The 57,671-nt window shown below is 58.2% G+C and carries 51 protein-coding genes (1 of these 51 running past the window's edge); 38 read left to right on the forward strand and 13 right to left on the reverse strand.

Annotation, left to right across the window (positions count from 1 at the left end; translation table 11 throughout):
* Positions 1–507 precede the first annotated feature (507 nt).
* On the forward strand, positions 508–936 hold the full coding sequence (locus tag G449_RS0100005; protein ID WP_022657252.1) for an ArsR/SmtB family transcription factor: 429 nt from the start codon (positions 508–510) through the stop codon (positions 934–936).
* Positions 937–951: 15 nt separating this feature from the next.
* Entirely contained in the window at positions 952–2,955 is a 2,004-nt protein-coding gene (locus G449_RS15240) for a heavy metal translocating P-type ATPase (RefSeq protein WP_022657253.1), read from the forward strand.
* A gap of 141 nt (positions 2,956–3,096) precedes the next feature.
* On the opposite strand, the gene G449_RS0100015 is transcribed toward G449_RS15240, so the two are convergent.
* The 4 genes from G449_RS0100015 to G449_RS15245 all read right to left on the reverse strand — a co-directional run bounded on the left by G449_RS0100015 (position 3,097) and on the right by G449_RS15245 (position 6,026).
* The gene (locus tag G449_RS0100015) at positions 3,097–3,474 is read right to left on the reverse strand and encodes an ACT domain-containing protein (protein WP_022657254.1); all 378 of its coding nucleotides are present in this window, start codon (positions 3,472–3,474) and stop codon (positions 3,097–3,099) included.
* A 206-nt stretch (positions 3,475–3,680) separates the two neighbouring features.
* On the reverse strand, positions 3,681–4,673 hold the full coding sequence (gene ruvB / locus G449_RS0100020) for a Holliday junction branch migration DNA helicase RuvB (protein ID WP_022657255.1): 993 nt from the start codon (positions 4,671–4,673) through the stop codon (positions 3,681–3,683).
* Positions 4,673–5,284, reverse strand: a complete 612-nt coding sequence (ruvA, locus tag G449_RS0100025; protein WP_022657256.1) for a Holliday junction branch migration protein RuvA — start codon at positions 5,282–5,284, stop codon at positions 4,673–4,675. The genes ruvB and ruvA overlap by 1 nt, the downstream gene beginning before the upstream one ends.
* A 61-nt stretch (positions 5,285–5,345) precedes the next feature.
* A complete protein-coding gene (locus tag G449_RS15245) occupies positions 5,346–6,026 on the reverse strand; it encodes a TetR/AcrR family transcriptional regulator (protein WP_022657257.1) in 681 nt (226 codons plus the stop codon).
* 92 nt (positions 6,027–6,118) lie between these two features.
* Here G449_RS15245 and G449_RS0100035 point away from each other — a divergent pair, with 92 nt between their 5' ends.
* Entirely contained in the window at positions 6,119–6,784 is a 666-nt protein-coding gene (locus G449_RS0100035) for an O-methyltransferase (protein WP_022657258.1), read from the forward strand.
* Positions 6,785–6,870: 86 nt separating this feature from the next.
* Here the strand turns inward: G449_RS0100035 and moaA are convergent, their stop codons facing one another.
* Complete coding sequence (gene moaA, locus G449_RS0100040) at positions 6,871–7,950, reverse strand: GTP 3',8-cyclase MoaA (protein ID WP_022657259.1); 1,080 nt, start codon at positions 7,948–7,950, stop codon at positions 6,871–6,873.
* On the opposite strand from moaA, the gene G449_RS0100045 reads away from it, so the two are divergent.
* Entirely contained in the window at positions 7,949–8,227 is a 279-nt protein-coding gene (locus tag G449_RS0100045) for a DUF5334 domain-containing protein (protein WP_022657260.1), read from the forward strand. The two genes, moaA and G449_RS0100045, sit on opposite strands and share 2 nt — an antisense overlap.
* Before the next feature lie 110 nt (positions 8,228–8,337).
* On the opposite strand, the gene G449_RS0100050 is transcribed toward G449_RS0100045, so the two are convergent.
* On the reverse strand, positions 8,338–8,874 hold the full coding sequence (locus tag G449_RS0100050) for a hypothetical protein (RefSeq protein WP_034604655.1): 537 nt from the start codon (positions 8,872–8,874) through the stop codon (positions 8,338–8,340).
* A gap of 427 nt (positions 8,875–9,301) precedes the next feature.
* Here G449_RS0100050 and G449_RS0100060 point away from each other — a divergent pair, with 427 nt between their 5' ends.
* From G449_RS0100060 to G449_RS0100080, 5 genes are all read left to right on the forward strand, one after another.
* A complete protein-coding gene (locus G449_RS0100060) occupies positions 9,302–9,676 on the forward strand; it encodes a hypothetical protein (RefSeq protein WP_022657263.1) in 375 nt (124 codons plus the stop codon).
* A 9-nt stretch (positions 9,677–9,685) separates the two neighbouring features.
* Complete coding sequence (gene miaB / locus G449_RS0100065) at positions 9,686–11,041, forward strand: tRNA (N6-isopentenyl adenosine(37)-C2)-methylthiotransferase MiaB (RefSeq protein WP_022657264.1); 1,356 nt, start codon at positions 9,686–9,688, stop codon at positions 11,039–11,041.
* Positions 11,035–11,649, forward strand: a complete 615-nt coding sequence (locus tag G449_RS0100070) for a bifunctional nuclease family protein (protein ID WP_022657265.1) — start codon at positions 11,035–11,037, stop codon at positions 11,647–11,649. The genes miaB and G449_RS0100070 overlap by 7 nt, the downstream gene beginning before the upstream one ends.
* Before the next feature lie 336 nt (positions 11,650–11,985).
* On the forward strand, positions 11,986–12,384 hold the full coding sequence (locus G449_RS0100075) for a hypothetical protein (protein ID WP_022657266.1): 399 nt from the start codon (positions 11,986–11,988) through the stop codon (positions 12,382–12,384).
* Between the two features lie 229 nt (positions 12,385–12,613).
* Positions 12,614–14,185, forward strand: a complete 1,572-nt coding sequence (locus G449_RS0100080; RefSeq protein WP_027180561.1) for a response regulator — start codon at positions 12,614–12,616, stop codon at positions 14,183–14,185.
* A 156-nt stretch (positions 14,186–14,341) separates the two neighbouring features.
* Here G449_RS0100080 and G449_RS0100085 read toward each other — a convergent pair whose 3' ends face one another.
* The gene (locus G449_RS0100085; RefSeq protein WP_022657267.1) at positions 14,342–15,748 is read right to left on the reverse strand and encodes an MATE family efflux transporter; all 1,407 of its coding nucleotides are present in this window, start codon (positions 15,746–15,748) and stop codon (positions 14,342–14,344) included.
* Between the two features lie 159 nt (positions 15,749–15,907).
* Positions 15,908–16,753: a 1,4-dihydroxy-6-naphtoate synthase gene (locus G449_RS0100095; RefSeq protein WP_022657269.1), complete on the reverse strand. Its 846-nt coding sequence runs from the start codon at positions 16,751–16,753 to the stop codon at positions 15,908–15,910.
* 84 nt (positions 16,754–16,837) lie between these two features.
* Between G449_RS0100095 and mqnE the strand changes: the two genes are divergently transcribed.
* From mqnE to G449_RS0100130, 7 genes are all read left to right on the forward strand, one after another.
* Entirely contained in the window at positions 16,838–17,977 is a 1,140-nt protein-coding gene (gene mqnE / locus G449_RS0100100) for an aminofutalosine synthase MqnE (RefSeq protein WP_022657270.1), read from the forward strand.
* On the forward strand, positions 17,974–19,104 hold the full coding sequence (gene mqnC / locus G449_RS0100105; RefSeq protein ID WP_022657271.1) for a cyclic dehypoxanthinyl futalosine synthase: 1,131 nt from the start codon (positions 17,974–17,976) through the stop codon (positions 19,102–19,104). The genes mqnE and mqnC overlap by 4 nt, the downstream gene beginning before the upstream one ends.
* 117 nt (positions 19,105–19,221) lie before the next feature.
* Entirely contained in the window at positions 19,222–20,073 is an 852-nt protein-coding gene (locus tag G449_RS0100110; RefSeq protein ID WP_022657272.1) for a menaquinone biosynthetic enzyme MqnA/MqnD family protein, read from the forward strand.
* 302 nt (positions 20,074–20,375) lie between these two features.
* The gene (locus G449_RS0100115; protein ID WP_022657273.1) at positions 20,376–21,923 is read left to right on the forward strand and encodes an SLC13 family permease; all 1,548 of its coding nucleotides are present in this window, start codon (positions 20,376–20,378) and stop codon (positions 21,921–21,923) included.
* Positions 21,924–21,953: 30 nt separating this feature from the next.
* On the forward strand, positions 21,954–23,726 hold the full coding sequence (locus G449_RS0100120; RefSeq protein WP_022657274.1) for an adenylyl-sulfate reductase subunit alpha: 1,773 nt from the start codon (positions 21,954–21,956) through the stop codon (positions 23,724–23,726).
* Between the two features lie 15 nt (positions 23,727–23,741).
* A complete protein-coding gene (locus G449_RS0100125; RefSeq protein WP_022657275.1) occupies positions 23,742–24,071 on the forward strand; it encodes a 4Fe-4S dicluster domain-containing protein in 330 nt (109 codons plus the stop codon).
* Positions 24,072–24,159: 88 nt separating this feature from the next.
* Complete coding sequence (locus G449_RS0100130; RefSeq protein ID WP_022657276.1) at positions 24,160–24,855, forward strand: Crp/Fnr family transcriptional regulator; 696 nt, start codon at positions 24,160–24,162, stop codon at positions 24,853–24,855.
* Between the two features lie 385 nt (positions 24,856–25,240).
* Here the strand turns inward: G449_RS0100130 and G449_RS0100140 are convergent, their stop codons facing one another.
* Positions 25,241–26,020 carry a hypothetical protein gene (locus G449_RS0100140; protein WP_245559790.1) on the reverse strand — a complete coding sequence of 260 codons (780 nt, stop codon included), beginning with the start codon at positions 26,018–26,020 and terminating at the stop codon, positions 25,241–25,243.
* Positions 26,021–26,083: 63 nt separating this feature from the next.
* Positions 26,084–26,875: a sirohydrochlorin cobaltochelatase gene (locus G449_RS0100145; RefSeq protein WP_027180562.1), complete on the reverse strand. Its 792-nt coding sequence runs from the start codon at positions 26,873–26,875 to the stop codon at positions 26,084–26,086.
* A 196-nt stretch (positions 26,876–27,071) separates the two neighbouring features.
* Between G449_RS0100145 and rfbD the strand changes: the two genes are divergently transcribed.
* From rfbD to G449_RS15255, 7 genes are all read left to right on the forward strand, one after another.
* Complete coding sequence (gene rfbD, locus G449_RS0100150; protein ID WP_022657280.1) at positions 27,072–27,959, forward strand: dTDP-4-dehydrorhamnose reductase; 888 nt, start codon at positions 27,072–27,074, stop codon at positions 27,957–27,959.
* Entirely contained in the window at positions 27,956–29,119 is a 1,164-nt protein-coding gene (locus G449_RS15250; protein WP_245559791.1) for a DUF3179 domain-containing protein, read from the forward strand. Before rfbD ends, G449_RS15250 begins: the two co-directional genes overlap by 4 nt.
* A 67-nt stretch (positions 29,120–29,186) precedes the next feature.
* Positions 29,187–29,981, forward strand: coding sequence for an HD domain-containing protein (locus G449_RS0100160; RefSeq protein ID WP_022657281.1), 795 nt, complete (start codon positions 29,187–29,189; stop codon positions 29,979–29,981).
* Positions 29,978–30,475 (forward strand): hypothetical protein, encoded by a 498-nt coding sequence (locus tag G449_RS0100165; protein WP_022657282.1) that lies wholly within the window; start codon positions 29,978–29,980, stop codon positions 30,473–30,475. The genes G449_RS0100160 and G449_RS0100165 overlap by 4 nt, the downstream gene beginning before the upstream one ends.
* 183 nt (positions 30,476–30,658) lie before the next feature.
* Positions 30,659–34,147: a DNA polymerase III subunit alpha gene (gene dnaE / locus G449_RS0100170; RefSeq protein ID WP_022657283.1), complete on the forward strand. Its 3,489-nt coding sequence runs from the start codon at positions 30,659–30,661 to the stop codon at positions 34,145–34,147.
* A gap of 6 nt (positions 34,148–34,153) precedes the next feature.
* A complete protein-coding gene (locus G449_RS0100175) occupies positions 34,154–35,320 on the forward strand; it encodes a metallophosphoesterase (protein WP_022657284.1) in 1,167 nt (388 codons plus the stop codon).
* A 174-nt stretch (positions 35,321–35,494) separates the two neighbouring features.
* Positions 35,495–36,325 (forward strand): radical SAM protein, encoded by an 831-nt coding sequence (locus G449_RS15255; RefSeq protein ID WP_159060388.1) that lies wholly within the window; start codon positions 35,495–35,497, stop codon positions 36,323–36,325.
* Between the two features lie 66 nt (positions 36,326–36,391).
* Here G449_RS15255 and G449_RS0100185 read toward each other — a convergent pair whose 3' ends face one another.
* Positions 36,392–37,453 carry a DUF1848 domain-containing protein gene (locus G449_RS0100185; RefSeq protein ID WP_022657286.1) on the reverse strand — a complete coding sequence of 354 codons (1,062 nt, stop codon included), beginning with the start codon at positions 37,451–37,453 and terminating at the stop codon, positions 36,392–36,394.
* A 154-nt stretch (positions 37,454–37,607) separates the two neighbouring features.
* On the opposite strand from G449_RS0100185, the gene G449_RS18525 reads away from it, so the two are divergent.
* The 12 genes from G449_RS18525 to G449_RS0100250 all read left to right on the forward strand — a co-directional run bounded on the left by G449_RS18525 (position 37,608) and on the right by G449_RS0100250 (position 50,020).
* Positions 37,608–37,775, forward strand: a complete 168-nt coding sequence (locus tag G449_RS18525; RefSeq protein ID WP_022657287.1) for a hypothetical protein — start codon at positions 37,608–37,610, stop codon at positions 37,773–37,775.
* Positions 37,772–38,185 carry a 6-carboxytetrahydropterin synthase QueD gene (queD, locus tag G449_RS0100195; RefSeq protein ID WP_022657288.1) on the forward strand — a complete coding sequence of 138 codons (414 nt, stop codon included), beginning with the start codon at positions 37,772–37,774 and terminating at the stop codon, positions 38,183–38,185. The genes G449_RS18525 and queD overlap by 4 nt, the downstream gene beginning before the upstream one ends.
* A gap of 26 nt (positions 38,186–38,211) precedes the next feature.
* The gene (locus G449_RS15260; protein ID WP_245170769.1) at positions 38,212–39,135 is read left to right on the forward strand and encodes a WcbI family polysaccharide biosynthesis putative acetyltransferase; all 924 of its coding nucleotides are present in this window, start codon (positions 38,212–38,214) and stop codon (positions 39,133–39,135) included.
* 330 nt (positions 39,136–39,465) lie between these two features.
* The gene (locus tag G449_RS0100205) at positions 39,466–40,089 is read left to right on the forward strand and encodes a flavodoxin family protein (protein ID WP_027180564.1); all 624 of its coding nucleotides are present in this window, start codon (positions 39,466–39,468) and stop codon (positions 40,087–40,089) included.
* Between the two features lie 745 nt (positions 40,090–40,834).
* The gene (locus tag G449_RS0100210) at positions 40,835–42,160 is read left to right on the forward strand and encodes an SLC13 family permease (RefSeq protein ID WP_245559792.1); all 1,326 of its coding nucleotides are present in this window, start codon (positions 40,835–40,837) and stop codon (positions 42,158–42,160) included.
* 36 nt (positions 42,161–42,196) lie between these two features.
* Positions 42,197–43,042: a fumarate hydratase gene (locus tag G449_RS0100215; protein WP_022657292.1), complete on the forward strand. Its 846-nt coding sequence runs from the start codon at positions 42,197–42,199 to the stop codon at positions 43,040–43,042.
* Positions 43,043–43,051: 9 nt separating this feature from the next.
* A complete protein-coding gene (locus G449_RS0100220; protein ID WP_022657293.1) occupies positions 43,052–43,615 on the forward strand; it encodes a Fe-S-containing hydro-lyase in 564 nt (187 codons plus the stop codon).
* Positions 43,616–43,715: 100 nt separating this feature from the next.
* Positions 43,716–44,345, forward strand: a complete 630-nt coding sequence (locus G449_RS0100225) for a succinate dehydrogenase/fumarate reductase transmembrane subunit (protein ID WP_022657294.1) — start codon at positions 43,716–43,718, stop codon at positions 44,343–44,345.
* 9 nt (positions 44,346–44,354) lie between these two features.
* Positions 44,355–46,211, forward strand: a complete 1,857-nt coding sequence (locus G449_RS0100230; RefSeq protein WP_022657295.1) for a fumarate reductase flavoprotein subunit — start codon at positions 44,355–44,357, stop codon at positions 46,209–46,211.
* Between the two features lie 10 nt (positions 46,212–46,221).
* Entirely contained in the window at positions 46,222–47,004 is a 783-nt protein-coding gene (locus tag G449_RS0100235) for a fumarate reductase iron-sulfur subunit (protein ID WP_022657296.1), read from the forward strand.
* A 96-nt stretch (positions 47,005–47,100) separates the two neighbouring features.
* Positions 47,101–47,787, forward strand: a complete 687-nt coding sequence (locus G449_RS0100240) for a CBS and ACT domain-containing protein (RefSeq protein ID WP_022657297.1) — start codon at positions 47,101–47,103, stop codon at positions 47,785–47,787.
* Positions 47,788–48,100: 313 nt separating this feature from the next.
* Positions 48,101–50,020, forward strand: coding sequence for a sensor domain-containing diguanylate cyclase (locus tag G449_RS0100250; RefSeq protein ID WP_022657299.1), 1,920 nt, complete (start codon positions 48,101–48,103; stop codon positions 50,018–50,020).
* 176 nt (positions 50,021–50,196) lie between these two features.
* Here G449_RS0100250 and G449_RS0100255 read toward each other — a convergent pair whose 3' ends face one another.
* Positions 50,197–51,087 (reverse strand): LysR family transcriptional regulator, encoded by an 891-nt coding sequence (locus tag G449_RS0100255; RefSeq protein WP_027180565.1) that lies wholly within the window; start codon positions 51,085–51,087, stop codon positions 50,197–50,199.
* Positions 51,088–51,261: 174 nt separating this feature from the next.
* On the opposite strand from G449_RS0100255, the gene G449_RS0100260 reads away from it, so the two are divergent.
* Both G449_RS0100260 and G449_RS0100265 read left to right on the forward strand, forming a co-directional pair.
* Positions 51,262–51,654 (forward strand): CidA/LrgA family protein, encoded by a 393-nt coding sequence (locus G449_RS0100260; protein ID WP_022657301.1) that lies wholly within the window; start codon positions 51,262–51,264, stop codon positions 51,652–51,654.
* Positions 51,642–52,343 (forward strand): LrgB family protein, encoded by a 702-nt coding sequence (locus G449_RS0100265; RefSeq protein ID WP_022657302.1) that lies wholly within the window; start codon positions 51,642–51,644, stop codon positions 52,341–52,343. The genes G449_RS0100260 and G449_RS0100265 overlap by 13 nt, the downstream gene beginning before the upstream one ends.
* Positions 52,344–52,439: 96 nt before the next feature.
* On the opposite strand, the gene G449_RS17510 is transcribed toward G449_RS0100265, so the two are convergent.
* On the reverse strand, positions 52,440–56,480 hold the full coding sequence (locus G449_RS17510; protein ID WP_022657303.1) for a response regulator: 4,041 nt from the start codon (positions 56,478–56,480) through the stop codon (positions 52,440–52,442).
* Positions 56,481–56,776: 296 nt separating this feature from the next.
* Between G449_RS17510 and rfaD the strand changes: the two genes are divergently transcribed.
* Positions 56,777–57,671, forward strand: the 5' portion of a protein-coding gene (gene rfaD, locus G449_RS0100275; RefSeq protein WP_022657304.1) for an ADP-glyceromanno-heptose 6-epimerase. It continues 89 nt past the right edge of the window; only the first 895 of its 984 coding nucleotides appear in the window; the start codon lies at positions 56,777–56,779; the stop codon falls past the right edge of the window.

A 57,671-nucleotide genomic window follows, 5' to 3' on the forward strand; every position in this document is an offset into this window, starting at 1 on the left:
CAATCGCGAGGAGCGTTTATGCTCCCCTTCGAACCACAAGTCAACCACTTTTTTGCATCTTGGCGAATTTCGCCGCGACTCAATGTGCCGATCCCGTGACGCGAGAAATGCACTTTAAGCAAACACACCTCCCGTGTCAACACAAAACCCAATTTTGTACAAATATTCAATCAAACGCCCGACCAGAACCAGTTTTCAGGGTTTATCTACGCTTCCCCCACCCGCTCGCCACATCTACACTCTGCCTTTTCCCATCCAACTGCCCATCCATAACCATTCAGTGCACCGCCCTCTCGGGCACCAGGTCAACCCCTGCATGGCACGCAGCAAGGGCATACCCATAATCGCCCATGTATGCCACGCATTCGCTGCTCTTCTTTATAGATGCCGTAACTAACATTTCGTCACTTGGCGAAATATGCTTGACTTCAAAAGCCCCGCTTCTTATATTTCGCCACACAACGAAATGAAAAGGACATCCACCTCCACCATCCCTACGGAGTACACATGCTCAGCTACATTTCCGCTATTCGAGCGCTTGGCGACGAAAACCGCCTGCGCATACTCATGGCCCTGCGCCTGCGGCCCCTGTGTGTTTGCGAGATAACAACGCTCCTTGGGCTCGCGGCATCCACCACCTCCAAACACCTCTTTATCCTGCGGCAGGCGCGTTTGATCGAGAGCATTAAGAATGGTCGCTGGGTTTATTACCGCCTGCCGCAGAATCCCACAGACTGTGTGCGCGATGCTCTGGCGCTGACAACCCGCGAGTTGGCCGACTGCCCGCAGATTGCTCAGGATGCAGCCGCCTTGCCAGGTATTTCGCACAACACCAGCATCCACGAATTCTTCAAGCAGAAGCATATTCCCGTCCCAGCCGACCAGGCAGACGACACAGAAGACGAGGCCGCGCAAACCGCTGGCACCCCCGCATAAAGTCAGGAGATTTGAATGGAATCCACCAAGCTTAGCCCCTTGCCCATGAAGGCATGCTGCGCTTCATGCGCGCCGGAAGAACCGAGCGACCGCGACCAAGATCACGGCTGTGCCTGCTGCCATGATCACAGTCACGACAATGAACACGGACATGACCATGAAAAGCGCGAAATCGCCATCATGGCCATATCGGCCGTGCTTTTCGCCATCGGTATGGTCGCTGATGAACGCCTTGCCGAGATCATGCCCAGCTGGCTGGTCATTGGCATCTTCTACGCCCTGCCATATGTATTGTGCGGCTTCGATGTGCTGCGCATCGGGGCGCAAAGCATCCTGAGGAAGGACTTTTTCAACGAATTTACACTGATGGGCGGTGCAACCATCGCGGCCATAGCCCTTGGGCAATTGCCGGAAGCCGTGGGCGTCATGCTGTTTTACTGCGTGGGTGAATTTGTGCAGGAGCGCGCAGCCGGGCGCTCGCGCCGTTCGGTCAAGGCCCTGCTGGCCGCACGGCCCAGCATTGCCCACGAAATGCTGGATAGCGGCGCTACCCGCGATGTGGAACCCGAAGCCCTTGGCCCAGGCAGTCACATTCTTGTGCGCCCCGGCGAAAAAATCCCGTTGGACGGCACCGTGCTTGAAGGCGATTCGCAGGTGGATACCTCCCCGCTCACGGGCGAGTCAGTGCCCCAGCGCATAGCTCCCGGCAGTCGGGTGCTTGCGGGCACCATCAATCTTAATGCGGCCCTGCGTGTTGAAGTGACAACGGCCTTTGGCGATTCGTCCATAGCCCGCATTCTGGAAATGGTCGAAAACGCCGTGGCCCGCAAGGCCCCTACGGAACGCTTCATCACCCGCATGGCCCGCTGGTACACCCCCGCAGTGACGGGCATTGCCTTTCTGGTAGCAGTGCTGCCTCCCCTGTTCGGGCTTGGGCCCTTCTCTCAGTGGATTTACCGCGCTCTGGTGCTGCTGGTCATTTCCTGCCCATGCGCCCTGCTTATTTCCATTCCGCTGGGTTACTTTGGCGGCATTGGCGCCGCTTCGCGCCGGGGCATCCTTATCAAGGGCGGCGCGGTGCTCGACAACCTGCGCGACATCCGCGTGGCTGCGCTGGACAAGACCGGCACCCTCACCGAAGGCGTGTTTGAAGTAAACGCCGTGCTGCCTGCCGAAGGTATTGCCCCCAATGATCTCCTGGCCGCCGCCGCGCTGGCGGAGAGCCGCTCCAACCACCCCATTGCCCGCTCTGTCATGCGCGCTGCGCAGCAGGAAGGCATTATGGTCGATGATACATCACTCACAGGCATGGAAGAAATCCCCGGCATGGGCGTGGCTGCCGCTGCTGACGGCCATGAACTTCTGGCAGGCAATGCCGCCCTGCTCACAAGACGTGGCATTGCGCCTATGGATGTCAGCATGCCCGGCAGCGTGGTGCAGGTCGCCAAGGGCGGCAAACTGCTGGGCGCGCTGGTGGTGGCAGACCGTATCAAGCCGCAGTCGCCCGAAGCCATTCAGGAACTGCGCCGCCTCGGCATCCAGAATATCGCCATGCTCACAGGAGACAGGGAAGAACAGGCCCGCCCCGTGGCCGAGCGCCTGAAGCTGGACACCCTGCGCGCAGGCCTGCTGCCCGAAGACAAGGCCGGAGCGCTTGAAGCCCTTGGCCCGGTGAAGAACACCATCTTTGTGGGCGACGGCATCAACGATGCCCCGGTGCTGGCAACGGCAGGGGTGGGCGTGGCCATGGGCGGTCTTGGTGCGGAAGCCGCCATTGAAACCGCCGATGTGGTCATTCTGGACGACAACCCCGCACGCCTGCCAGAGCTGCTGCGCATTGCGCGCCGCACGCGCACCATTGTGTGGCAGAATATAGTGATGGCGCTGGGCATCAAGGGATTGTTCATGGCGCTGGGCATCGTGGGCCTTTCCGGCCTGTGGGAAGCCGTTTTTGCCGATGTGGGCGTGGCCCTCATGGCCGTGCTCAACGCGGCCCGCGCTGGCAAGATAGACGTATAGCAAGCAAATCGGGGGAAGAGGCCACAAAGCCCCTTCCCCCGATTTTTATATTCTGTCCTGCCCTGTCCCGTGCTGCGCCTCTGCGCCACCGGCGGCAAATCTTCTCAAAAACGAAATCCGGCAGCTGCGGCTGCCAAGCCTTTACACGGCAGCGCGCTCCACGGTGTAGCCGCCCGCCTCCAGCGCTTCAATAGCCGGGACAAGCTTTTCCGCCTTCATCAATATATAGTCCGTATCAAAGGTGGATACGGCAAAGATGCTGATGCCCGCCTGCGCCAGAGAGGTCGACAAGCCCGCCATCACACCGGTAAGGCCAAAATCCATCTGCCCCGCTACGCGCAGTGCGCGCCAGCCGTCTTCCCGCGCCAGTGTGGCGTGGGGAACATCCGCAGTCAGGCAGACCACCGAAATTTCCGCATCAGTTTTGCCCACAAACAACCACGGCACATGAAAATTGACGGCGCGCAGGTTTTCCACCTTGCAGACGCTGAATTTTCCTTCAATTACTTGCAAGAGCATGCTTTCTCCGCCTTTTCATTCAGTTCGGTGTAAAAACTGGTCGGGCAGATTATACACCTAGAGCCTTTCAACTTTGAAAAAGGTTAAATGCTCTAACGCTGCACGAGAGTGCAGCGCGCCACAACATGGCGTGGATTCTGCCGAAAATCGCATTTTGGGGCAGAATGACAACTTTGAAATGTGAAGCATTTCAAAGTTAATCTGGTCTAAGAAAGCAGCATTTTCAAGTGCCTGTAGGCCAAGGCTGTTGCCATGCGCCCACGCGGGGTGCGCTTTAAAAAGCCGCACTGGATAAGGTACGGCTCGTAAATATCTTCAATGGTTCGCACTTCTTCCGAGCAGGCAACGGCCAGGGTTTTGATGCCCACCGGGCCGCCGTCATAGTGCTTGATGAGCACCTCCAGCAGTTTGCGGTCCATCTGATCCAGCCCCAGCTCGTCCACGTCCATGCGCTTGAGCGCGGCCGAAGCCTGCTCGCCAGTCACCAGCCCGTCACCGTGCACCAGGGCAAAGTCGCGCACCCGGCGCAACAGGCGGTTGGCAATGCGGGGCGTGCCGCGCGAACGGCGGCCAATTTCCACTGCGCCGTCAGTGGAAACCTCCACGCCCAGAATGCGCGCCGTGCGCTGCACCACGCGGGCAAGGTCGTCCGGGCTGTAATATTCCAGCCGCGCCACAATGCCGAATCGGTCACGCAGGGGCGAAGAGATCAAGCCCATGCGCGTGGTCGCCCCCACAAGGGTGAAGGGCTCAAGATCAATCTTGACCGTGCGTGCCGCAGGCCCCTGCCCGATGACCAGATCGAGCTTGAAATCTTCCATGGCGGGATACAGCACTTCTTCCACGGCAATGGGCATGCGGTGGATTTCATCCACAAAAAGGATGTCGTGCCTGTTCAGATTGGTGAGGATTGCGGCAAGGTCGCCGCTGCGCTCAAGCACCGGCCCGGAGGTGCAGATAAGATTGACCCCCAGCTCGGAGGCCATGATCTGCGCCAGCGTGGTTTTGCCAAGCCCCGGATTGCCGTAAAAAAGCGTGTGATCCAGCGCCTTGCCGCGCTCGCGCGCAGCCCCCAGATACACGCGCAGATTGGCGCGCAGTTCATTCTGCCCGATAAAGTCGTCAAGGCTGTGCGGGCGTACGCTTTCGTCAATGCCTGTGGCGCACTCCGCAACGCACGGATTTGCAAGATCGGTCATCAGACCTTCCCCTTGGCAAGGGCCTTAAGGGTCGCGCGCAGAGCGCCGGTCACGTCCAGATCAGGCTCTTCGTGCAGCAGTTTTTTGACCAGGGGCGCGCATTCGTCCGGCTCGTAGCCAAGATTGCCCAGGCCGTCCAGCACATCGCGGAATACAGAACCGGGGCGCACCCCGGTGGTCAGCGCAGCCGCCTGCGGGGCGTCCTCAACCTTGAGCTTGTATTTCAGCTCAAGAAAAACATGCTCGGCGGTTTTTTTGCCGATGCCCGAAACGCGGGTAAGGGCCAGCACATCATCCTCAAATACAACACGGCGCAGGTCGTCAGGCCGAAAAATGGAAAGAATGCCAAGGGCCGTGCGCGCGCCCACCTTGGAGATGGAAACCAGCACCTCAAAGGTCTGGCGTTCTTCAAAGGTGGCAAAACCAAAAAGCTCCAGCGCGTCTTCACGCACGGCAAGGCTGGTGTACAGCGTCAGAGGTTCCCCCCTGCCGGGCAGGCTAGCAAGTGTGTGAGCGGGCAAGGCCACTTCGTACCCCACGCCCCCCTCGGTGACGATCAGGCAGGCATTGCCCCATATTTCGGCCAGGCGGCCTTCAAGATAGGCGATCATGGATTCCTTGCGAGAAGTAAAGGTTGCTACCGCCAAAGCATAGACTGAAAGGCAATGGGTTTCAAATGGCGCTTGCCGTGTATGGCGCTGCCGCCTGCGGGCAGGCTAGCGGCCCCTGAGCAATGGCGCTGAAATAGGCGCAAAGCATGTCTGCCACGGCGGTGGCGCAGGCCTCGTTTTCCTGCGGGCTGCGCCCTTGCGAGGAAAAGTGTTTGCCCGCCGCAGCCAGAGTTACAAAGGTCAGCTCCGCGACCAATGCCCTTTGGCTTTCTGTGGCGAGGGGCAAGGCCTCGGCCACAAAATCTGAAAAAACCTGGCGGCTCTCGGCCTTGATTTCTGCTGTTTCCGGCGCATGCCGGTACAGGGGCGCAGAGTCGTGCAGGGCCGCGCGCATGGCTGCTTCTTCACATTCCGACGTCACAAAGGCGTGCACAAGTGTACGCAGCCGATCCAGCGGCGGCATGCCCGCGTCTTGCAGAATGGTTTGCAAAAGGCTGGTTGTTTGCCGCCATTCCTCACACTGAAGCCGAAAAAGTATGGCCGCTTTGTTGGGAAAATACTGGTACAGCGAACCAATGCTGACCCCGGCCCGTTCGGCCACGCGTGCAGTGGTAAAACGCTGCGCTCCCTCAGTGGCCAAAACGCGAGCAGCAGCCTCAAGAATTGCGGCAACCACATCGACAGACCGTGCCTGACGTGGTTGTTTTCGTTGAATAATTTTCGTTTCCAGGTGCTTGTTCATGGGTGCGGCGCAATGCGAATGGTAAAATGTGAATATTTCGTCATATTCTACCCATACACGCACAGGCGTGCAACCATAACGAGGAGCAACACATGAACAGCCTCAGCACGCAACCGCTGGCCAATCTGCTTGATACCCTGCTTACCCAGGCGGAAACAACCACGGTTGAAGAGATTTGTGCAGCGACAGGCCTGAGCGCCCAAGCGCTGGAACAGCAAAAGGGCTGCAAAACCGCATATGCCGGTTTTTATGCCAGCCTGAAAAACTTTGCCATTCCCGTTTCCCGCAGAACCGGCGAACTTCTGTACATGCTGGCGCGCTGCAGCAATGCGCGAGTAGTGGTGGAATTTGGCACCTCATTCGGCATTTCCACCCTGTTTCTTGCCGCAGCCCTGCGCGACAACGGTGGCGGCCAACTGATTACAAGCGAGTTTGAACCCTCAAAAGTGGCGCGGGCGCAGCAGAATCTGCAAACCTCCGGGCTGGCCGATCTGGTGGAAATTCGCTCTGGCGATGCCCTGCAAACCCTGGGCAGCAACCTGCCACAGCATATAGACATGCTGCTGCTCGATGGGGCAAAGGCCCTGTATTGCGACATTCTGAAACTGGCAGAAACTGGCTTGCGCACCGGCGCTCTAGTGATTGCCGATGACGCGGCCGACAGCCCGGAATACCTGGCCTACGTGCGCGATCCCGCCAACGGATACATGACGCTGGATTTTGATGGCGATGTGGATCTTGCTGTGCGGCTGGGCTGAGGGCCAGCCAGCCTGCAACAGAAGCACCCGGTCAGTGAAGGCTGACAGGCAGCCGCAGCCGTGAGGTTCCGCTCAGATCGCCGAGATCAACCGCCAATGCCCACCATCTGTTTGTCTGCCACGGCGGAGCCTTTTTTGCGGGCCTTGAGCAGATCGGCCCCAATGGGTTTGTCCGCGCAGGCCAGACGCACCACGCGGGCCATATGCCCGTCATCAAAACGTGGATTACGCAGAAGCCCCCGCAAGTGATATTCCCTGTCGTCAAACAGGCATGTGCGCAGGTTGCCATCGCTGGTGAGCCGCAGCCTGTTGCACGTGCCGCAGAAATGGCAGGACACAGCGGTGATAAATCCCATGCGGCCCTTGCCCCCCTGCACGGCAAACATCCTGGCGGGGCCAGCCTCCGCGCTGCTGTCCTGCACGGGATCAAGGCGCACACGGCGCTCGGCTTCGGCACGGATGTCTGCGGCAGACCAGAACGTCTCCGGCCCCCAGAGGGTGCCGCTGCCCATGGGCATAAATTCGATAAAGCGCAGATCAACGGGCATGGTGCGCACAGCATGAACAAAATCGTCCATCTGCCCGTCATTGACGCCACGCATGGCGACAGCGTTGATTTTTACGCGGATGCCAGCTCGCAGCAGCCCGTCCAGCGAGGCGAGAACAGCGGGCAGCAGGTCACGCCCGGTCACTCTGGCAAAAGTTTCGCGGTCAAAACTGTCGAGGGAAAGATTTACGGCGCTCACGCCCAAAGAGCGCAGCAGTGGAATGTGCGGTTCAAGCAGTGTGCCGTTGGTGGTCAGGCGCAGATCAAGGGATGGGTACCGCGTATGTAGCAGATGCAACAGTTCATCGCAGCCCTTGCGGGCAAAGGGTTCGCCCCCGGTAAGCCGCACCTTGGAAACGCCCAGCGCCGCCATCATGCCCACAAGGCGCACCATTTCTTCATAGCGCAGCACCTTGGGGTGCGGAATGAACTTCTGGTTTATCTCGCTGCGGCAATAGGCGCAGCGCAGATTGCAGCGGTCAGTGACAGAAAGGCGCAGATACCGCACCACGCGGCCGTGACCATCGCACAGGGGGGCGAGGTGCGCCAGTGGCGCGAGTTCTTCACCGGGGGCGGCACAGTTGCCAAGAGGGGCAAATGGATTTACACATGCTTGCATGAAACACCTGCTATTCGGAGCCGCCCTGCTGGGCTGCCTTTGCATGACCATACCCGCGCTGGCCTGGGACGGCTTTGACGCCGATTCCGCCGACCTTGTCGAGGTCATCCCCGACCGTGTTCCCTCCAAGGGCGACACGGTGGACGTGCGCAACTACGATAAGGACGCCACGGAAACCTGCCTTGTGGAATCGGTTGCCCGCAATGCCCGCACTGTGGAACTTGTGGTGCGCACCCCTGCCGGAGTAGCCCGCACCCTTGTGATGGAAGGCCGTTAGCGGCTGTTACCGAAAAGCATTCTGCGCCCTGCATGTCTGTTGCCCGCGCTTTGCGGCGAACAGCGGGGAGCAGAATCGGTATTTTCAGAAACAGCCGCCCGTTCCAGCACTTAGTTATCGCCCGCTTCCACCTCATGCCCCGGCAAAAGAATGCTTGGGCTTTCAGTCTGACCCTGCCCCTTGGGACACTGGGCCTGAAGATGGCAAATCTCGCAGCCGCCCTTGAAGGGATAGTGCGTCACAACGGCATAACGGCGCGTAAGGGTGCCGAACGCCTCGCGGTATTCAATGCCCAACGAGGCCAGCGCCTCGCGCAGCGTTTCTGTGGGGCGCGGCGAAGGCGCACAACCGGCGTCTTCCACCTGGGGCAGGGCTTCCTGCACGGCGGCCATGCACATAAACTGGGCAAGGTTGTTGATCATAAAGCCGTCAGAGGCAGATTTGCCCCAGGCTTCATCCACAAAATTTTCCACTTCTTCCGGCAGCCAGACAGCCAGATACGAAATTTTGCCAGCCGCGATCTCACAGACGTTCAGTTGCGGCAGCCATTCGCCCCACAGGCCCACAAGACGTTCAAGAATCGCACCGCCAAGGCGCGTTTCCTTGCTCATGGACATGAAGGCTTCCAGATCAAAGTAGGGCTGCATTTCATGCCGCCGGATTTCATACGGTTTGCTGCTTGCCTCGCTCACTTGTTCTCCTTGGATGCTCATTGCCTGATTAGCCCGCGCGCTGCCGCGCCTGGCCGTGCTTATGAGCCGCAGCAGATATTCTATCCATGCAAGGCACATCGTCAAGAGCATGTTTGCCGCAGCAAGGCTGTTGCATGGGCCGCAGAGCGGGGCTGGCGCTGCTTTTTGCGGTCATTTGATTCTTTCGCTCCAAATTTTTTGCAGCGGGCCGACCGGGCATGATCCATACAAAACAATTCCGCCCCCAGCGCGGACAGCATGTTGCCTTTACTTGGCAGGGCCTCTTTTTTATCATATGCAATTGCCGCACAGCTGATGTCGTTGCTAACGGAGCCTCAGCCTGCGGCCAGGCCCCTGATACCACACACCACAAGGATGCCGCATGAACAAGCCCAGTGACCACCCCGCAAAGATCCGCTATAAATATCAGATGGATGAAAACGCAAGACTGCAAACAGCCCACGGCGTTTGGGGCGGCATAAACCCGCAGGGCGAGATCGAAATGAATTTTTATCACGAAAGCGATGCCCTGCCCGCTTTCTCTGAGCAGCTGGTGGCCCCCGACGGCTCCATCGGCCACGAAATAACCCCCGGCGAGATGGACGCGCGCGAAGTGAACCGCTGCATCCACAGCCGTGTGCTGCTCAACTACCACACGGCCCGCGCCGTGCTTGACTGGCTTGAAGACCGCGTGGCCGCGCTTGAAGAAGAAGGCGCGCATGGCATGTACGATGCGGACCTGGACATTGAGCAGTAATTCAAGATCATGATTGAAAAGACCTACCATATCATCACTTTTGGCTGTCAGATGAACGTGCACGACTCCCACTGGCTGGGACGTGCGCTCGGCGCGCGCGGTTTTTTTGAAGCGCCGCTTGAAGACGCCCAGGTGGTGGTGGTCAATACATGTTCCGTGCGTGAAAAACCGGAACAAAAGGTCATGAGCACGCTTGGCCGCATCCGTCAGGTTTCTGGCGGCAACCCCGCCGTGCTGGTGTGCGTGGCCGGATGCGTGGCCCAGCAGCTTGGCGAAAGTATCTTTGAAAAAGAAAGCCAGGTGCGCCTTGTGGCGGGCAGCGACGGCATAGGCAATGCCCCGCAGGCCATTGAGCGCCTGCTGGAAAATCCCGCCCAGCGCCTCTCCCTGCTTGATTTTACAAGCCAGTATGTGGAGCGCGAGGGTACAACCGAACCCGGCGTGGTCAGCGGCTCTGTGGCCTATGCCAATATAATGCAGGGCTGCGACAATTTTTGCGCCTACTGCATTGTGCCCTTTACCCGTGGCCGCCAGAAATCGCGCAGCAGTACGGCCATTCTTGATGAATGCAAGGCGCTGATCGACAACGGCGCGAGAGAAATCACCCTGCTTGGGCAGAACGTCAACGCCTTCGGGCAGGATAAAAGCGGCGACGGCACAAGCTTTGCCGCTCTGCTGCGCAAGGTTGCCGCCCTGCCGGGCCTTGAGCGCCTGCGCTACGTTACCCCGCACCCCAAGGATATGGGGCCGGAAGATATAGCTGCCTTTGCGGAACTGCCCCAGCTCTGCTCCCGCCTGCACCTGCCCATGCAGGCAGGCTCGGACGCTGTGCTGGCCCGCATGAAACGCCGCTACGACAGCGCGGCCTTTCTTGATCTGGTGGAGCGCCTGCGCGCCGCCCGGCCCGATCTGGCCCTCTCCACTGATCTTATTGTGGGCTTTCCCGGTGAAAGCGAGCAGGATTTTCAGGACACGCTGCAGATGATGCGCGCCAGCAACTTCATGTCCAGCTTCTCCTTTTGTTACTCCGACAGGCCGGGAACGCGGGCTTCGCTGTTCCCCGACAAAATCCCCGCCGATGTGGCCCAAGACAGGCTGTTGCGCCTCCAGGCCCTTCAGGATGAACTTGGCGCGCGCTGGTTGCAGCAGCGGGTGGGGAGCGAAACCACCCTGCTGCTCGAAAACCGCAGCCCCAAGGAAGGCCAGGGGCCGGAGCCAAGCTGGCAAGGCCGCGACCCCTACGGCGCGCCCGTGCATGTGGAACTGCCGCCGCTAGTGGATCACACGGGCCGCATGGTGCGGGTGAGCATTACAGAGGCCAAGAAACACAGCCTCATGGCCCAACGATTGGGGGAACCATGGTAGAAATGCGCGTTTTCGGCCTCACCATCGACCCGCAGAGCAAAACACCCATCGTGGTGCTGCGCGAAGCCAGCGGCGATGCCGTGCTGCCCGTCTGGGTGGGAGCCATGGAGGCCATGGCCATTTCTTTGGTGCTCAACAACGAAAGCCTGCCCCGCCCACTTACGCACGACCTGTTTCTCATGACGCTCAAGGCCTTTAAGGCCGAGCTGCGGCGCGTGGAGATCAACGACCTGCGCGAGGGCACCTTCTACGCGGTGCTTGTGCTTTCCGGCCCGGAAGGCAGAACCCGTGTGGACTGCCGCCCCTCGGACGCCATTGCCCTTGCCATGCGCGCAGGGGCACCCATCCTTGTGGAAGAGGAAGTACTGCGCCTTTCTGCCGAAGAACAGCAACGGGCAGAACAAAGCACTGCCGTGGAAGTTACCACGCCGATTCCTGATGCCGCCACCGACATGGTGCGCCGCGTCGGTGCCCAAAAAGAGGCGGATATGCTGGGCGGCGCTCTGCTGCGCCACGGCGAGCTGCCCCCCTCCCTCTCTGCGGATGAAGAAACCCGATACCGCGAGATGCTGCGTTCTCTTGACCCGGTTTCACGCCGCAAGATGTAACCAGCCGCAACACTTCTCTTTATCTTTACCACATCCGCGTTGCATGGTTGTACGCGTGGGGTGGAGAACCTCCTGTTTTTCCCATTTTTCGCACAGGCAGCGCATTTCAGAGGCAATACGGCAGTCCATGCGGGCATGCCGGGACGGGTGAGGCCAGGCCTGCACTCGGCAGATTCAGTTTTTTTCCAGAACTCTATAAATATTCTAAATAAAAAACGTCTCACCAACTGGCTAAAATCATGGGTAAAATTTTTCAGCCCGCGCCAATAGCCGATTTCCGCTCCCTAAAGATATAGCGTCTTGCTCCGATTATTAGCAGCAATGGGGAAGCGAACCATGCTGCACTATCGACTATTCAAAGAAATCAACGACCTTTTTGCCTCCGGGCATGTCGAACAGGCCCGCCGCCTGCTCATGGAAGTGCAATCGCGCAGCATAGCCCTGCACGATGAGCTCAACCTGTTGCAGACCCGCCTGAAGACCCTTGAAGAAGTCGTTGAGCTTGCCAGCAACCTGTTCCGCCGCAACGGACTTTACTGGCTCAAGGCAAAGGATATAAATCTTGGGCCGTTCTGCCCGCGCTGCTATGAAAACGAGGGTGGGCTTATCCGCCTTGAACGGGCAGATGGCACGCTGCACTGCCCCTACTGTCACGCAATTCTCTCCTGCCCGCCGGAATTCTGCGGCAGCGAGGATGCGCAGCCACGTGCGCGCATTATACCCTTTGCCAATTAGGCTGGTTCTGACAGATCAGACACATAAACACCTTGCCGCCACAACCAGCGACAAGGTGTTTTTTATGGAGGCACAAGCCGTTACGCCCATTCGCGACAAGCATTCATCAAATTTCACGGCCCTGTTTTCTTGCGCAAGCCCGCTCCAGCGGGTATAGTGCATTTACGGAATCCACTGCCTGCCCTTCCTGCCGGCAGCTTTTCAACTGGTTATTCCGACAAGGACAAGCATGACCCGCCCACGGCAGATCCATGTTCTTCTTCTCAGCGAAAGCGAATCAATGGCCGCTCTGGACAGACGCGCATTGCGCGAAGTCGGGGTTGACCGCATTGAAGGTCTGACCTCCGGCGTGGCGGCAGCCCGCATGCTGGCTGGCCTTGACGAATTTCCCCCTTCTTTCAAGCCCGATGTGGTCATCTGCTCGCAACGCCTTTCTGATATGGACGGCGAACAGTTTTGCGCCATCCTGCGTCTGCACCCCCTGCTGCTCGACACGCCCATTCTGCTGATTCTGCCCCACGACAGCGAGGTGGAGCAGCTCCGCACTCTCGGCTGCGGTGCAAGCGCCCTCATATCAAGGCCCTACTCCTTCAGCCAGCTCAAGGCCCATCTTGATTTTCTGGCCAACTCGCGTTCTTCGCTTGATGATCTGGAAAAAGCCGCCCACCTTGCCGACACCAGAGCCTTTGACGAAGCCGTGGCCACCTACGGCATCCTGCTCAAGCCCATTCGCCAGCCCGAAGATTATTTTCGCGTGGGCATGCAGTGCCTTGAACAACGCAAATGGAACAGCGCCATCAATGCCTTCCAGCGAGCCATGCGCGGCGCGCTTATTCAGGGCAAGGCGGAGCTGGGCATGGCTGCGGCGTGGAAGGGCAAGGGCGACATGGCCCGCTACCGCCACTATCTTTCCCTGGCGGCAGCCACATTTGTGCGCGCGCGGCAGTGGAACCGCGCCCGCGCGGTTTATGCCCGCATGCTTCAGGAAGATCCCTCGGCGCGAAGCCCGTTTTTGTCCGAGGCCTTGCAGCAGATACGCCAGGGCAACTTTGATTTTGCGGCAGGAATTTTGGCTCAGGGGTACGAAATCACCCCCAGAGAGCAGATCAGTGAGCGCATGGCGCAGATTTGCCTTGCAACGGATACCCCGGACGACATGCTGAAAAGCATGGAAGCCTGCCTTGAGCAGGCTCTGGGGGCGGATGCCGAAGCCTTGAGCGCAGAAATCCGCACCACGCTTGAAACCCTGACCCGCGAGGCAGAGGCCAAAAAGCTTGAAGACGCGGCAGAGCGCCAGTGGCGTGCAGGCCGTCAGGCCGCCAGGGAGCGTGGGGACGCAGAAGGTGCGCCCGCAGAATGGGCAAATGACCCTCTGATGCAGGTGGGTCAGGCTCAAATGGGCCATGTGCAGACAAACCCGTCTCAGCCCGCAGGTACAGCACCTCAGGCTGGAGCACGGCAACGCGGGCAAGTTGGCATTGCCCTTGCCGACGAGGACGAACCGGACATGCCCTCCCAGCAGGGTTCTGCCGCCAGATCAGGCAATCTGCGCGCCGGGCAGGGCGCATCCTCGCCAGTCATCCCCTTGTGGGGCGAGCACGAGGGCGCAGCCCAGTCAACGCAGAACACCCGCGCCACACAAGACGCGCAGCCAGCCATTTCAGGCAATACCCCCATCCCGCAGTTGCTTGATCCGCTCGCGCGCGGCAAGAGTTCCGGGAGCCTGCTTGGCGGCAAGAGCAGCCTCACGGACATGATGTCCATAGTAAAATTTACCTGGAAGCAGGCCTTCCGCAAATAGCAGCTAAAGGCCTGACGGTATTTCTTCTCCAGCGTAGCCAGTATTGAAGAGGCGCAGGCGGTCTTTGCCCGCCTGCGCCTCTTTTTACGCTCATACTGGTGCCCGGCCGCAGAAAAAGATGTTCTGACGCAGTCGGGATAACGCGATGATGCCGCTCTAACGCTTCACGCGCTGGAGCATGTCTTCGGTTGTAAGCGAGTGTAGATGCCGCACCCGCCAGAGGTAACATGCCGCCCCGAATCCCAGGGCCACGATGTAGGCAATCCAAAAGCCCGCCGCACCCATTGAGGGGACCAGAAGATTTGTACGCGCCAGGGCAAAACCCAGGGGCAGCCCGATAATCCAGTAGGCTGCAAAGCAGATGACAGAAATAATCCGCGTATCATTATGCCCGCGCAGAATGCCTATGCCCGTCACCTGCAAGCCGTCCACGATCTGATAGGCGGCCTGGTAAAGCAGGAGCTGCATGGCCAGGGCGGCCACTGCCGCATCCTGGGTATAAATGGCCACAATACTATGCCGGAACAGCACTGTAAGGGTAGCAATGAGCAGCGCAAAAACAACGCTCAGGGTCAGGGCCGTGCGGGCCACAATTTTAGCGCGCTCGGTTTGCTGCGCCCCAAGGTAGCGGCCAACGCGTATGGTGGCCGTCATGCTGATGGAAAGCGGCACCATGAACACCAGCGCCCCAAAGTTAAGGGCAATCTGATGCCCTGCCACCATGACCGTACCCAAAGGAGCAAGCAAAATAGCGCTGAGGGCAAAGAGCGAAACTTCAAAAAACAGGGCCAGCGCACCGGGAAAGCCAATGCGGAACACGCGCAAGACCAGCGTACCGTCAAAGCGCGGCTCTTCTGCGCTGCCGCCACGGAACAGGGGCGCAAACAGCGGCCCCAGGCATTTATATTGCGGGTCGCGGCGCAGATAATACAGCATGCACAGGCCCATAAACCAGAAGCTGATGGCAGAGGCCACGCCGCAGCCCACGCCGCCAAGCTCCGGCAAACCGAACTTGCCGTAAATGAATACGTAGTTGCAGGGAACATTGAGCGCCAGCCCGAGCAAACCTATGACCATGGCAGGGCGAGTGCGGGAAAATCCCTCAAGAAAGCTGCGCAGGTTCACAAAAAGCAGAAAACCCGGCAAACCCCACATGATGGCGCGCAGGTACGCCCCTGCCATGTCTGCAAGCGCGGGCTCAAGCCCAAAAAGCTCCAGATGGAACGAGATGGCATAATAAAAGCCCACCAGCACAACGCTCATGACCAGGGTAAGCCACAGGCCCTGCCGCAGCAGGTGCGCCGCGCGGTCAGGCCGTCCGGAGCCAACAAATTGCGCGCTCAGGGGAGAGAGCGCCAGCAGGCAGCCAATGCCAAGCAAGGCCACAGGGGCCCATATGGAACCCGCAACGGCCACAGCGGCCAGAGCCTGGGCGCTGTAAAGCCCGCTCATGGCTGTATCGGCAAAGGTCATGCCCGTTTGCGAAAGCTGGGCAATGAAGATGGGCAGCCCCACCGCATAAAAACGGCGGGCCTCGGAAAGAGAGAATATTTTTTCAAACATAGGGTTCTCGCAGGTGATCCGTGGCGGGCGTCAGGGCCAGCGCCAGAGCAAGCCGGAAAAGTCCGAGGTAAAACGTGTTCCGTCCGCGCCGCAACGCGCGAAACATGGGAGGCAAAAGGGCTACGGGCCGGGTGCGCCCAAACATGCAAGCCGGATACGTTAGCGCAGAAAGAGTCCTTCCGGCGGCAAGGCCTTGCCCATGATATCCGCAGCGCGGCCCACAAGGGCCTCAATGGCCGCGCGCCCCGCCGGGCCGAGATCAAGGCTGAAATCCGTCACAAAGGTCTTGATGTGGGCGCTGGTGACGCTTTCTTCCATTTCCTGCGCATGTGAACGGATAAATTCGCGCGAATCATCAGGGTGGGCGTTGGCGTAAGCCAGACTGGCAGTAATGGTATTCTGCACGCGCCGGGCAAGGGGTATGGACAGGTCGCGCCGCACGGCAATGGCCCCCAGCGGCAGCGGCAGAGAAAACTCCGCCTCCCACCACTGCCCCAGATCAAGCAGCTTTACAAGCCCCTGACGCGCATAGGTAAAGCGCCCCTCGTGGATGATCAGGCCAAGATCAGCCTCGCCATTGCTCACGGCAGACATAACGTCGCTGAACAGCATCTCCTTGCGCGGCCCCTGGAAACCGCCGTGCAGGGTCAGCAGCAGGTTGGCCGTGGTCAGCAGGCCGGGCACCGCCACCGTGGCATTGCGCCAGTCTTCGGGCTTGAGGTTTTTACGCGCCACCACAAGGGGGCCGCAGCCCCAGCCAAGCGCCGCGCCCGAAGACATCAGGGCATAATCCTGCATGATTTCGGTGGTTGCGCCAAGCGACATCTTGGTGACGTCCAGCGCCTTTTGCCGGGCAAGATTGTTCAGTTCTTCCACATCTGCCATATGCGGGGTGATGGGCGCGGGAACAGGCACCAGCCCGTGCAGCATGGCATGAAAAATATAGGTATCGTTGGGGCAGGGCGAAAGACCGAATGACAGATTTGGCGGCGGCAAGGCAGACATTTTTTCCTCACGTTGACAGTGTGCGGCGGCGGGGCTTAATCTGCGAGCGGCATTTTGCCCCCAATCCATGCACAGGATTCAGATATGCTAGACGCAACATACTACGCCGCACTGGGCCTTTCGTCTATCCGCGAAAAGGTGCTCTCCGGGGAGCGGCTTTCGCCCGAAGACGGGCTGACACTGTTCAACTGCCCCGATATTACAGCCGTGGGCGCTCTTGCGCTGCACGTGCGATGCCGCCTGCACGGGCACAAGGCCTTTTATGTGGTCAACCGGCAGATCAACTATACCAATGTGTGCGTCAACGGCTGCACCTTTTGCGCCTTCCGCCGCGACAGGGAGGACGAGCCGGGCGCGTTTGCCATGAGCCTCGACGACGTGCTGGCCCGTCTGCGCGCCGCAGACGCGACCCCCCTGCATCTGGACGAGCTGCACATTGTGGGCGGCTGCCACCCCACGCGGCCCCTTGCCTGGTTTGAAGACATGATCCGCGCGGTGCGGGCCTTTAACCCCAATCTGCCGGTCAAGGCCTTTACCGCCGTAGAGATTGAACATTTTGCGCGCCTTGAAGGCATCAGCACCCTTGAGGTGCTCAAACGCCTGCAGAACGCGGGCCTTGTGATGATGCCCGGCGGCGGCGCGGAAATTTTTGATGAAGAACTGCGTCCGCAGATCTGCCCGCACAAGGCCGACGCCAAGGCATGGCTGCGCATTCAGGGCGAAGCTCACAGCCTCGGCATTGTCACCAACTGCACCATGCTGTTCGGGCATATCGAATCATACGAGCATCGCATCGACCACCTCTGCCGCCTGCGCGAGCAGCAGGACAAGAGTGGCGGCTTTACCTGTTTTATCCCCCTGCCCTTCCTTACGGATCACAGCCGCCTCAAGCTGCCGGAAGACAAGGTCGGCCCCCAGCGCGGGCTGGATCAGTTGCGCACGGTGGCTGTTTCGCGCCTCATGCTCGACAACATCCCCCACCTCAAGGCCTACTGGATCATGATGGCCCCCAAGCTTGCCCCTGTGGCCCTGTGGTACGGCGCGGACGATCTGGACGGCACCATCATTGAAGAGCGCATCGGCCACATGGCGGGTTCGCAGTCCGCCCAGGGCATGACCATTGAGGAGCTGGAGCACCTTATCCGCGAATCGGGCTTTACCCCGGTGCGGCGCAACGCCACCTTCAATACCCTGAACGACGAATCCACGGAGGCGCGCCAGTGAGTACCTTTTTCCCCGCGCACAGCCCCTTTGACGAACAGGGCGCAGAATTTGAAGACGTGCGCCAGGCCGCAGCCCTTGCCGCCAGCGGTCAGCGCCTTGACCGCGCCGCCGCCGAAGCCCTGTACTACAAGGCCAGCCTGCACACGCTTGCCCAACTGGCCCACGCCATGCGTTTGCGCCTGCACCCTGAGCCCATTGTCACCTACGTGGGTGACCGCAACATCAACTATTCCAACGTGTGCGTGTGCGCCTGCCGCTTCTGCGCCTTTTTCCGCGCGCCAGACCAAGAAGGCGGCTACGTCATCAGCCGTGAAGAAATGGCGCAGAAAATCGAGGAGACTCTTGCTCTCGGCGGCACCCAGGTGCTGCTCCAGGGCGGGCATCACCCCGACCTGCCGCTGGAATGGTACGAAGACCTGCTGCGCTGGATGCGGGCCACATGGCCGCAACTGCACATCCACGCCTTTTCGCCGCCGGAAATATTCTTCTGGGCCGAAAAATTCGGTCTTTCCGTTTCGGAAGTGCTGCGCCGCCTGAAGGAAGCTGGCCTGCACTCCCTGCCCGGCGGCGGCGCGGAGATTCTGCACACGGGCGTGCGCGCCCAGGTTTCGCCCAACAAATGCACTGCCGAGCAGTGGCTCGGCGTTATGGAAGAAGCCCACAAACTGGGCCTGCGCACCACCGCCACCATGATGTTCGGCCATGAGGAAGAACCCGCCCACAGGCTGGATCACCTCTTTGCCGTGCGCGAGGTGCAGGACCGCACCCACGGCTTCACGGCCTTTATTCCCTGGACATTCCAGCCAGCGCACACGCGCATCGACGTCGACCCGCTGCCCGCCCCCGCCTACCTGCGCCTGCTGGCAGTCTCGCGTCTCGTGCTGGACAATATCGCCAACATCCAGGCCTCGTGGGTGACCATGGGGCCGCAGGTGGCCCAGCTGGCCCTGTTCTACGGCGCCAACGACTTCGGCTCGCTGATGATTGAAGAAAACGTGGTGGCCGCAGCCGGGGTTTCCTTCCGCATGGACCGCAGCGACATCCACAAGGTCATCCGCACGGCGGGCTTTACCCCTGTGCAGCGCACCATGGACTATACGCCCGTGGTTCCCCAGCCTGAAGTGTAAGGCTTCCGCCGCACTGTTAATTCCACGTTTCCGGGGGTTCGCCCCCGGAAACGCGTTTTGGCCGCACATTCAAATTTCGCCCATCGGCTTTGCCCCTGGCAAAAGGTACTCCGCCCCATGACCGAACAAAAAAAAACTCCCCCCGTACTGCGCATGGGCCGCATTGGCTATCTCAACGTACTGCCAATCTATCATCCGCTCGAAGCAGGCATTCTGCCCCACGATTACGAGCTTGTTTCCGGCCCGCCAGCCCTGCTCAACACCATGATGGCGCGCGGCGAACTGCACGTTTCGTCCTGCTCGTGTTTTGAATACGCCAGCCGCCCGGAGCGCTACCAGCTTGTGGAAGACCTCTCCATCGGCTCCCACGGCCCGGTCATGAGCGTGCTGCTGCTCTCGCGCGTGCCCTTTGACCAGCTTGAAGAGCAGGAAATCCTCATCAGCGGCGAAACACATACCTCGGTGGCCCTGCTGCGCCTCATCATGCGCGACAGGTTCAAGCTCAACGTCACATTCACCACCGGGCAGGTGACCCCGGCCCTGCGCGGCAAAAAACCGCCCGTGGCCTTTCTGGCCATTGGCGATGAAGCCCTGCGCCTGCGCAATCATCCCGAGTATCCGCACCGTCTCGATCTGGCTGAGGCGTGGCGCGACTGGACGGGCCTGCCCTTTATTTTCGGCCTGTGGGTTGTCAGCCGCGCCGCCGCCGAGGCAAAGCTCTTTACCAGCGACCCCGGCGCGCTGCTGCGGCAAGGGCGCGACTGGGGCCTTGAGCACATGGACGTCATCCTTGACCTCACGGCCCACGGCTGCCCCCTCTCGCGAGAGGAGTTGGCCTTCTACTACAGCAAGGGCCTTGTTTACACCCTGGGCGCGGAAGAACAGCGCGGCTTGAGCCTTTTTTATCAAATGCTGGCAGATGCGGGCATGATCGCCAAGGCCCCGGCCCTGGAGTTTTTCAAACTGTAATTTTGCGCCGCGGGCATTTTTCACCTGAAAAAATTTTTGCCGCAGGGCAAAAAATAAATCGGCATGGAGCAGCCGGGTCATATGGTGCCGACTGCTCCATTTTTTGGCGTGTTTACTTAGCAATTCAGTAAGTTATTGCTGCCGCCAGATGATTTTTCAGCCTTAGAAATTGCCGCAAAGCCTACAGCCAGGCCAAAATATTTTTCTCAGAATTATCATCCAGCACATGGAATGGAAGAACAAACTAACCTAGTGTCAGTGCCCACGCGCGTACTGACACTCTTTTATCGTGGGGTAGGTATATGACTCAGGTTTCTTCCGCCGCAGGGCGGTCTTTTTTGGGCTATCTTTGTGAAAATATTCGTAATAGGGGCAAAAATCCCCTGCGCGCTTTCACGGGCTTTGCCCTCGCATGGGTTGCATTTTTTCTGCTATGGAATGTGATTCCCCCATTTGACGGGCTGACGCACAACGGCATGGCCGTTCTGGGTATTGTGGTGTGGGCCAGCATCATGTGGGTCAGCGAGGCCATGCCCGCAGGCGTGACAGGTATTTCCATTCCCACCATGCTGCTGATCACCCAGGCTCTGCCCTGGAACAACGGCAAACCGCCCATGGCGATCATCTTTGCCGGATTCACCGACCACGTTATCTGGCTGTGCCTGTTTGCCTTTATGGTGGCAGCGGTCATGCAGCTCATTGGCCTTGACCGCCGCATCGCCCTGGGCATTCTGGCCCGCTTCAAGGCTTCGTCCGTATGCCGGGTTATCTGGGGCATGTTTTTTGTGAATATTGTTCTGGGCTTTCTGGTGCCTGCGGCCAACGCCCGCGCCGCCACCCTGCTGCCCGTGGTGCAGGGTATCTGCAATCTGCTGGGTGATACGCCCGAAGAACGCGCCGCCAAAAAGGCCCTTGTCATCCAGTCTCTGGTTTACGGCTCCATGATCTGCGGCATGTTCATCATGACCGCCCACCTGCCCAACATGATTCTGGTGGGTATTTTTGAAAAGAACGGCTTCACCAACATCAACTTTCTCAACTGGATGCTCTTGCAGTTCCCGTATCTGGGCATGTTTGTGCTGACCAACTGGTGGACGCGCTACTACTTCAAGACCAACTGCGTTTCCATTGCTGGCGGCTCCGCCACCATCGAAAAAAGCTACAAAGAGCTTGGCCCCATGAGCACCGCAGAAAAAACCTTGCTGGGCATTTTTCTGCTGGTCGGATTCATGTTTGTGACGGGCAAGGGCAGTTTTATTTATGAACTGCACCGCCAGCCCCTGGGAGTTATCGGTCTGGTGGGCATGATGGTGCTGTTTGCCCCCGGCGTGATGCCCTGCTCGTGGAAGGCCGTGCAGCAAAAGACCATCTGGGGCACATTCTTGCTGCTGGGCGGCGCAATGACCATGACCACCGCCATGACCCAGGCTGGCGTGGCGCAGTGGCTTGCCGACCACATCCACAGCATGGTTGTGGGCATGAACTGGTGGCAGACAGTGCTGACCATGATGGTGGGCACGCACATTATCCGCCTTGGCATGCTCTCCAACGTGGCCGCCGTGGCCATGCTTGCCCCGGTGGTATTTGCCATGGCGCCCAAGCTTGGTCTGCACCCCGTGGCCTTTACCCTGCTGGTGTGCGATACGGATACGTTCGCCTACCTGCTGCCCACCCAGATTACCGCCGCAGTCATTGCCCACAGCACAGAAACTTTCTCTACCGCCGACTACGCCAAGGTGGGTTCTGTGGCCGTGCTTATCGCCATCGCCTACGGCGTCTGCGTCATGGCCCCCTGGTACGCGCTGCTCGGCATGCCCGTGTGGAACCCCGCCGCAGCCTGGCCTTTTTAATCGCCCCAACCCTTTGCCCGAGAGGACATTATGGCACGCATAAAAACAACACATGCGGTCGATTTTCGGCCAACCAGCCTGAACGACATTGAAACCGTCGAGGTAAACGCCGATCTGCTGATCATCGGCGGCGGCAATGCCGGTTGCTTTGTGGCAACGGAAACTGCGCGTCTCAACCCCGCAGCCAAGATCGTTATTGTGGAAAAGGCCGACATCATGCGTTCCGGCGCGTGCTCTGCCGGTATGGACGCCATCAACACCTATATTCCGCCCAACAAGACGCCCGAAGACCTCGTGCGCTGGAGCCGCTCACAGGTGGGCGGCGGCCCTCTGCGCGAAGATCTGGCCCTCTCCAACGCTCAGGAACTCAACGAATGCGTTGAAGACCTGGAGCGCTGGGGCCTGCCCATTCTCAGGGATGAGCAGGGCAACATCCGCTACCGTGGCAAGTGGGATATTTCCATCCACGGCGAGCAGCTCAAGCCCATCATGGCTGAAAAAGCCCTTGAAACGGGGGCGGATGTGTACAACCGCGTGGCGGCAACGGCTCTGCTGGTGCACAATGGGCGCTGCACAGGGGCCACGGGTTTTAGTGTACGCGACGGCAAGTTCTACGTGTTCCGCGCACGGGCCACGGTGGTGAGCACCGGCGGCGCGGGCACGCTTTATAAATCCTACACCGCCGACTCCACCGACAGCGGCTCGCAAATCTGGATGTGCCCCTACTGCGTTGGTTCCGGCTACGCCATGGGCCTGCGCCAGGGCGCGGAGCTCAGCAGCCTTGAGCAGCGCTGGGTCGCCACGCGCACCAAGGATTTTTGCGGCCCTGTGGATACCATCTCCGTAGGCTATGGCGCGCCCATTATCAACTCCCTGGGCGAGCGCGTCATGAGCCGCTATGAAAGCCTTGGCGGCGATGCGGCCCCGCGCTACATCCGCGCCAACGCTCCCATGGAGGAATGGCTGGCTGGTCGCGGCCCCTGCTTCTGCGACACCACCAACATGACGCCGGAAAAAACCAAGGCCATGATGGAAGACTACCTCAACGAGCGGCCTTCCTTCGTGCTCTTCCTTGCCAGCCGTGGGCAAGATCCGTCCAAGGAACCCATCGAAATCTTCGGTTCCGATCCCTACATCATGGGCGGGCACACCGGCGGGGGCTACTGGGTCGACATGGAACGCATGACAACCCTGCCCGGCCTGTTTGCAGCGGGCGAAACCGCAGGCGGCAACCCCAACAAGTTTGTGGGCGGCTGCTGCGCCGAGGGCAAGCTGGCCGCGCGCGGCGCTCTGGCCTACATGGCCGTAACCGATGCACCGGAGCTTGATGCCGTCCAGATCGCGCAGGAAAAGGAACGTGTGTACGCTCCCCTGCTCACGCGCGAAGAAGAAGGCGTAAGCCCGCTGGAAATGAAGGAACGCCTGCAAAGGCTCATGGATGAATACGCTGGCGGTTCCAGCCAGTTTTATCGCGTCAACGAGCAGCAGCTTGATTACGCACTTTGGCACATCAAGATTCTGCAAAGCCAGTTCAAGCACCTGCGAGCCAAGGATCTGCACGACCTCATGCAGGCCAACGAAACCATGGACCGCGTGGACGTGGCCGAAGCCGTTGTGCACCACCTCAAGGCCCGCAAAGAAACCCGCTGGGCTGGCTGGCAGACCCGCTCGGACTACCCCCAGCGCGACGATGAGAACTTTGACTGCTTTGTGGAGTCGCGCCGCGATCCCGCCACAGGAGAAATGACAACCTTTACCCGTCCCTACGAGCAGTTGCTGCCCGGCGACAGGTACAAGCCCTAAGTCAGGAGAAAGACAATGCCGCCGAAAATCGACACGCACAAATGCAACGGCTGTAACGGGCGCGAAGAAACCCATTGCGAAGAAACCTGCCCCGGCGATCTCATGGCCCTGAATCCCGCCACGGGCAAGGCCTACTTGCGGGCCGCCCGCGACTGCTGGGACTGCATGTCCTGCATCAAGGCCTGCCCCGCGGGCGCGCTTGAAATCAAGATGCCCTACCAGCTGGGCTACTTCAAGGCCACGCTGCGCCCCATCATGGGCTCCAACTTCATTATCTGGAAATGCCGCGACATCAACGGGCAGGAACAGACCTACCGTTACGTGAACAGGCTGGACAAGGCCTGATAGCGCGGAGTATTATTGAAAATAGTCGCCAGCGTCCCGCTGTTCCTGCACGGCGGGACGCTGGCGCATCACACAGGGAAGGGCATTCATGGACACATTCTGGCATCTGGAAAAGGAAGACTTTTTCAAGGGCATTGACGAGGCCAAGAGCGCCTTTCTGAAAAACGCCCAGCGCCTTGAACTGTCCAAGAATGAGATGGTCTTTCTTGAAGGTGACGCAGGAGACTCCTGCTTTTATATAGAATCCGGCCTGATACGTATTTTCTGCATGGACCGAGCAGGCAAGGAAATGACCTTCTCGCTGCGTATGAAGGGCGAAATATTCGGCATTTCAGAAGTGCTGAACACTTCCCCGCGCAAGGCCAGCGCGCAGACGGCCAGCGCATCCGTGCTGTACGCCATCAACCGGCAGGATTTTGAAAGCATGCTTCAGGAGCATTACCCGCTGGCGCGCAGCGTCATTACCCTGCTTGGGCGAAGGCTGCGCCAGATGGGCGATCTGGTGCGCCGCCAGAACAGCGACGTGGCCAACCGACTGGCAAGCCTGCTCATTTCTCTGGCCTACGAAACGCTGCGCACCACCGAGGGCTGGAACAAGCCCTGCGAAATCCCGCTGAGCATTCCTCAGGAGCAGCTGGCCTCCATGGTCGGCTCCACCCAGCCCACCGTCAGCGCAACCTTGCAGCAGTTTCGCAATGCAGGGCTTATTGTTGGCTCGGGCAGACGCATTGTGCTGCTCAATCCCATTGAAATGATCTACCGCCTCGACCACAACCTGCTGTAGCTGCGCCCTCTGTCCCTCGCTACCACATGACCGGGCGCACCGGGTACACTAATGGGACGTTTTGCCCAGAAATCAGGCACAGACATCCGGCCCAAAAATTCGGCCCAGCCAAAAAAATTGCAGCAGGCCCAATAATCTTGCAGCTTATAGTCTGCCCTGTCTGGAAATGGTAAGCCAGAACAAGGGCTGCACCCAGTGCCTGCCATGTGCCTATGTGGCTGCCTGCGGCCCTCTTCATTCCACTCCATTCCGGTTTCTGCCCCTGCAACGGATTTTGCCGTCCGTGAAAGGTAAAAACAAAGCCCGCTCTTTCGAGCGGGCTTTGTGGCATGATACGTGTAGTTTCAGAAGGCCAAAGGCGGTCTGAATGTTTGCGTCAGGCGGGCTATTCCATTGCCTTGAGAATGCTGCTGGCAGAAACGGACGACAGCACGTTGCCGTCAACAATCACGGCAGGCAGGGTTTTGACGCCAAAATACTGGGCGATCTGCTGGGCCTGATACAGGTTCACATTGCCCGCATTGTAGCAGTATTTGCCCACGGCCAGTTCTTCGGCGGGGTTCACCGGAGGCCGCAGCTTGCTCATATAGCTGTAGTGGATGGGAAAGTCAGAGGATTCCGCCGTGGCATCGTATTCGTTGTTAAAGGCCACAACGTGTCCTTTTTTCTTTTGGGCAGCCTTGATCTCGTTCCAGCGCGAGAGCGCGTAGGTCATGTAGGGCATGCCCTGACCGGGGCGGGAGTAAGAAATCCAGATGCCCATGCCCATGAGGTCGGTTCCGTAGTATTCCTTGCTGTTGGCAAAAACCGCCACCTTGCACTGCTGGGGCGAAACCGAACGGCTGGCCTCAGCCACGGCATGCCAGACCTTCTCACTCTGCGGCGAGGCAAAATCAAGCAGCACCAGAACTTCGTGAGGTGCCTTGGGCTCGCCGAAAAATACGGGATATACCTCGTTTTTCCACTGGGGCCGATAGGCGGCCTCGCCCTCGATGGACGTAACGCGCCCGCCCATTTTTTGCAGCATGGCCTGGCTCTCTGCATCGTTCGTGCGGAGGTTGGGCAAGGAAGTACGCAAGTAGGGATTAAAAGCGTTGGCCTTGGCGTTCTGCACGCCAGCCGCAAGGTTTACTTTTTCTTTGGGGCCGGTATCACCCGTTCCCATAGCGCCGCACCCCCCCAACAACAAACCTGAAACCAGTATAGCCGCCAAAAATCCGCGCATACGTCACCTCTTCTCCCAGCCAGCAGCAAGGGATTGCACGGCATCCTCAAGATGCCGCAGCCATATTTCAGCCACATCGGCGTATTCCGCCGTCCCCATGAGCACGGGCAGGCATTGGTGCCCTTGGGCCTCAATGCGACTGCGCCAACTGTGCCCGTTCTCGCCCGCCATGTCCTCCAGAGCATGACGGCCCACCACCGACAAAAGCGGCATAAGCCATACCCGGCGTGAAGCGAGATTGGGCAAAATACTTTCAAGCGTCACAGCGCCGTTCATGGCCCCCACATGCACGCGGCTGTCAAGCTCGCGCACGGCGCGGGCCAGATCCACATAGCGGGCAACCGCCTCGTGTTCCGCGCCGTGTCCCATAAAGACCACGTCTTCATCCGCGCTGCGCTCGGCGGGCAGATGCCGCACCAGCGCCCGCGCCGTCGCGCGCACATCGTCCGTTGTGGCCAGCAGGGGCGCGCCAATCCGGCAAAGCAGGTGCTCGTGCTCGGCGGCTTCTTCAACTGCAGCGCGCACATCACCATGCTCCTGACCGGGTATGGTCTGCAAGGGCTGCACCGCCACTGCCTCAAAACGCTCAAGCCCAAGACGGCAAACCGCCTTAAACACGGAATCGCTCTTCTGGCGGGCCTGCGCCATGCGTTCGCGCAAGAGCAGCGAAGTATAGGCCCAGCGTACCGGAATACCGGGATAACGCTGGCGCACAAGGGCGTCAAACCCCTTGAGGGCGTTCTGCCCCTGCGGGCTGCTTGCGCCAAAGGCGACCAGAAGAATAGCGTGTCTCATGGGGGTTTTTTGTACGTCACTTGCGACCTTGAAGCAAGGAGGGCGCTTACGGCTGGCAATGCCCAAGGGGCTTCGTATGAAATTGATGTTGACCTGCCTGTATTGTATTGACCCCGGCATCAATGCGAGGATAATGTGCCGGAGAATGGCCTGGATACCGCCAGCACAGCGCTGGCGGGCAAACATTGGGGGTCGCATGGCAAAAGCTCTGGTACTTGGGGGGGCAACTGGCCTTCTGGGCCAGGCCCTGACGCGAGTGCTCAAAGCCCGCGAGTGGGAAGTTGCAACACTTGGCCGCGAGAACGGCAATCTGCTGGACATGGCGTTTCTGCAAACTGCCATTGCAGAGGCGCAGGCGGATGTGGTGTTCAACACTGTGGCCTGGACAGCTGTTGACGATGCCGAAGACCACAGGGACGAAGCCTGCCAGCTCAACCGCGCCTTGCCCGCCTCCATTGCGCGCTGCCTCAAGGCGCAGGGGGCCGGATTTCTTGTGCAGTTCAGCACGGACTTCATTTTTTCCGGCGCGGGAGAAACCGCGTGGAAAGAAACAGACACGCCCCATCCGGCCTCTGTGTACGCCAGCACCAAGCTTGAAGGTGAAAAGGCCGTTCTGGAAACACTGCCCGACAGGTCGTGCGTCATACGCACGGCATGGCTTTTTGGCCCAGGTCGCAAAAATTTTGTGGATACTATCCTTGCCGCCTGCCAGCGCCGCGATTCCATCAACGTGGTGCATGACCAGACAGGTTCTCCCACCTATACGCTTGATCTGGCGCACTGGAGCATCGCTCTGGCGGAAAAAAGGGCCACAGGCATCTGGCATGCGGTAAACGGCGGGCAGGCAAGCTGGTGTGATCTGGCTTGCGAGGCTGTTTCTCTGGCTGGCGCCCCGTGCCGGGTTGTGCCCATTGATTCGGCGGAATGGCCCCAAAAAGCCCGCAGGCCAGTGTTTTCCGCGCTGGACAACAGCAAGCTGGCCACCTTTCTTGGCAAGTCTCCTCGCCCGTGGCCCCAGGCTCTGCGCGATTATGTTTTCAGCGAGTATCTGCCCGCGCACACCGGCAAAGGCGGGGCGCAGTGACAAGCTCTGGCCCTGCGCGGCTTTCAGCCAGCCTGCCCGCATTGCGCACGCTTTGCCTGATCATGGCGGGCCTCACGCTGCTCACGCTCGCAGCGCTCTGGAATGCCAATGATGCCCAGGCCAGACCGCGCAGCTTGCAGGAGCTTGCCGCCATCAACGGCAAACTGATTGAAACAGGCGTCAAATACGGCTCAATCCCTTCCCTGTACCGCCCGCGCTATGACCGCATTCAGGATGCAAACCTGAGCCTCAGCGATGACGAGGTGGTGTTTATTGCCATGTTGCAAGGGGGCGCGCGCGTTTACCCGCAACGCATCATGGTATGGCATCAGGTTGTCAACGAAATCGTGGACGACAAGGCCTATGCCATCACCTACTGTCCCACCACCGGCACCTTCATGGCCTACGATTCTTCCATGGGGGGCCTGAATCTCATTTTTGACACGGAAGGCCGCCTCTACGATGCCAACAGCGTTCTGATTGACCGCAATTCCGGCAGTCTCTGGCTACAGGAAACAGGCATGGCCTTTGACGGCCCCCTGCTGGGCCGTGGGCTGCCCATGGTGCCCGTATACTGGACAACCTGGGGCGCTGCAAAGCGCACCTTTCCCCATGCCTTGGTGCTTGCCAAACCTAACGGCAACAAACCCTACGGGCGCGATCCCTACGGCAACTACCTGCGCAAGGGAACCTACTACGATAACGACAGGCTCATTTATCCAGTGGAGCGCATGGACAAACGTTTTGCCCGCAAAACGCCCATGCTGTGCATTGAGTATGAGGGCTACCTGTTGGCTATCGACATAGGCTATGTGCGCAAAAAAGGGGCCGTGAACTTTTTTGTGGGGCCCAATGCCCTTCTGGCAGTTTATGACCGGGGCCTTGAGGTGGTGCGTCTTTTTAACCGCCAGATATGGGCCGAGCCATTCCTGTTCATATCCCAGAACGGCAAGCTCATGGATCTGACCACGCGCAGCCAGTGGGATCCTGCCACGGGCGTGGCGCTTGACGGCAACATGAAGGGCGCGTCCATGCCGCAGTTTTACGGCGCGTATTCCATGTGGTTTGCCTGGTACAGCATGAATCCGGAAACACTGGTCATCCCCGGCCCCGGCGAGGTGCCTGAAAAGCTGCTCTCGCCAGCCCCTCCGGGTGAATAACCCCACAGCCCACCTGCCCCTGTCAAGCCGTTTGCATTGCGTAAAACCAGAGCGTATTTGATTCCTCATGAACTGCACTGTCACAGCATCCGCCGACATATCCTTGCATCTGGCGTGGTTTACTGCATATGCCGCCGCCAAAACAGCCCTGGAACAGGGCGATGCCTCGCCCATGGATCTCAAACTCCGGCACTCCCTTGAAGTGCTGGAAAATGCCCGGCACACCGTTGAAGGCGAAGGCTTTGACCCACAGACAGCGCGGGCCTGCCTGCTGGCAGCACTGTACCATGACGTGGGCCGGTTCGAGCAGTATCTGCGCTATCACACGTTCAGGGACAGGGAATCGTGCAATCACGGGCAGATGGGCGTGCGGGTTCTCAAGGCCGAACACCGCCTCGTCAGCGAGACACCGCAAATGCGCAAGCTGGTCATGGCGGCGGTGGGCATGCACAACCGTTTTGCCCTGCCCAAGGAGACGCCGGAGAACATCGCTCTGGTCACCAATGTGGTGCGTGATGCGGACAAACTGGACATTCTGCGGATCATGGACGAGCACTTGAGCGGCCCAGCCCCGTATAATCCCACTGTGGTGCTGCAACAGCCGGACGACCCCACCATCGCCAGCGAGGCGGTTCTCAAAGCGGTGCAGGAAAAACGAGTGGCGGCCTATGCCGACCTGCGCTGCGTCAACGATTTTCGCCTGCTGCTGGGGACATGGTTTTTTGATCTGCACTTTGTCTCAAGCCGCCGCAAATTTCTTGAGGACGGGCATGCGGAAAACTTGCTGCGCCGTATGCCGGGCACGGTTCCGCAGGCCGAAGCCCGCGACTGCCTGCTGCATATTCTGGAGAACTCGCAGTGACGCATGCCCCTACGGCAGCCAGCCTTGATGCTTTGCCTGCCTGCCCTGCATTTTTTCCGCAGGCGGCGCTGGCGCGGCGTGTGCCGTGGCCGGATGCGTACGCGCATGCCCCGCTCAATCCTGACGTGCAGACATTGCGAAGCGCCAGCCATGCCCCCCTGGCCTGTGTGCGCATGGCTTTTGCGCTGTTTTATCTGCCTGCGGCGCAGGCAGAAGCCCTGCTGCGGCTCGCGCTTGAAAGCGCTGAAGTAGTCCTGGCAGCTGATTTCAAGCTGGCGGAACGCAACCTTGAGCTGCCCGCAACGCTGGCGGCGCGCGGCCTCATGGCGCTGACAAAAGCACGCAGAACAGCAGCGGCAGACGGGGCACCTCAAGCAAGTTCTATTCAAAGGGGCGGTATTGAGGGGCTTGTGCACCAATGCAATGCGCTGGTGCACAAGCGCCGCCCCATTTTTGCAGGTGCTGCGACTTTGCTGCATTTGCAGCGCGCCTGAGGCGTTGAACCTCCCCTCGCGGCCTCTCGCGGCCAAGCCCACATTTCTGACCTCACGGCCCCGCCTTGAAGGCCCACCCTGCCTGTGCTATAAGCTGCTCTGGCGCTGCCGCACCCTGCGCAGGCGCACGCCTGTCAGGCCTTTGCGCCGGTAACGCCCGCCTTTTCCGCTTCTGGAGTTTTCATGTCAGATTTTGTCCATCTTCATTGCCATACCGAATACAGCCTGCTTGACGGCGCCATCCGCATCAAGGATCTGTGCGCCCGCGCCAAGGATTTCGGCATGCCCGCCTGCGCCATCACCGACCACGGCAACCTCTTTGGCGCGGCCTATTTTTATCAGGGTTGCAAGGATTACGGCGTCAAACCCATCTTTGGATGCGAGGTTTACGTCTGCCACGACCACAAGGATAAAAGCACGGATTCGCCTTTGGCGCGCCGCCGCAACCACCTGATTCTGCTGGCCCAGAACACCACGGGCTACCACAATCTGGTCAAGCTGGTCACACAGGGCTACCTTGAGGGTTTTTATTACAAACCCCGCGTGGATAAACCCCTGCTGCGCAAGTATTCCGAAGGCCTTGTCTGCCTTTCGGCCTGCATTGCGGGCGAAATCCCCCGCGCCATTCTTGCGGACGACATGGACAAGGCCCTGAGCCTCACGCGGGAATACGCCGATATCTACCCCGACCGTTTTTATCTTGAGTTGCAGTCCAACGGCCTGCCGGAGCAGACCAAGGCCAACAACGCCCTCCTGGAACTGGCGGAAACCACGGGCGTGCCGCTGGTTGCCACTAACGACTGCCACTATCTCACCGCTGACGATGCCGAAGCCCACGAAGTGCTGCTCTGCATTCAGACGCAAACTACCATGGACGACCCCAAGCGCATGCGCTTTGGCACCCATGAGCTGTACTACAAGTCCATCGAAGAGATGGAAAAACCCTTTGCCCACGTGCCCGAAGCCCTGGCCAACACCATGCGCATTGCCGAGCAGTGCAATGTGGAGCTGGACTTCGGCCACCACTACTTCCCTGTGTACAAGCTGCCGGAAGGGGCCAGCCTTGATTCCGAATTTCGGCGGCTGGCAGAAGAAGGGCTGGAAAAACGGCTGGAAAAACACCCCGACAGAGACACCATTGATGTTCAGCTCTACCGGGACCGCTTGCAGTACGAACTGCGTGTTATCCTTGAAATGGGTTTTCCCGGTTACTTCCTCATCGTGCAGGAATTCATCAACTGGGCAAAAAACCACAATGTTCCCGTGGGGCCTGGGCGTGGTTCCGCCGCCGGTTCGCTGGTGGCGTGGGCTTTGCGCATCACCAACCTTGACCCCATCCCCTACAATTTGCTGTTTGAACGCTTTCTGAACAACGAACGCGTCTCCCTGCCCGATATCGACGTGGACTTTTGCGAACGCCGCCGCGTCGAGGTCATCAAGCACATGGTGGAAACCTACGGAGAAGGCTCGGTGGCGCAGATCACCACCTTCGGCACCATGAAGGCCAAGGGCGTTGTGCGCGACGTGGGCCGCGCCCTGGGCATGAGCTTTGCGGAGACTGACCGCATCGCCAAACTGGTGCCCGCCGACCTCAAGATGACCATCAAAAAGGCCCTTGAGGCAGAGCCGGAGCTGGAAAACATTTACCACTCCGACCCCAAGGTCAAACATCTGCTGGACACGGCCCGCCGCCTTGAAGGCCTGGCCCGCCACGCATCCACCCACGCCGCCGGGCTTGTGGTTTCAGACAAGCCCATGGAGGAATACCTCCCCCTGTATCAGGGCAAACGCGGCGAACTTGTGACCCAGTTTGACGGCCCCATGACGGAAAAAGCCGGGCTTGTGAAGTTCGACTTTCTTGGCCTGAAAACCATGACCCTGATTCAGGACACCCTGGACAACATCAACCTTCAGGGCAACGAACCGCCAGACCTCGACAACCTGCCGCTTACCGATACCGAAACCTACGAGCTTTACGCCCGTGGCGACACGGACGGCGTTTTTCAGGTGGAAAGTTCGGGCATGCGGCAGTATCTGCGCATGCTCAAACCCTCGTGCTTTGAAGACGTCATCGCCATGCTGGCCCTGTACCGGCCCGGCCCGCTCGGTTCGGGCATGGTGGACGAATTCATCAAGCGCAAGCACGGGCAGGTGCCCGTTGTGTATCCGCACCAGTCGCTCACCGACTGCCTGCGCGATACCTACGGCGTCATCGTCTATCAGGAACAGGTCATGCAGATCGCCCAGATCATCGCCAGCTATACGCTTGGCGGGGCCGACCTGCTGCGCCGCGCCATGGGCAAAAAGAAAGCCGAAGCCATGGCCAAGGAACGCGTCAACTTTGTTACCGGCGCGGAAAAGAACAACATCGACAAGGACAAGGCCAACGAAATTTTCGACTTGATGGAAAAGTTCGCCGAATACGGCTTCAACAAGTCGCACTCCGCCGCCTATGCCCTCATTTCGTACTACACGGCCTACCTCAAGGTTCACTACAAGGTCGAGTTCATGGCCGCCCTGCTCACCTCGGAAATGGGCAATCAGGACAAACTGCTCAAGTATGTCTCGTGCTGCAAAGACATGGGCATCAATGTGGTGCAGGCCTCTGTAAACCAGAGTCTGCGCGAGTTTACGGCTCATGGCGGAAAGGTGGTCTTTGGCCTTGGCGGCATCAAGAACGTGGGCGATGAAGCCATACGCGAAATTGTGGAAGCCAGGGCCGAAGGCGGCGAATTTGCCTCGCTGTTTGACATGTGCTGCCGGGTAAACCTGCGCAAGGTTACCAAGCGCGTGCTTGAATCGCTGGTCAAAGGCGGCGCGTGCGACTGCTTTGGCGTACCCCGCGCCGCCATGCTGGCTGCCATTGAAATTGTGGTTGCCCGCGCGCAGAAAAAGGCCAAGGACAAAACATCCAATCAGGTTTCGCTGCTCTCCATGGCTCCGGTTGTGGAAAGCGCACCCCAGCCCGGCATAGGCCTTGACTGCCCCGAAGCCTCGTTGCCCGAAATGGCGGACGATGACAAACTGCGGGCAGAAAAGGAAGCCCTGGGCTTCTTTTTGACCAGCCACCCGCTCCAGCCATTCATACGCGAAATTCGCCGCCTGGGGCTCACTACGCTGGAAGACGCGCGCGAACTGTTCCCCGGTGCGGAAATCCGCTGCGCGGCGCTGGTGGTCAGCGTCAAGGAAGTGCTGACAAAGTCCAAGGGCGAGCGCATGGCCTTTGTGGGTATTGAAGACCTCACAGGCCACGCCGAAGTGACATTTTTTCCACGCACTTACGCCGAATGCCGCGATCTTTTACGTTCAGAACAGCCCATCTGCCTGGTGGCGCGCCTCGACAGTCAGGCAGACAACGGCGACAACGGCGATATGGATGAAGAAGCTGACGAAGGCCCGCGCGAAATCAAGCTGCTGGGCCAGACCGCCCGCTCGCTGGCCGAAGCCTGCGGGCAAAGCGACACCCCCATATGCGTGCAGATACCGCAGCACCGCCTTGGGCGCGAAGACATGCTGGCTCTGCGCAACCTTCTGGAAAAATTCCCCGGCCCGGTGGAAGCGCATGCCCAGGTTTTTCTTGATGGGCACGTGTGCATCCTGCACCTCGACAACACTCTGAAAGTACGCCCCGGGCCGGATCTGGATAAAGCTCTTGCCGCCTGGGCTTCATAAAGCCATATGTTCCGATTTTTTCTGGTAACAGGCATCGGCCTGGCCATTATCAACGGCTGGATATCCTGGTGGCTTTGGCGCGCGCTTTCCGGCACGGGCTGGCTGCGCATAATCCTCTGCATCCTTGTGCTCGCTCTGGGCGCGGCCTTTCCCCTGCTCTACAAGGGGCATGGCGATACCCTTGCCCATGTGTGGGTACTGCGGGCCGGGGCATTCTGGATGGGCGTGGCCTTCTACGCCTTTGCGCTTGTGTTGATTGCCGACATCTGGGGCCTTGGCGCACGTTTATTTGGCGCAATGCCGCCCGTCACACCACGCTGGGGCGCAGTGCTGCTGGTTATGGGCCTGCCCCTGCTGCTGGGGGTGGGCAGCTGGTTCAACGCGGCCTTTCCCGTGCTTCGGCACTACGACATCACTGTGCGTACGCAAGGCCCCGTCGTACCCAGCGCCTACGTGGACAAGCCACTGAAACTGGGCGTTATTACCGACATACATCTGGGCCGCCTCCTCACCGCAGGGCGGCTGGGCAGAGCCATCGAACTGCTGGCCCCGGAGCAGCCGGACGCAATCCTCTATGTGGGCGACATCATTGACGACCATATAAAACTGGATGCGCAAGCCACCGCCGCAGCGCTTGCCGTGGCCCAGCCGCGTCTTGGGCATTGGGCTGTGCCGGGCAACCACGAGTATATCTCTGGTTCCATCGATAAAAGTCTGGATTTTCTGCGCGCTGTGGGCATGCAGGTGTTGCGCGACCAGTGGGCCGTGGTGGACAACAGATTTGTGCTTGCTGGCAGGGACGATTTGAGCAAAGCCGGTTTTACGGGCATCCAGCGGGGCAGCATGGAGGAGATTCTGGCCGACCTGCCAGAACAGTACCGCGGCCTGCCCCTTGTGGTCATGGATCACCAGCCTGCCGCCCTTGACGAAGCGCGCAATGCAGGCGCTGCGCTCGTGCTGTCAGGCCACACGCACAACGGGCAGCTGTGGCCCTTTAACTTTGTGACGGAACTGAGATACGAAAACCCGCTGGGCTTGCTGACAAAAGGCAACTTCCACTCTATCGTCAGCGCTGGCACAGGCACATGGGGGCCGCCCCTGCGTACTACGGGCCGCGCCGAGGTTTTGCTGGTTACGGTGCATTTTGCTTCTGCGGACAATGCCGCTCCATAGTTATCGCCATGAGATGATCGACGCACCGGGCATCTGGTTCCGGAAGGAGGCCGCGTGTTATTCTGCTCCAGGTTTGTTCGGGAACTTGTGTTTGAAGAAAGGGCATTGCAACCCTGCTGCAATACGCACAATATCGTTGTACCGAGTTTTCCTTTTACAGGCGGCGCGGTGGATATGGAGGCATATACCCGCCATATCGCCAGCGTTGCGCAGGAAGTGCAGAAGCAGAATCCCAAGGTATGCGCGGGCTGCCCAGATCTTGTTCCCCTTTCGCATTCTGTCTGTGTGCCCAAGCTGCGATTTGCCGTTCTTTCCCTGAATCACCACAGACACATCTGCAACTGCCGCTGCGTCTACTGCGACCTGTGGAAGCCTGGACAGCACCCGCGCCCCATTGCCATTCTCCCCGCCATACAGAGCCTGTATGAGCAGGACGCACTGGAAAAAAACTGCGCCGTAAGCTGGGGCGGTGGAGAATCTACCCTGTTGCCTGATTTTGAAGCCACAGGCCGCTGGCTGCGCGAGCATGACTACTTTCAGTACGTGCATACCAATGCGCTGCGGCATTCTGTCTGGATTGACGAAATGCTTTCCACCGGCGGCGGCAAAATCAACATCAGTCTTGATTCCGGCAATGCCGCAGCCTATGCCCGGGTTAAGGGCGGCGACTGGTGGAATGACGTGATGGCTTCGATGGAAAAGTATTTTGTTGCAGCAATCACGCCAGAACAAATTGATATCAAATACATAATTTTTGAAGAAAATAACAAGATCGCCGACGTGGAGCAGTTTTTCCAGATCTGCCGCCGCTTCGGCATAGTGAATGTACAGTTGTCCTTTAATTTTCTGGAAGTAAATGCTGGCACTGTCAGTGAGCATTCCATTACCGCAGCCGCGTATTTTATGCACCGGGCGCAGGAACTGGCTCTTGCTTGCGAGCTGTTTTTTGTGGATGCACCGCTGCGTGAACGCATTGACCGCGCACGCAGCAAATTTTTTCAGTAGCCCGAGCAGGTTCAGCGTCCCCCGCAAAATCAGGCAGATGAATCAGGCCCGATGCCAGGCCCGATGTCAGGCGGGCCGTTCCGGTTCTGCAAAAATGCTCTCGCCCTCCGGGTCATGCCGCCGGAAATTCCGGGCCGCCACGGAGGGCGAGGTATTGGCGTAGCAGTAAACGCAGCCGTGGGGGCAGGTGTCGTACTGGCCCACATCTTTGCAGGGTACGCACAGGCACACCGCCCGCTGGCCTGTGTCGCGCGGGTACTCATGTGCAGCGCTGGCAAGGTTCGCGGCCGAGGGCATTTTCAGGGGCAGGCCCAGTTGTTGCTGCGGCGCAATACCAAAGAGGCGCAACATGTCCGGGTGTCTGTTGGTGAGCCGGAGGATAAGCTCCGGGTCGGTGCAGCGGTTATGGCTGATGCCCCATGCCGAGAGGTCGACCTTTTCGCCGCAGGTGCAGGGTTCCACGCCCATTTCCGCAGCAAGAGCGGCCACCCCCGCTGCCACGGCCTGCATCTCCGCCTGTGTAAAATCACGCCAGGCAAGGCCCGCCCTGCGCAGATTTTCCCGCACCTTGCGGTAGTCGGCAATATCGGCAAAGCTGAACACCAGCTTGCGGGTACAGCCTTTCAGGGCTTTGCCGATGCGGGCCATTTTGTCCAGCAACACATGGTAGCCGTCAGGATTTTGCGCCAGTTGCCCGGCCAGCATCAGGGGGTCAAAGCGCCACACAACCCTTTCCGGCCCTGTCGCGTCCGCAAAACGGCGAAAGGTGTCGATACGTTGGGCAAGCGGCGGCAGATTGGGTTCCCAGCCTTCAGCCTCATAATCATTGAGCGTAAATTCCAGATACCAGGCGAGTCCCCGCGCCTCCACCTCCGGCAGCAAGGGCAGCAAAGGCCGCGGATTTTTGCTCCAGAACACGACAACCCGCGTGTTGGCAAAGGACACAAACTGGGGCCGATTGTTGAAGGGATTGATCCAGCGGGCGTATCCGGCGCGCAACCTGTTGATAAACCAGGGCGCGTAAAAAGCCGGAATATCCGTTGCCCGGCTGGCCGCAATGATCTCAGGAGCAACAGCGTTGTTTGCCTGCCCCGATGCGGTGGTTATCTGTACTGTGCGCCACTTCATGCCCAAAGTGTTTCAGGGCTGCGCGGCTTCGTCAACTGCACAGGGCATGCGCCCTGCCTGAAACCATCGCTCTGTCATGCATTTTGACTTATCCGGCGCAATTGTTATGCTTACAGGCGAGCACAATCAATAACCTGTAACAAACTGGAAATTCATGTCTTTCTTTTCCTGGATGCAAAGCCTCTTCACGCCGCCCTCCACTGGCGACCCTGATCTGGATGATCCACATCCAGGCTTTGAATGGAACCAGAACGCCCGCATCATGCTGGCGATCATTGTTGTCATTATTTCGGCCTTCGTGGTCTACTGGATACTGTCATGACAAAGGGCGCTTTCTGGCGGCTGACCGTGCGGGACGATTTTTCTGCTGGTCATGCCCTGCGGCATTACGAGGGCAAGTGCGAGCGCATGCACGGCCACAATTTTGCGGTGGAACTGACCGTGCAGGGGCAGCGCCTGACCCCGGACACTGAAATGCTGCTTGATTTCAAAACGCTCAAAAGCGGTCTTAAAACCGTGCTTGACGCGCTCGACCACCGCCTGCTCAACGAAACGCCGCCCTTTGACGTCATGAATCCTTCGTCAGAAAACCTTGCCCGGCATATCTGGCGGGGCATGGCAGAACTGCTGGCAACACATGACGATCCTCAGGCCCGGCAAGTGCGGCTTTACAGCGTCACAGTGTCTGAAAAAGCCGCGCAAAGCGCCACCTACATGGAAGTAGACGACTGATTCAGGGACGCGGATGGGGATGGACGTTGGCGCACCCCAAGAATACGGCCCCCCTCACACCCAAGACAGACGGAACCAGCATGACCAAGGCTCTGTGTCTTCTGCACGCCAACTGCCAGGGCGATGCCCTGCGCCCCCTGCTGGAAAACACCCAGGCCTTTGCCAGCCGGTTTTATATCCGCCAGTATGTGAACTATACGCGGCAAAGTATTGCAGACAGCGATATTGAACGCTGCGAGCTTTTTCTCTACCAGCGCCTTGCACCCAAATGGGGCGACCTTTCCACAGAACAGATGCTGCCGCGCCTGCCGCAGCACTGCCAGTCCATTGAGATTCCCAACCTGTTTTTCAAGGGTTACTGGCCCTTCTGGTCCCGCGATGAACGCATCAACTTTGCCGACAGCCTGCTGGAGACGCTGCTGCAAAGGGTCACGCCGCAAGAGGCGCTGACCCTCTATCTGCGCGGCGCAGCCTCGCTGCTGGGCGATGCGGACGCGCTCAACGCGCAGGCTGAAGAATCGCTGGCGCGCGAGGAAGCCAAGGAGGCCGATGCCCCCATACGTTGCGCGCCGCTGCTGCGCGAGCGCTGGCGTGATGAACAGATGTTCATTACGGTCAACCACCCAGGCCGCGAACTGCTGTTCCACATGGCGGACAGCCTGCTGCGCCTGCTGGGCCTTGGCGCTCTGCCCCCCTCCACACGCGGGACATATGTTCACCCACTTGAAGATTTCTGGCTGCCCATCCATCCGGCGGTGGGGAGCGCGCTGCGTCTGCCCTTTGCCAGCGCGGACAAACACTGGCCCATCTTCCACTCGCAGCTCACGCACAGGGAATATACCCTGTGCTACATGGCCTGCCGCGCAAACAATGTGCCTGACTTTCTGACCTTTCTAAAAAACCTCTCGCCGGACGCCTTGCGGCTGGCCGCAAGAGATATGACAGACTGATTTTGACTTGCCGACATGGCTGTTTCTGAAGCCCTGGCTGGTGCAGAGCCGCGAACAGGCGGCACACAGCCCAAGGGGGCGGCAGGCCCCTGCGTGGCTTGCGCACGTGAAAGGCATTGCGTACTGTTGGCAGGTCAAAAAATCATGGACGAAATTACGCACAGGCTTGCAAACACATTCGCCAAGCCTGCGCAGCCCGGCATCTGCTGGCCTGACGCTCCCAACGCGTCAACATCTGGCTGGCTTTTTACCAACAAAATCATACGGGGCACCGGCCTCGCCGCTCCGTTCACAGCGGGGCGGGCATTTTGCACCCGAAAGGAGATTTTCATGAAGGTACTCATGCTCAACGGCAGCCCTCATCCCAAGGGCTGTACCTTTACCGCCCTGTCCACGGTTGCGGCGCAGCTGGAAAAAAACGGCCTTGAAACGCAGATGCTCCAGTTGGGCACAAAGCCCATACAGTGCTGTATCGGCTGCGGCAAGTGCAAGGATACCGGACATTGCGTGTTCAATGCCGACCACGTTAACGAGGCCATTGACCTGCTGCGCGAGGCAGACGGCTTTGTTGTGGGTTCTCCTGTTTACTACGCCGGCCCCAATGGCGGCGTGTGCTCCTTTCTTGACCGCATGTTCTATGGCAAGTCCCTCCACTATGCCTTCAAGCCCGCCTCCGCTGTTGTGAGCTGCCGCCGTGGCGGGGCCAGCGCATCCTTTGACCGGCTGAACAAGTACTTTACCATCGCGCGCATGCCCGTGGTTTCTTCCCAGTACTGGAACGCCGTACACGGCAATACGCCGGAGCAGGTAATGCAGGACAAGGAAGGCTTGCAGATCATGCGCACCCTTGGCGACAACATGGCGTGGCTGCTCAAGTGCATCGCCGCTGGCAAGGCCGCTGGCGTGGCAACCCCAACCCCGGAACCGTGGGATCCCACAAACTTTATTCGCTAAAACCAGACACTGTGTGAGATACCGTGCAGATACTCCTGCAATGTCTACCCGTTTGCGGGGCAAAGGCACAACCACAGTAACAGGCAAATATCAGTGATCAGGGCTGTCTGAAAATATTTTCGGACAGCCTTTTTTATTGTCTGACTGTTCATTTTATATGCCCCCGTTTTATGCAACAGCATATCCGGTCAGGATGATCGCCGCGCATAAGCATTCTGCGCGCTCTGACGGAACTTCTCTCACGCGCTGCACACTGGCGGATGTAGTCTCAATGTCCCCGGCAAGGCTGATAAAGTTTTATCCGCGCATTCGCGCTTTATCTCTGGGCCTCCATACAGATTCGTTCGCACTGAATATGTGTCTTGCACAAAAAGGCACACCTTCATTGAAAATTGCGATATAAAATTTATACAAAAAGACAATTCCTGAAGATCAAACCACTACAATATTTATGACCGATAAATATTCATACCGCATAATATGTATGTTTGTGATTTTTATTACATACTACTTAATATAAAAAATTTTCCCATCTTTCATGCTGCATACGTTGAATAAATTATAAAGATTGATCAATCATTCAGCATAATATTGTTGCCACGATTTTTCATATCTGGCATTGTTTCAGGTATCCATTTATTTTCCCTGCCATTGTATACCATAAACGCGAAAAGCCGAGCAGGGACGCCGTAAATTTCATGATGCAGGAGGTTGGCGGATGAAAAGACCAGCTCTATGGGCGTTTATGCTGCTTGCGATTGTTCTTTTTGCCGGACATGAGGCCTTTGCAGCTTCCAGTCTTGGCATCAAGCTACCAGAAGACCCCACCAAGGCATACATCACCCTGGGCATCCTGCTGGTTGCCGCGGTGATGTTTTTTACGGAAGTTGTCCCCCTGCCCATCACGGCCCTGCTTGTGCCGGTGGCTCTGTCTCTCACAAATGTGGTTTCGTCCAAGGTTGCTTTTGGCTACTTTGGCGACCCCACCGTTGTGCTCTTCATGGCCATGTTCATTGTGGGCGAAGCCACGTTTATAACCGGATTTGCAGACAAGGTGGGCGGCCTGGCCGTCAAGCTTTCCAAGGGCAATCCGGTTAAACTCATCGTATACACCATGGCGGCCATCGGCCTGCTTTCAACCGTGCTTTCCAACACCGGCACCACAGTTGTGGCCGTGCCCATGGTGCTTGGCATGTGCATCAAGGCCAAACTTGCACCCGGCAAGGTGCTTATGCCCGTTGCCTTTGCCTCGTCACTGGGCGGCACGGTAACGCTTGTAGGCACGCCGCCCAACGGCATTATCAACTCCATGCTTGCCCAGACAGGGCAAAGCCCCTTTGGATTTTTTGAATTCGGCCTTATCGGCATGCCCTTGCTGGTCGTCGGCCTGCTCTATTACGCAGTTATAGGCCACAAGTTTTTGCCGGAAAAACTGCATGACGACAGCGAAGACGACATTGAAGTTGACGCCAAGATCCGCCGCGAGCACAAGATGTGGCATTCCGTGCTGATTTTTGCCTTTGTGGTCGCCATGATGGCCAGTGAACTTATGCCCTTGACCACCGCCGCCGTTTTGGGCGCCTGCCTTATGGTCATTTCAGGCTGCATGACCATGCGTGAAGCCTTCCGCAGCGTTGACTGGACAACAATTTTTCTGTTCGCGGGCATGCTTTCCATGTCGGCCGCCATGGACAAGTCCGGCGCAGCCGCCATTGTGGCTAACGCCGTGGTGAGCACGGTCAATGACCCGTGGATGCTCATGTTTGTGTGCTGCGCCCTCACCGCCGCCATCACCAACTTCATGTCCAATACCGCCACTGCGGCCCTCATGGCCCCGCTGGCTCTGCCCATCGCCCTTGCCAGCGGCATTTCGCCCCTGCCCATCGCCATGGGCATTGCCATGTCGGCCTCATGCTGCTTCCTGACGCCCATTGCCACCCCGCCCAACACCATCGTGCTTGGCCCCGGCAGATACAGCTTCATGGATTATGTCAAGGCTGGCTGGCCTTTGCAGTTGATTTCGCTCATTATGTGCTGGCTGCTTATCCCGCTGATCTGGCCTTTCCATTGATAGGCCAGCAGCAGTCGTACTTATAAAGAGGAAGACATGAAGGAAATCAATGTTGAGGACATAGCGCGCGCCGTTGCCGACCTTGCAGTGCGCGCCTGCTGCCGCCTGCCGCAGGATATGGTGGACGGCATGCGCAGGGCGCACGAGGCGGAACCCTCGCCCGTGGGTAAAAACATTCTTGAGCAACTGCTGGAAAATGCGGCAATCGCGGCAAGCGATGGCATCCCCATTTGTCAGGATACCGGCCTTGCCGTGGTTTTTGCCGATGTAGGGCAGGATGTGCGCATTGTGGGGGGCGCGTTTGAAGGCGCCGTCAATGAGGGCGTGCGCCGAGGTTATGTGGATGGTTACCTGCGCAAATCCTGTGTGGCGGAGCCATTGTTTGATCGCAAAAATACGCGCGACAACACCCCTGCAGTCATCCACACCCGTCTTGTGCCCGGCGATTCGCTGCGCCTGCGCCTGGCCCCCAAGGGGGCAGGCTCTGAAAACAAGAGCGTGGTCAAAATGCTCGTGCCCGCTGACGGCATTGAAGGCGTGCGCAAGGTGGTGCTGGATGCCGTGCTGGCAGCAGGGCCCAATTCATGTCCGCCCATGGTGGTGGGCGTTGGCCTTGGCGGCACCATGGAAATGGCCGCCATCTGCGCCAAGCGCGCCGCCGCCCGCGACCTTGAAAGCCGCAACCACGATCCGCGCTACGCTGCCTTTGAAGAAGAACTGCTTGAGCTTATCAACAAGACCGGCATCGGGCCTCAGGGCCTTGGCGGGCTGACTACGGCGCTGAAAGTGCATGTGGAGTGGGCGCCCACCCACATTGCCTCCCTGCCTGTGGCCGTGAACATCAACTGCCACGCGGCGCGCCACGCCGAAGTTACGCTGTAGGAGGCCGCCATGTCGGAGAACCAGATGAAAAAAATACGCGCTCCTTTTGACGAAGCCACTGCGCGCTCACTGCGCGCGGGCGACCGGGTGCTGATCTCGGGCACCATTCTTGCCGCGCGGGATGCGGCTCACAAACGCCTGGTGGATACACTGGACAAAGGCGAACCCCTGCCCGTGGATCTGAAGAGCGCGGTGGTCTATTACGTGGGGCCAAGCCCTGCCAAACCCGGTGAAGTGATCGGCGCTGCCGGGCCAACCACCTCGGGCCGAATGGATGCCTATACCCCCCGCCTGCTTGATCAAGGCCTGAAAGGCATGATTGGCAAGGGATACCGCAAGCCTGAAGTGGTGGAAGCCATGAAAAAGCATGGCGTGCCCTACCTTGCCGCCGTGGGCGGTGCAGGCGCTCTGATCGCCCGCAGCATCAAAAAATATACGGTGCTGGCCTACGAAGACCTTGGCCCCGAAGCCGTGGCCGCCATGGAAGTGGAGGATTTTCCCGCCATTGTGGTCATCGACAGCACGGGCGACAACTACTACGAGACAGGGCAGGCCCCGTACAGACGATCCTGACTTGCGGCCGCCCCTGTGCATGCCGAGTGATGAATGCTTGTATTGGCGCAGGCTTGTAGCGCCGTATTGTAATGCCTGATATCTTTATGAAGGAGTAGGTATGGCCTTGAGCAGATCCCCTGTCGATGACCGAACCCGCCTTGATTTCTGGCAAGCGGCTTCTGGCGCTGTACTGGCGCTGTTTGTATGTGTGCATCTTGTGCTGGAAGGAACAGTCGTCCTCAGCCCCGCACTGACCAACGGCATTGCATGGTTGCTTGAAGTCACCATGCTCGCGCAGGTGGCGGCCCCCGTCATCATGCTGCTGATCCTGTTCCACTTTTACATTGCGGCTCGCAAAATGCCCTTCCGCGCCAATGAGCTTGGCGTGTTTGTGCAGCACAGCAAGGGCCTTAAGGAAGTGGATACGTGGTTGTGGCTCGTGCAGGTTTTTACGGCCATCGTTATTCTGGCTGGCGCTTTCTACCACATTTACAGCGTCATGACAGACCTGCCCATCAATGTGGCGGGCAGCGCCAAGCGCCTGCACTCGGGCTGGCTGGCCTTCTACGTGTTCTTTCTGCCTTGCGTCATTCTGCATACGGGCATTGGCGTGTACCGCCTGGCCGTCAAGTTCGGCGTGTGCGTCAAGGCCACGCGCCCGGCGTGGCGCAAGTGGACCTGGATTGTCATGGGCTGTTATCTTCTGCTCGGCGCGGCGGCTCTGACCCGCGTGTGGTTCTTGGGATAGGGGGTGCGTATGCGAGTTTTTGAAAGCGATGTTCTTTGCATAGGCGCCGGCCTGGCTGGGGAACGCGTTGCCGTGGAAGCGGCGCAGGCGGGTTTCAGCGTTATCTGTCTTTCACTGGTGCCGCCCAAGCGGTCGCACTCGTCAGCCGCCATGGGCGGCATGCAGGCGGCGCTGGGCAACTCCATCATGGGCGAAGGCGACTGCCCCGAGGTGCACTTCAACGATACGGTCAAAGGCTCCGACTGGGGCTGCGACCAGGAAGTGGCCCGCCTGTTTGCCGAGACAGGCCCCATCGCCATGCGCGAAATGGCCTGGATGGGCGTTCCCTGGAGCCGCGTTGTGCCCGGCGAACACACCTACTACAAGGGCGGCAAGCCCTTTCAGGCAACGGAAAAAAAGGAAAACGAGGGGCTGATCCACTCCCGCGCCTTTGGCGGCACGGCCAAATGGCGCACCTGTTATACATCTGACGGCACAGGCCACGCCGTGCTGTTCACCCTTGATAACCGACTGCTGCAACTGGGCGTTGACGTGCACGACCGCATGCAGGCCGAGGCCCTGATTCACGATGGACAGCGCTGCATGGGCTGCGTTGCCCGCGACCTGCGCACCGGCGAACTGGTGGGCTATTTCGCCAAGGCAACCCTTATCGCCACGGGCGGTTATGGCCGTATTTACCGGGCCACCACCAATGCTATCATCTGCGACGGCGGCGGCCAGATCACGGCCCTTGAAACGGGCGTTGTGCCTCTGGGCAATATGGAAGCCGTGCAGTTCCACCCCACAGGCACCGTGCCCACGGACATTCTGGTCACAGAAGGCTGCCGCGGCGATGGCGGCACCCTGCTGGACGTGAACGAATACCGCTTTATGCCCGACTATGAGCCGGAAAAGGCGGAGCTTGCCTCGCGCGACGTCGTGTCGCGCCGCATGACTGAGCACATGCGCAAGGGCCTTGGCGTAAAAAGCCCCTATGGCGAGCACTTGTGGCTGGATATTCGCCATCTGGGCGAAAAACATATCACCACAAACCTGCGCGAAGTGTACGACATCTCAACGCACTTCCTGGGCGTAAACCCCATCCACCAGCTTATTCCTGTACGGCCCACCCACCACTACAGCATGGGCGGCGTACGCATCAACAAGGATGGGCACGCCTATGGCCTTGAAGGGCTTTTCTCCGCTGGCGAAGCAGCCTGCTGGGATATGCACGGCTTCAACCGCCTTGGCGGCAACTCGCTGGCCGAGACCATCGTTTCTGGCCGCATTGTGGGCGCAAAGCTGGTGGAATTCCTCAAAGGTTACGAAACTGTTTTCTCCACTCAGGCCATGAAGGACGCTGCCACCAAGGTCAAGGAGCGCATCGCTGCCCTGCTGCGCGGTACCGGTGACGACTGCTACACCCTGCGCAACGCCATGCAGGGCATCATGATGGAGCATGTGGGTATTTTCCGTAACGGCAAGGATCTGGAAGCAGGCGTTGCCAAGTTGCAGGAACTGCTGGAGCGCACCAAGAACATGCGGCTTGCCAGCGGCAACATCCCCGGCCCCAACGCCGAGCTTTCCATGGCCCTGCGCGTACCGGGCATGCTCAAGCTGGCCCTGTGCACGGCCTACGGCGCGCTGATGCGCACAGAAAGCCGTGGCGCGCACGCTCGCGAGGATTACCCCGAGCGCAACGACAAGGAATGGCTCAACCGCACCCTGGCCTACTGGAAGGAAGGCGACACCCTGCCCACCCTCAAGTACGAACCGGCAACGCCGTTCTATATTCTGCCCCCCGGCGACCGTGGATACGGCGGCGGCAAGATCATAACCGCCGACATCAGCCCGGAAAAAATCGTACCGTACGCACAACAGGGGTAAGGAGAGCCATATGGGACGCAATCTGACGTTTGAAATATTCCGTTACAATCCGCTGGATCCGCTCTCGCATCCCCATATGCAGACATTCCAGCTTGAAGAACACAACAGCATGACGCTGTTTATCGCGCTGAACATGATCCGCGAAACGCAGGACGCCTCCTTGCAATTCGACTTTTGCTGCCGCGCCGGCATCTGCGGTTCGTGCGGCATGGTCATCAACGGGCGGCCCGGCCTGGCCTGCCACACGCAGACAAGCGACCTGCCAAGCCACATTACCCTGCATCCCCTGCCGGTGTTCAAGCTCCTGGGCGACCTTTCGGTGGATACGGGCACGTGGTTTCGCAATGTGGGAGCCAAGATCGAATCGTGGATACACACCACCAAGGAGTTTGACCCCAGGGCGCAGGAAGAGCGCATGGGCAACGAACTGGCCACCCAGATATTCGAACTTGACCGCTGCATTGAATGCGGCTGCTGCGTGGCGGCCTGCGGCACGGCCCGCATGCGCGAAGACTTTATCGGCGCAACGGCCATCAACCGCATGGCGCGCTTCTACATTGACCCGCGCGACAACCGCACCCCTGCGGACTATTATGAACTGATCGGCGATGATAGCGGCGTATTTGGCTGCATGGGCCTGCTGGCCTGCGACAACGTCTGCCCCAAGCAACTGCCGCTCCAGGATCAACTGGGCATCATGCGCCGCATGGTGACAATGGAATCTGTGCGCGGTATTTTGCCCGAGTTTATACGCAACAAATTGCAGGGCTGTGGATGCGGCTGTTCCAAATAACAACGCTTGCCTCATGGAATGGGCTGGCATAGTCCGCCCATTCCATTTCCACCAGACGGGAGGGGCAACCCTCGCACTACCCCCAGGGAGGATGCCATGCTGATACTCGACTGGATGCAATCCAAGGTAATTTCCATTCCGCCGACCGCAACCCTGCTCCAGTGCCGGAAGCTGTTCAAGGAACACAAAATAAACCGACTCCCTGTGGTTGACGCCAACAATGTTGTGGTTGGGCTCATCTCGTCTTCCGATGTCCGCAGTTTTGCTCCCAACAAGTCCACGGGGCTCGAAATCATTGAGCTTCTGGAAATCATGAGCGAAACCAAGGCCAGAGATGTCATGGTGGTCGACCCGGTGACCATCACGTACAAAAGCACGATTGAGCAGGCGGCCAAAAGGATGATCGACAGGCACGTTGCCTGCCTGCCCGTGGTGAACGACGAGGAAAAACTGGTGGGCATCATCACTGGCTGGGATGTGTTCAAGGCCTTGCTCGACATAAGCGGCGCAGAACAACCCGGCGTTGAGGTGGGCTTTGTAGTCCCCTATCAGCCGGGCACCCTGCGCGAACTGCTCGACAGGCTCAAGGCGCATGGCATGAGCATTATTTCTGTATTGTCGTCGGCTTCAAACGATGGCATGCGTCAAGTCAAGATACGTTTCAAAGGCCCCGATGCCATGTCGCAGAATGTTGCGCTTGAGCAGTTCCGCGACCATCCCGGCCTGCGTTACTGGGCGCGCGAGGACGAATTTTACCTTAAGTCCAACGTGGATCTGGGCTAAGGCATCACCCCGCCGGCTCACGAAGAGCTGGCTGCGGGGCAGGCCCCATGAACATGCTGTAAAAGTGCCGCCACGGCTGCTGTGCCGTGGCGGTTTTTTCTTATGCCCATCGGCATATTTCCGAGTAGATGCCTTGGCTTCCTTTCTGCAATACGGTATACAAAACGGCATTCCATGTTGCAGGGAGGGGGACATGCCACGCCCAGGGCAAAGGCCTTGCCCGTCCAGCATCGGCGCATTCACTTTCGGCACATCCGGATCCTGTCTTATCACTCCTTGCAGACATGTCTGCCTTCACGCTTCAGGACGCTCCATGCACAAGAACTACGCCTTCCGAACCAATTTCATAATCTGCCTGATTATTGTTATCGGCTTTTCCGTCACTTCTGTCATAGGCTACCGTTCCAATGTGGACACCCTGAAAAAGGAAGCGGAAAGCGTGACGCGCCTGGCCTCAGAAGGCATGATGTATCAGATTGACGCCATTTTTGCCCAATCCATACATATTTCGCTGACAATGGCGCACGACAGTTTTTTGATCAATTTCCTCTCGCAGGAAAGGGAAAACCTGAAAAACCCGGCGTACACGCTGAACATCAGGGAATACCTCGCCGCTTACAGAAAAAAATACAATTATGACTCTGTGTTCCTTGTCTCCATGCAGACAGACCGTTACTACAACTTTTCTGGTGTTGACCGCATTGTTGATTATTCTAATCCAGAGAACAAATGGGTACGGGAATTTATTGCAAGCAAGCAGGAATTTTCACTCAATATTGATAACGACAAAGCTGCGCACGACACCATTACAGTATTTGTAAACTGCGCTGTTAAAAACAAGAATAACGAAACCGTAGGCATTGTGGGCGTTGGTTTTACTGTAACCTCCATCCAGGCCATGCTTATCAAGTATGAGCAGCAATTTGCGGTTAAATCCTATCTTGTGAACGCCGATGGAGCCATCCAGATATCTTCCTCCGCGCAGGGCGGGTCTGCCGAAGATATTTATTCAGCGCAAACCTTTGCCGCAGTAAAAAATACCCTGAAAAAGAACAGCACAGAAATTTCAGACTCATGGTATTCTGGTCATGGTACCGATGGCTATGCCGTCACGCGCTATCTTCCCGCCCCTAATCTTTTCCTCATTACAGACAAAAATACCTCTGAAATAATCAGACAGATCAGAACAAAATACTACACTGGCGCTATTGTTGTTGGATTTACAATGATAATTGTCATTTTTATTGTAACAGCAATAATACGTAGATACAAAAACAAGATAATTTCCCTCACTATTGCTGAAGAATTGAAGTATCACGGCATACTTCAAAACGCCACATCGCAAATTTATGAAAGCATTGTTGAGTTTGACATAACCAATGATGTTGCCTGCGGTGAGGGCACAAAAAAGTTTATGCAGCAGTTGGGCCTCAAGCCAAACACATCATATAGCACCATGCTGCAAACCATTGTGGCAAAGCATATTCTGCCCGAACACGTGAACCTGTACCTGCAAACTTTCAGCCCGGAATCCATCCGCACAGCCCTGCAGGAGCAGCGTAACAAACTGAGTTGCGATTTCCAGTGCATGCAGAGCAACGGCCAGTACATCTGGTTTAGGGAAACCGGCTATATTTTGCGCTGGGCAGAGAATGATTCCATCCACATTGTCATTTGCCGCCAGAACATTGACCACGACAAAAGACAGGAACTCAGCCTCCAGGATATGGCCCAAAAGGACGGCTTAACTGGTCTTTACAACAAAATGACCACAGAAGCGCTTATTGACAGACGCCTGACGGAACATCAGTGCAACGCTGGCGCCCTGGCCATGATCATGCTTGATATAGACAACTTCAAGGAACTCAACGACTCGTTGGGCCATGTTGCGGGCGACAGGATCATTCAGGAGTTTGCCCAGAGCCTGCGGACGGCCTTTGCACCCGGTGATCTGGTGGGCCGCATCGGCGGCGATGAATTTATTGTTCTTACGTGCCAGCAAAGCAGTGATGCCTTGACCACAAAGCTTGAAGAACTCTGCAAGCGCATCCGCCATACCACGTATGGAGGCGAGGGGCAGCACCACCTCGCCGCAAGCATGGGCGTGGCGCTCTTTTCCCTGCATGGCAACAACTTCAGCGAACTGTACGCAAGTGCAGATGCAGCCCTGTACCGCGCCAAGCAGAAGGGCAAGGACACGTATACCTTTTTTGAAACCGCGCCTTTGGTATAAGCCACGACTGGCCCCAACAGATACGGACAACAGGTTCGGGCCAGTTTAGCTGGACAGTTAGACAGGTGGACAGCAAGAATTGGCCGTTCTACAGGCTGATTTGGGGCAATGCCCAAGGGGTGACTCTGCCTTGCCGCTGACCCCTCAGCCCCGGCGGCAAATGAGGGGTGTCCGCGTCAGCTATCCTGCGGGAATGGCAGCCGTTTTTTCTCACAGTTTGTGAGGCAGCGACAGATCGCCGCCACGTTGGCCGAGGCCATGCCCTTGCGCCACACAAGCTCGGTTACGGCATCACACAGGGGGTGTTCAAGGGCATGCACGGAAAGCATGCCGTTGGTACGGCACAGCTCAAGAACCGATGCCGGAACCACTCCAACCCCCATGCCCGCAATAACGCCCCCCACAATGGCGTGGTACGAAGCCAGCTCAACAATATGCTGCGGCTCCCACCCGTAGGCCCGAAACCAGTTCACCAGCCTGTTCCGGTAGGCGCACCCTCCCTGAAAAGCCAACACGGCCTTGCGCCCTATGTCGTCCGGCGTATGGATGGGCGGATGCTCCCTGGTGGCAATCAGCACCAGCCGCTCAGTAAAGGCCTCCATCCTCTCCAGCCGTTCATCACTGGGCGCATCAACCACAAATACCGCATCCAGCCTGTTTTCCAGAATATCCCCGTACAGGGAACTGCTGGTGCCTATCACAAGCTCAAGCTCTATGCCGGGATATTCCGCGTGCAAACGGGCCAGAACTTCGGGCAAACGGGCCGCAGCCGCACTTTCCAGTGCGCCAATGCGTAGCCTCCCGCCCGGCTCCATACCCTTTACGCACAGCTCGGCTTCATCCATCAGCGCGGTTATCCGGCGGGCATAGGTGTAAAGCGTCTGCCCCCTCGCAGTGGGCAGCAAGCGCTTTTTTTCCCGTAAAAACAGCGGGATGCCCAGTTCTTCTTCCATCAGCATAATGCGGGCGGTAACGCCCGAGGGCACCCGGTGCAAAGCCTTGGCGGCGTGGCTTATGCTGCCGGTTTCCATGACGGCCATGAATGTGCGCAGGTCTGAGACTTCCATTTGTTCACCATTTATGACTGTTTCTTTCATTTTTATTCATTTGCCATGATGACTATCATCTCATAACGTATGCCGCAAGCCGCCCGTTGTCGTTGACAGGAAAAACCCTCACTTGCCAAATTTCTGCCAACGGCAACGGGAGGCGGCAGAAACCCCGAACATCAGGAATACCCTATGCGCGCAACATGGAAACTGCTTTGGCAGACCGCAATTCTGACAGGCATATTCTGGGGATGCGATCAGCTCACACGGCTGACAGGCATCCCCATCCCCGGCAACGTGCTGGGCATAATCGTACTGTTTTTTCTGCTGCTCACCGGCATTGTAAAAGAAAGCCACATCAGCATGGCGGCAGAATTTCTGCTGAAGCATCTCGTGTTCTTTTTTGTGCCCATTGCGGTAGGGCTGATGCAATGGGGGAGCGTTTTTTATGATTACGGATGGGTGCTTGCGGCTGCTATTGTAGGCAGTACAGCCCTGCCGCTGGTGATTGTGGGCTTTATGGCCCGTGCCCTGCGCCGCGCTACGCCTGAAAAGAAAGAGGAAGAAGCAGCATGCAGATCATAAACACTTTTTTGTGTGTGGCGGGCACCGTGCTGGCATACGCGCTGGTGCGCAGCCTGTATATGCGGTACAAGCATCCGCTCATCAATATCGTGGCTGGCAGCGCCGCCATAGTCATTGCAGTGCTGGTGCTGTGCGATGTTCCCTATGAAACCTATGAACCAGCCCGGCAGGTCATGACCTTGCTTATTGGCCCGGCAACGGTCAGCCTTGCGCTGCCCTTGTACCGCTATCGGCACCTGCTGTTGCGCAATGCCGTGCCCATTCTTGCAAGCGTGTGCACTGGGGCCTTTGCAGCCATGCTCTCTGCCGGGGTTATTGCCAGACTGGGCGGCCTGCCGGAAGACGTGGTAATTTCCATTCTTCCCAAGGGGGTTTCCATCCCCTTCGCCGTTGAGGTGGCATCCATGTATGGCGGCATCCCGTCCCTGACTGCGGCCTTTGTTGTGGCTACCGGTACGCTCGGCTCCCTTTTGGGTTTGTGGGGGCTGAACGTCATACGCATCAAGGATCCCTTTGCACGCGGCCTGACCATGGGCACAATTTCGCATGCTCAGGGGACAGCCGTTGCCTTGCAGGAAGGGCAGGAACAGGGGGCGATGGGCGGCCTGGCCATGATTCTGGCAGGCATTCTTACTGCCGCTCTGGCGCCTGTGGCAGTCTGGATAGTGCAGCGGCTGCCACTGCTGTAGCTCTATCTGCTGCTCTTGCGAGGGCGAACTTTTTTGCGATGCGGTCGGCCTGCCGACCGCATCGCTTTTGTACAGACTATTTCCAGCTTTTCTGGCTTAGTCAGGTTGAGTGGATTGACCTGAATCACCAGCCTGGCCAATCTGATCTGCCCGCCATTCCAGCCACTGCACGGCCACTTCAATCAGGCGGTAGGGATCAATGGGTTTTGCAAGATGGTCGTTCATACCCGCTGCAAGGCTTTTTTCCCTGTCGCCCACCATGCTGTCGGCGGTGAGAGCAATGATCGGCGTGTGGGCATAACGCGCCTGGGCGCGAAGCCGTTTTGCAGCTTCGATGCCGTCCATCTGAGGCATATGGATATCCATAAACACCATGGTGTAATCTGTTCCTTCCGCCTTTTGCAGCGCTTCAAGACCGGAACTGGCAATATCCACAACAAAGCCAGCTGATTCCAGCAATTCTCTGGCCACCAGCTGATTAACCTCGTTATCTTCGGCAAGCAGCACCCTGCGCCCTCTGTATTCGGCCGGGATGCGCAACTCCTGGGGCAGGCCGGATGAATCTTCATCAACTACCCGCTGCCCAAAAACATCCAGGATGGCGTGTTGCAACAGTGAAGGGCTGACAGGCTTGATGAGAAAATGGCTGATGCCCTCGGCCTGAGCCTCTTCCATGATTTCTTCCCGCCCATAGGCAGTGACCATGATGACGGTAGGGATATAGGACAGTTCACGGCATCCGCGCAGCAGCCGCACCACCTGAATGCCGTTATTGCCTGGCATCTTCCAGTCCATCAGCACCAGATCATAGGGGTCGCCGCTTTCTGCGGCGCTCACCAGTTCTTCCAGCGCGGCATCGCCGCAGTCAGCCGTGCCGGACCGCAAACCCATATCTTCCAGCTCTTGCCGGAGAATTTCGCGGCTTGAGAAGGAATCGTCCACCACAAGCACCCTGCGCTCGGAAAGGTTTTTCATGGCCGGGACAGGCTTTCTCTGGGGATTTTCCTGCAAGTCCAGATTGACGGTAAAGTAAAACGTGCTGCCCTTGCCGAGCTCGCTTTCTGCGCCTATATCGCCCCCCATCATCTCCACAATCCGCTTGCTGATGGAAAGGCCAAGGCCGGTGCCGCCAAAACGCCGTGTTGTGGATGAATCCCCCTGGGTAAATTCCTGAAACAGCTTGTCCAGCTGCTCTTGCCCCATGCCAATGCCCGTGTCTGCCACAGTAAAACGCAGCTGCGCCTTCTGGTCTTTTTGCTCCTCAAGCGCAACGCGCACCACAACCTCGCCAGCAGGCGTGAACTTGATGGCATTGCCCACAAGATTAACCAGTACCTGCCCCAGCCGCAGAGGATCACCCTTGAAAAACAGGGGAACCTCCCGGTCGATACGCAACAAAAGCTCAATATTTTTGCCGCCAGACTTGGTTGTATCCAGACTCGATAGTCCCAAAAGGACTTCTTCCAGGTTAAAGTCCAAATATTCCATGTCCATGCGACCAGCTTCAATCTTGGAGAAATCCAGGATGTCGTCAATGATCCGCAAAAGGGATTTTGCGGAACTATCAATATTTTTCAAATAATTACGCTGTGTTGCATTAAGAGGCGTGCGCAGGGTCAAATGGGTAAGCCCCACAACGGCATTCATGGGGGTGCGGATTTCATGGCTCATATTGGCAAGAAATTCGCTCTTGGCTTTGCTGGCCTGTTCTGCCGCCTGCTGGCTTTCCACAAGGTCGGTAATATCCCGACAATCTTCAATAATGCCAAGAAGCTCGCCATCCGGCGAAAGAAATGGCGTGGCAACCAGATCGCAAAATACCCATGTACCGTCTTTTTTTCGCCTCTGCTGGCGGATGGCAGCCCGAGTCTCGCCGTTAAGAATGCGCTTGCCAACACAATCAGAGCCGCAGTCAGACCCACGGGGGTATTCACCGCACCAGTGCCCCACCATGTCTTCACGCGAGTAGCCAAAACAGTTTACGTAGGTATCGTTGACTTCCTTGACTATAAAGTTGCGGTCAATAACCCGCATGGCGCTGCCCGCAGCATTGAATATCTGCGACATTTCCATTTGGGCACGGCGTAGGGCCTGTTCTGCGGCCCGGCGTTCCGTCACGTCTGTCCCCATGTAGACCATGCCGTAAACTGTACCGTCCGGCTCAAACAGCGGAACGCGCACAACATCCAGAATATGTTGTTCGCCAACGGCATCATACCGGACTTCTTCAGTTTTATGCACTTTACCGGTTTCTATAACCAGTTTGTCCAAGCTCATCCCCTGTTCTGCAAGTTCAGGAGAAAGCAGATCGGCTATGTTTTTTCCCACAACGTAGGATTCGGCATAGCCCGTGAATGTTTCAAAAAACTTGTTCGCCATGATGTAGCGGGCTTGCGAATCCTTAAGCATCATGAGGCTTGGCAGGTTATCCACAATGCTGCGCAATTGCTGTTTGCGCTGCCACAGGGCTGAGGCGCTGGCTCTGGCCGCTTCCAGAGCTTTTTGCCGCTCTGCCGATTCCTGTGCGAGCTTGCGGTTCCAGATCAAAATAACCGCAAGCAGGCTGCCCAGAAACACTGCCGCCACCCCGCCGATCTGCAAAACGAGCATCCAGTTCATGGCGCGCTCAATCCGCAGATTGGCCCAGCGCTTCATGATTGCGGCCATCTGCTCATGGGGGATGTTGTCCAGTGTTTTATTCAAGATTTCGACAAGCTGCGGCCAGTCTGAGCGCACGGCCACCCGGGCGGAATACTGCAACTGCGGCAGCAGGCCCACGCGCAGATCGCGCAGGTTTTTGTTCACCACCGCATATTCCACAGAAAGTGCAATGCCCACCATAGCATCGATCTGCCCGCCCTGCACCGCGGAAAGGCCCTCTATCAAGCTGGAGACCTCCACGATTTTTGATCGCGGCAACTGGGCGCGCAAATACCCTGCAAGGCCTGCATGATCATGCACTGCCACACTTTTGCCGGCCAGATCGCCAGGGCTGGTGACCAAACGCTCGGAGTCAAGCGTTGCAACGGCTAGCGGCAGCTGCAAAAAAGGATTGGTAAACAGCCAGGGGCCGCCCTCTGGCGGCGTGCCTTCCAGAAAAGGCTCCACGTCCGCACGGCGGGGGCCTGTGGTTTCCTTCAGCACATCGGAAGAAACAGGCTGTATGGCAACATTAAGATAACGCCCCACAACCTGAATGAGGTTCATGCCAATACCGTTGTATGTGCCCTCGCTATCCATAAATTCAATGGGATGCCAATCATCTTCCAGGGCAACACGCAGGGTCTGATGGCTTGCCAGCCACTCCCTCTCAGCTGGGGTGAGTAGCAGGGAGCGAGGCATGTCGCCCCAAACGCGGTGCACGGGGTTACGAACCCACCGTTCTTCCAGTGCCACCATTTCAGCGCGTGATATGCGCGAAAGCCCTTCGTCCATCAAACGGGCAAGGTCGTCCCTGTTGCGCAGCACAGCCGGATGAAGGTTGCGCGAAAAAAGGGGAAAGGCCTGAGGCATAAAAAAGCTGTTAAGCCCCAACCGGTCAATTGTGCCATAAGCGGAAGGGAAGTTGCTCGCTATGCCGTCTGCCAGCCCGTTGGCCACAGACATGAACATTTCTGCCCCGTTGCGCACCACCATCAATTGAACCCTGGGGAAATGCTCCCGCATGTAATCTTCCTGCAACGAGCCTTCAAGCACGACAATGGTCGCATCCCCCAACTGGCTTGGGTCCGTAATTCTTTGCCCGGCAGAGGTTGAAAGCAAAAGCCCCCCCATACCGGGGGAAATGGCCGGGCCAAACTTTGCCCAGCGGGCTCTGTCGGGAGTGATATACATGCTGAAGTGGATGTCGGCCCGCCCCGAATGGAGGGCATCAAGAGAATCCTGCCAGTCGCCCATGATAAATCTCACAGGTCTGCCAACTTTTTCGCCCCACAGTCGCCACAGGTCAATCATCAAGCCGACAGGTTCTCCTGTTTTTGAAACAAAAGACAGCGGCTCGTTATCCTTCATGCAGACAATTGTGATGGGGTCGGCGCTGGCTGCCGTGGAAGAATCCGTAGCGCACAGTGTCAGATTCGCAGGAGCAAGAACCAGCAGAAGCAGGCAGCAGAAAGCGGTGTGGAAAAATTTGACCATGGCTACCTCGCTGGTTCTCTTGCAGGAATTATACTTAATTTCTTATAGCAGTAACAGCCGCATTGCAATATTCTCCCCTTGCCATTGCCCTCCGCCAAAAAATTTCTTGCGAAACGGGATGTTGCAGGGGCAAAGATACGCGCAACCGCATATGAATGCCCTGCCGGGATCAGGCTCAGGAGCGCGCTTTGACGCGCCTGGCCCGACAGGGATATGATTGGCGTGCGTAATTGCGCAGACGCGGGCTCTCCGCCTTGCTCCGCAAGGAGCCCACATGCTGGATCAATGAGGTATGTATGTATATTATCACTGGTGGCGCAGGTTTTATCGGCAGCGCCATGCTCTGGCGGCTGAACCAGGCAGGCATAACCGACATACTGGTGGTGGATAACCTCGGTTCAACGGAAAAGTGGAAGAATCTCGTTAACCGGCGATACTCCCGCTATGTACACAGGTCTGAATTTCTGGAAATGCTGCGCGCCAACACGCTGGGCGGCAAGGTAGAGGCAATCGTGCACATGGGCGCCTGTTCTTCCACCACAGAAAAGGACGCAGACTTTCTGATGGCCAACAACACGGCCTATACTGTGGAGCTGTGCAGATTTGCCCTGGAACACGGAGCGCGCTTTATCAATGCCGGGTCAGCCGCTACATACGGGGATGGCTCACAGGGGTTCTCTGACAGGCCGGAAACGACCCGCCGCCTCAAGCCCCTGAACATGTATGGCTACTCCAAACACCTTTTCGATTTGTGGCTGCTGGATAACAAACTTACAGAGAGCGTGGCCAGCCTCAAGTTTTTCAACGTCTACGGCCCCAATGAATACCACAAGGGCGACATGCGCAGCGTGGCCTGCAAGGCCTTTTATGAAATCAGCACTACGGGGAGTTTGCGGCTTTTCAGATCAAACACGCCGGATTTTGCCGATGGCGGCCAGATGCGCGATTTTGTCTACGTGAAGGATTGCGTGGAGTTGATGTTCTGGCTGCTTGAAAACCCGGCAACCAATGGCATTCTCAATGTTGGCACGGGCAAGGCCCGGAGCTGGAACGACCTGGCCTGTGCCATATTTGCCGCATTAGGCAAAAAGCCTCAGATTGAATATATGGACATGCCAGAAGCCTTGCGCGGAAAATACCAGAACTTCACCCAGGCGGATATGAGCTGGATGCAGGAAACAAACTGCCCAG

Origin of the sequence: Desulfovibrio desulfuricans DSM 642 (assembly GCF_000420465.1) — a bacterium.
GTDB classification, from domain to species: Bacteria; Desulfobacterota; Desulfovibrionia; order Desulfovibrionales; family Desulfovibrionaceae; genus Desulfovibrio; species Desulfovibrio desulfuricans.

Coding starts and splice junctions, on each gene's coding strand:
- G449_RS0100230 (WP_022657295.1), top strand. CDS start 44,355: ATGCGAGTTTTTGAAAGCGATGTTCTTTGCATAGGCGCCGGCCTGGCT.
- G449_RS0100175 (WP_022657284.1), top strand. CDS start 34,154: ATGTTCCGATTTTTTCTGGTAACAGGCATCGGCCTGGCCATTATCAAC.
- G449_RS15245 (WP_022657257.1), bottom strand. CDS start 6,026: ATGAACAAGCACCTGGAAACGAAAATTATTCAACGAAAACAACCACGT.
- G449_RS0100035 (WP_022657258.1), top strand. CDS start 6,119: ATGAACAGCCTCAGCACGCAACCGCTGGCCAATCTGCTTGATACCCTG.
- G449_RS0100130 (WP_022657276.1), top strand. CDS start 24,160: ATGGACACATTCTGGCATCTGGAAAAGGAAGACTTTTTCAAGGGCATT.
- G449_RS0100265 (WP_022657302.1), top strand. CDS start 51,642: ATGCAGATCATAAACACTTTTTTGTGTGTGGCGGGCACCGTGCTGGCA.
- G449_RS0100095 (WP_022657269.1), bottom strand. CDS start 16,753: ATGTCTGCCTTGCCGCCGCCAAATCTGTCATTCGGTCTTTCGCCCTGC.
- dnaE (WP_022657283.1), top strand. CDS start 30,659: ATGTCAGATTTTGTCCATCTTCATTGCCATACCGAATACAGCCTGCTT.
- G449_RS0100075 (WP_022657266.1), top strand. CDS start 11,986: ATGCTGCACTATCGACTATTCAAAGAAATCAACGACCTTTTTGCCTCC.
- G449_RS0100250 (WP_022657299.1), top strand. CDS start 48,101: ATGCACAAGAACTACGCCTTCCGAACCAATTTCATAATCTGCCTGATT.
- mqnE (WP_022657270.1), top strand. CDS start 16,838: ATGCTAGACGCAACATACTACGCCGCACTGGGCCTTTCGTCTATCCGC.
- G449_RS0100255 (WP_027180565.1), bottom strand. CDS start 51,087: ATGGAAGTCTCAGACCTGCGCACATTCATGGCCGTCATGGAAACCGGC.
- miaB (WP_022657264.1), top strand. CDS start 9,686: ATGATTGAAAAGACCTACCATATCATCACTTTTGGCTGTCAGATGAAC.
- G449_RS0100110 (WP_022657272.1), top strand. CDS start 19,222: ATGACCGAACAAAAAAAAACTCCCCCCGTACTGCGCATGGGCCGCATT.
- G449_RS0100085 (WP_022657267.1), bottom strand. CDS start 15,748: ATGTTTGAAAAAATATTCTCTCTTTCCGAGGCCCGCCGTTTTTATGCG.
- G449_RS0100045 (WP_022657260.1), top strand. CDS start 7,949: ATGAAACACCTGCTATTCGGAGCCGCCCTGCTGGGCTGCCTTTGCATG.
- G449_RS0100115 (WP_022657273.1), top strand. CDS start 20,376: ATGACTCAGGTTTCTTCCGCCGCAGGGCGGTCTTTTTTGGGCTATCTT.
- G449_RS0100050 (WP_034604655.1), bottom strand. CDS start 8,874: ATGCAGCCCTACTTTGATCTGGAAGCCTTCATGTCCATGAGCAAGGAA.
- G449_RS15240 (WP_022657253.1), top strand. CDS start 952: ATGGAATCCACCAAGCTTAGCCCCTTGCCCATGAAGGCATGCTGCGCT.
- ruvB (WP_022657255.1), bottom strand. CDS start 4,673: ATGACCGATCTTGCAAATCCGTGCGTTGCGGAGTGCGCCACAGGCATT.
- G449_RS0100260 (WP_022657301.1), top strand. CDS start 51,262: ATGCGCGCAACATGGAAACTGCTTTGGCAGACCGCAATTCTGACAGGC.
- G449_RS0100015 (WP_022657254.1), bottom strand. CDS start 3,474: ATGCTCTTGCAAGTAATTGAAGGAAAATTCAGCGTCTGCAAGGTGGAA.
- G449_RS0100060 (WP_022657263.1), top strand. CDS start 9,302: ATGAACAAGCCCAGTGACCACCCCGCAAAGATCCGCTATAAATATCAG.
- G449_RS0100070 (WP_022657265.1), top strand. CDS start 11,035: ATGGTAGAAATGCGCGTTTTCGGCCTCACCATCGACCCGCAGAGCAAA.
- moaA (WP_022657259.1), bottom strand. CDS start 7,950: ATGCAAGCATGTGTAAATCCATTTGCCCCTCTTGGCAACTGTGCCGCC.
- G449_RS0100215 (WP_022657292.1), top strand. CDS start 42,197: ATGAAGGAAATCAATGTTGAGGACATAGCGCGCGCCGTTGCCGACCTT.
- G449_RS0100235 (WP_022657296.1), top strand. CDS start 46,222: ATGGGACGCAATCTGACGTTTGAAATATTCCGTTACAATCCGCTGGAT.
- rfbD (WP_022657280.1), top strand. CDS start 27,072: ATGGCAAAAGCTCTGGTACTTGGGGGGGCAACTGGCCTTCTGGGCCAG.
- G449_RS18525 (WP_022657287.1), top strand. CDS start 37,608: ATGTCTTTCTTTTCCTGGATGCAAAGCCTCTTCACGCCGCCCTCCACT.
- G449_RS0100205 (WP_027180564.1), top strand. CDS start 39,466: ATGAAGGTACTCATGCTCAACGGCAGCCCTCATCCCAAGGGCTGTACC.
- G449_RS0100125 (WP_022657275.1), top strand. CDS start 23,742: ATGCCGCCGAAAATCGACACGCACAAATGCAACGGCTGTAACGGGCGC.
- G449_RS0100160 (WP_022657281.1), top strand. CDS start 29,187: ATGAACTGCACTGTCACAGCATCCGCCGACATATCCTTGCATCTGGCG.
- queD (WP_022657288.1), top strand. CDS start 37,772: ATGACAAAGGGCGCTTTCTGGCGGCTGACCGTGCGGGACGATTTTTCT.
- G449_RS0100120 (WP_022657274.1), top strand. CDS start 21,954: ATGGCACGCATAAAAACAACACATGCGGTCGATTTTCGGCCAACCAGC.
- G449_RS0100140 (WP_245559790.1), bottom strand. CDS start 26,020: ATGGGAACGGGTGATACCGGCCCCAAAGAAAAAGTAAACCTTGCGGCT.
- G449_RS0100225 (WP_022657294.1), top strand. CDS start 43,716: ATGGCCTTGAGCAGATCCCCTGTCGATGACCGAACCCGCCTTGATTTC.
- G449_RS0100145 (WP_027180562.1), bottom strand. CDS start 26,875: ATGAGACACGCTATTCTTCTGGTCGCCTTTGGCGCAAGCAGCCCGCAG.
- ruvA (WP_022657256.1), bottom strand. CDS start 5,284: ATGATCGCCTATCTTGAAGGCCGCCTGGCCGAAATATGGGGCAATGCC.
- G449_RS17510 (WP_022657303.1), bottom strand. CDS start 56,480: ATGGTCAAATTTTTCCACACCGCTTTCTGCTGCCTGCTTCTGCTGGTT.
- G449_RS0100185 (WP_022657286.1), bottom strand. CDS start 37,453: ATGAAGTGGCGCACAGTACAGATAACCACCGCATCGGGGCAGGCAAAC.
- G449_RS0100240 (WP_022657297.1), top strand. CDS start 47,101: ATGCTGATACTCGACTGGATGCAATCCAAGGTAATTTCCATTCCGCCG.
- G449_RS0100220 (WP_022657293.1), top strand. CDS start 43,052: ATGTCGGAGAACCAGATGAAAAAAATACGCGCTCCTTTTGACGAAGCC.
- G449_RS0100005 (WP_022657252.1), top strand. CDS start 508: ATGCTCAGCTACATTTCCGCTATTCGAGCGCTTGGCGACGAAAACCGC.
- G449_RS0100080 (WP_027180561.1), top strand. CDS start 12,614: ATGACCCGCCCACGGCAGATCCATGTTCTTCTTCTCAGCGAAAGCGAA.
- G449_RS15255 (WP_159060388.1), top strand. CDS start 35,495: ATGGAGGCATATACCCGCCATATCGCCAGCGTTGCGCAGGAAGTGCAG.
- G449_RS0100210 (WP_245559792.1), top strand. CDS start 40,835: ATGCTGCTTGCGATTGTTCTTTTTGCCGGACATGAGGCCTTTGCAGCT.